48 protein-coding genes, 1 tRNA gene and 1 other RNA gene (1 of these 50 running past the window's edge) are annotated in these 57,671 nt (G+C 52.4%); 26 read left to right on the top strand and 24 right to left on the bottom strand.

What is annotated here, in order from left to right:
• Positions 1 to 135: 135 nt before the first annotated feature.
• Together C8N40_RS06425 and C8N40_RS06430 are read right to left on the bottom strand one after the other, a co-directional pair.
• Entirely contained in the window at positions 136 to 507 is a 372-nt protein-coding gene (locus C8N40_RS06425; protein WP_146173524.1) for a hypothetical protein, read from the bottom strand.
• Entirely contained in the window at positions 480 to 776 is a 297-nt protein-coding gene (locus C8N40_RS06430; RefSeq protein WP_092104000.1) for a hypothetical protein, read from the bottom strand. Before C8N40_RS06430 ends, C8N40_RS06425 begins: the two co-directional genes overlap by 28 nt.
• A gap of 154 nt (positions 777 to 930) precedes the next feature.
• Between C8N40_RS06430 and C8N40_RS06435 the strand changes: the two genes are divergently transcribed.
• The 4 genes from C8N40_RS06435 to C8N40_RS06450 all read left to right on the top strand — a co-directional run bounded on the left by C8N40_RS06435 (position 931) and on the right by C8N40_RS06450 (position 8,530).
• Positions 931 to 1,554 carry a TetR/AcrR family transcriptional regulator gene (locus tag C8N40_RS06435; protein WP_108210986.1) on the top strand — a complete coding sequence of 208 codons (624 nt, stop codon included), beginning with the start codon at positions 931 to 933 and terminating at the stop codon, positions 1,552 to 1,554.
• A gap of 686 nt (positions 1,555 to 2,240) precedes the next feature.
• A complete protein-coding gene (locus tag C8N40_RS06440; RefSeq protein ID WP_170114030.1) occupies positions 2,241 to 3,641 on the top strand; it encodes a vanadium-dependent haloperoxidase in 1,401 nt (466 codons plus the stop codon).
• Positions 3,642 to 4,262: 621 nt separating this feature from the next.
• A complete protein-coding gene (locus tag C8N40_RS06445; protein WP_108210988.1) occupies positions 4,263 to 6,059 on the top strand; it encodes an arylsulfatase in 1,797 nt (598 codons plus the stop codon).
• 140 nt (positions 6,060 to 6,199) lie between these two features.
• A complete protein-coding gene (locus C8N40_RS06450; RefSeq protein ID WP_108210989.1) occupies positions 6,200 to 8,530 on the top strand; it encodes an ABC transporter permease in 2,331 nt (776 codons plus the stop codon).
• A gap of 212 nt (positions 8,531 to 8,742) precedes the next feature.
• Here the strand turns inward: C8N40_RS06450 and C8N40_RS06455 are convergent.
• The 4 genes from C8N40_RS06455 to C8N40_RS06470 all read right to left on the bottom strand — a co-directional run bounded on the left by C8N40_RS06455 (position 8,743) and on the right by C8N40_RS06470 (position 12,232).
• Positions 8,743 to 8,817, bottom strand: a tRNA-Glu gene (locus C8N40_RS06455).
• A gap of 109 nt (positions 8,818 to 8,926) precedes the next feature.
• Positions 8,927 to 9,817 carry a transglutaminase domain-containing protein gene (locus C8N40_RS06460; protein ID WP_092103990.1) on the bottom strand — a complete coding sequence of 297 codons (891 nt, stop codon included), beginning with the start codon at positions 9,815 to 9,817 and terminating at the stop codon, positions 8,927 to 8,929.
• A 413-nt stretch (positions 9,818 to 10,230) separates the two neighbouring features.
• Positions 10,231 to 11,226: a hypothetical protein gene (locus C8N40_RS06465; RefSeq protein ID WP_108210990.1), complete on the bottom strand. Its 996-nt coding sequence runs from the start codon at positions 11,224 to 11,226 to the stop codon at positions 10,231 to 10,233.
• A 214-nt stretch (positions 11,227 to 11,440) separates the two neighbouring features.
• Complete coding sequence (locus C8N40_RS06470) at positions 11,441 to 12,232, bottom strand: FRG domain-containing protein (RefSeq protein WP_108210991.1); 792 nt, start codon at positions 12,230 to 12,232, stop codon at positions 11,441 to 11,443.
• Positions 12,233 to 12,529: 297 nt separating this feature from the next.
• Between C8N40_RS06470 and C8N40_RS06480 the strand changes: the two genes are divergently transcribed.
• On the top strand, positions 12,530 to 13,387 hold the full coding sequence (locus tag C8N40_RS06480; protein WP_108210993.1) for a manganese catalase: 858 nt from the start codon (positions 12,530 to 12,532) through the stop codon (positions 13,385 to 13,387).
• A 93-nt stretch (positions 13,388 to 13,480) separates the two neighbouring features.
• Here the strand turns inward: C8N40_RS06480 and C8N40_RS06485 are convergent, their stop codons facing one another.
• Both C8N40_RS06485 and C8N40_RS06490 read right to left on the bottom strand, forming a co-directional pair.
• Positions 13,481 to 14,353 carry a DUF3298 and DUF4163 domain-containing protein gene (locus C8N40_RS06485; protein ID WP_146173525.1) on the bottom strand — a complete coding sequence of 291 codons (873 nt, stop codon included), beginning with the start codon at positions 14,351 to 14,353 and terminating at the stop codon, positions 13,481 to 13,483.
• A gap of 43 nt (positions 14,354 to 14,396) precedes the next feature.
• Positions 14,397 to 15,461, bottom strand: coding sequence for a PA0069 family radical SAM protein (locus C8N40_RS06490; RefSeq protein ID WP_108210995.1), 1,065 nt, complete (start codon positions 15,459 to 15,461; stop codon positions 14,397 to 14,399).
• A gap of 939 nt (positions 15,462 to 16,400) precedes the next feature.
• On the opposite strand from C8N40_RS06490, the gene C8N40_RS06500 reads away from it, so the two are divergent.
• The 3 genes from C8N40_RS06500 (at position 16,401) to C8N40_RS06510 (ending at position 23,120) form a co-directional block, all read left to right on the top strand.
• The gene (locus tag C8N40_RS06500; RefSeq protein WP_108210997.1) at positions 16,401 to 19,844 is read left to right on the top strand and encodes a pyruvate carboxylase; all 3,444 of its coding nucleotides are present in this window, start codon (positions 16,401 to 16,403) and stop codon (positions 19,842 to 19,844) included.
• Between the two features lie 691 nt (positions 19,845 to 20,535).
• Positions 20,536 to 22,773 carry an ATP-binding protein gene (locus C8N40_RS06505; protein ID WP_108210998.1) on the top strand — a complete coding sequence of 746 codons (2,238 nt, stop codon included), beginning with the start codon at positions 20,536 to 20,538 and terminating at the stop codon, positions 22,771 to 22,773.
• Positions 22,758 to 23,120 (top strand): antibiotic biosynthesis monooxygenase family protein, encoded by a 363-nt coding sequence (locus C8N40_RS06510; protein WP_245905022.1) that lies wholly within the window; start codon positions 22,758 to 22,760, stop codon positions 23,118 to 23,120. Before C8N40_RS06505 ends, C8N40_RS06510 begins: the two co-directional genes overlap by 16 nt.
• A gap of 845 nt (positions 23,121 to 23,965) precedes the next feature.
• Here C8N40_RS06510 and C8N40_RS06515 read toward each other — a convergent pair.
• The gene (locus C8N40_RS06515; RefSeq protein ID WP_108211000.1) at positions 23,966 to 24,298 is read right to left on the bottom strand and encodes a tetratricopeptide repeat protein; all 333 of its coding nucleotides are present in this window, start codon (positions 24,296 to 24,298) and stop codon (positions 23,966 to 23,968) included.
• A 65-nt stretch (positions 24,299 to 24,363) separates the two neighbouring features.
• On the opposite strand from C8N40_RS06515, the gene C8N40_RS06520 reads away from it, so the two are divergent.
• The 4 genes from C8N40_RS06520 (at position 24,364) to C8N40_RS06535 (ending at position 28,124) form a co-directional block, all read left to right on the top strand.
• Positions 24,364 to 25,104, top strand: coding sequence for an electron transfer flavoprotein subunit beta/FixA family protein (locus C8N40_RS06520; RefSeq protein WP_108211001.1), 741 nt, complete (start codon positions 24,364 to 24,366; stop codon positions 25,102 to 25,104).
• 2 nt (positions 25,105 to 25,106) lie between these two features.
• On the top strand, positions 25,107 to 26,087 hold the full coding sequence (locus C8N40_RS06525; protein WP_108211002.1) for an electron transfer flavoprotein subunit alpha/FixB family protein: 981 nt from the start codon (positions 25,107 to 25,109) through the stop codon (positions 26,085 to 26,087).
• An 18-nt stretch (positions 26,088 to 26,105) separates the two neighbouring features.
• Positions 26,106 to 26,711, top strand: a complete 606-nt coding sequence (locus C8N40_RS06530; RefSeq protein WP_108211003.1) for a bifunctional nuclease family protein — start codon at positions 26,106 to 26,108, stop codon at positions 26,709 to 26,711.
• Positions 26,712 to 26,822: 111 nt separating this feature from the next.
• Complete coding sequence (locus tag C8N40_RS06535; protein WP_108211004.1) at positions 26,823 to 28,124, top strand: NupC/NupG family nucleoside CNT transporter; 1,302 nt, start codon at positions 26,823 to 26,825, stop codon at positions 28,122 to 28,124.
• A gap of 77 nt (positions 28,125 to 28,201) precedes the next feature.
• On the opposite strand, the gene C8N40_RS06540 is transcribed toward C8N40_RS06535, so the two are convergent.
• Together C8N40_RS06540 and C8N40_RS06545 are read right to left on the bottom strand one after the other, a co-directional pair.
• On the bottom strand, positions 28,202 to 28,981 hold the full coding sequence (locus C8N40_RS06540) for an ABC transporter ATP-binding protein (protein WP_108211005.1): 780 nt from the start codon (positions 28,979 to 28,981) through the stop codon (positions 28,202 to 28,204).
• A gap of 57 nt (positions 28,982 to 29,038) precedes the next feature.
• Positions 29,039 to 29,770 (bottom strand): MlaE family ABC transporter permease, encoded by a 732-nt coding sequence (locus C8N40_RS06545; RefSeq protein ID WP_211318056.1) that lies wholly within the window; start codon positions 29,768 to 29,770, stop codon positions 29,039 to 29,041.
• A 111-nt stretch (positions 29,771 to 29,881) separates the two neighbouring features.
• On the opposite strand from C8N40_RS06545, the gene C8N40_RS06550 reads away from it, so the two are divergent.
• The 7 genes from C8N40_RS06550 (at position 29,882) to C8N40_RS06580 (ending at position 37,831) form a co-directional block, all read left to right on the top strand.
• Positions 29,882 to 30,589, top strand: coding sequence for an SDR family oxidoreductase (locus C8N40_RS06550; protein ID WP_108211006.1), 708 nt, complete (start codon positions 29,882 to 29,884; stop codon positions 30,587 to 30,589).
• A gap of 328 nt (positions 30,590 to 30,917) precedes the next feature.
• Positions 30,918 to 31,625, top strand: a complete 708-nt coding sequence (locus tag C8N40_RS06555) for an SDR family oxidoreductase (protein WP_108211007.1) — start codon at positions 30,918 to 30,920, stop codon at positions 31,623 to 31,625.
• Positions 31,626 to 31,713: 88 nt separating this feature from the next.
• The gene (gldA, locus tag C8N40_RS06560) at positions 31,714 to 32,631 is read left to right on the top strand and encodes a gliding motility-associated ABC transporter ATP-binding subunit GldA (protein WP_108211008.1); all 918 of its coding nucleotides are present in this window, start codon (positions 31,714 to 31,716) and stop codon (positions 32,629 to 32,631) included.
• Between the two features lie 62 nt (positions 32,632 to 32,693).
• Entirely contained in the window at positions 32,694 to 33,422 is a 729-nt protein-coding gene (gldF, locus tag C8N40_RS06565) for a gliding motility-associated ABC transporter permease subunit GldF (RefSeq protein WP_092103955.1), read from the top strand.
• Positions 33,416 to 35,107: a gliding motility-associated ABC transporter substrate-binding protein GldG gene (gldG, locus tag C8N40_RS06570; RefSeq protein ID WP_108211009.1), complete on the top strand. Its 1,692-nt coding sequence runs from the start codon at positions 33,416 to 33,418 to the stop codon at positions 35,105 to 35,107. The genes gldF and gldG overlap by 7 nt, the downstream gene beginning before the upstream one ends.
• 107 nt (positions 35,108 to 35,214) lie before the next feature.
• Positions 35,215 to 36,339 (top strand): DNA polymerase III subunit beta, encoded by a 1,125-nt coding sequence (gene dnaN, locus C8N40_RS06575; protein WP_092103951.1) that lies wholly within the window; start codon positions 35,215 to 35,217, stop codon positions 36,337 to 36,339.
• A gap of 160 nt (positions 36,340 to 36,499) precedes the next feature.
• Entirely contained in the window at positions 36,500 to 37,831 is a 1,332-nt protein-coding gene (locus tag C8N40_RS06580; protein WP_108211010.1) for a sensor histidine kinase, read from the top strand.
• On the opposite strand, the gene C8N40_RS06585 is transcribed toward C8N40_RS06580, so the two are convergent.
• Complete coding sequence (locus tag C8N40_RS06585; protein WP_108211011.1) at positions 37,832 to 38,899, bottom strand: endonuclease/exonuclease/phosphatase family protein; 1,068 nt, start codon at positions 38,897 to 38,899, stop codon at positions 37,832 to 37,834.
• 53 nt (positions 38,900 to 38,952) lie between these two features.
• Here C8N40_RS06585 and gldC point away from each other — a divergent pair, with 53 nt between their 5' ends.
• Complete coding sequence (gldC, locus tag C8N40_RS06590) at positions 38,953 to 39,306, top strand: gliding motility protein GldC (RefSeq protein WP_092103944.1); 354 nt, start codon at positions 38,953 to 38,955, stop codon at positions 39,304 to 39,306.
• Between the two features lie 104 nt (positions 39,307 to 39,410).
• Here the strand turns inward: gldC and C8N40_RS06595 are convergent, their stop codons facing one another.
• The 5 genes from C8N40_RS06595 to guaA form a co-directional block, all read right to left on the bottom strand.
• The gene (locus C8N40_RS06595; RefSeq protein ID WP_108211012.1) at positions 39,411 to 39,872 is read right to left on the bottom strand and encodes a hypothetical protein; all 462 of its coding nucleotides are present in this window, start codon (positions 39,870 to 39,872) and stop codon (positions 39,411 to 39,413) included.
• A 177-nt stretch (positions 39,873 to 40,049) separates the two neighbouring features.
• Positions 40,050 to 40,586 carry a dCTP deaminase gene (gene dcd / locus C8N40_RS06600; protein WP_108211013.1) on the bottom strand — a complete coding sequence of 179 codons (537 nt, stop codon included), beginning with the start codon at positions 40,584 to 40,586 and terminating at the stop codon, positions 40,050 to 40,052.
• A gap of 145 nt (positions 40,587 to 40,731) precedes the next feature.
• On the bottom strand, positions 40,732 to 42,030 hold the full coding sequence (hemL, locus tag C8N40_RS06605) for a glutamate-1-semialdehyde 2,1-aminomutase (protein WP_108211014.1): 1,299 nt from the start codon (positions 42,028 to 42,030) through the stop codon (positions 40,732 to 40,734).
• A gap of 29 nt (positions 42,031 to 42,059) precedes the next feature.
• Positions 42,060 to 43,760 (bottom strand): ABC transporter substrate-binding protein, encoded by a 1,701-nt coding sequence (locus C8N40_RS06610; protein ID WP_245905023.1) that lies wholly within the window; start codon positions 43,758 to 43,760, stop codon positions 42,060 to 42,062.
• 99 nt (positions 43,761 to 43,859) lie between these two features.
• On the bottom strand, positions 43,860 to 45,389 hold the full coding sequence (gene guaA, locus C8N40_RS06615) for a glutamine-hydrolyzing GMP synthase (protein ID WP_108211015.1): 1,530 nt from the start codon (positions 45,387 to 45,389) through the stop codon (positions 43,860 to 43,862).
• A gap of 1,164 nt (positions 45,390 to 46,553) precedes the next feature.
• Here guaA and ffs point away from each other — a divergent pair.
• The 6 genes from ffs to C8N40_RS06640 all read left to right on the top strand — a co-directional run bounded on the left by ffs (position 46,554) and on the right by C8N40_RS06640 (position 49,792).
• Positions 46,554 to 46,651, top strand: an RNA gene (gene ffs, locus C8N40_RS06620) — signal recognition particle sRNA small type.
• A 108-nt stretch (positions 46,652 to 46,759) separates the two neighbouring features.
• Positions 46,760 to 47,416: a fructose-6-phosphate aldolase gene (gene fsa, locus C8N40_RS06625; RefSeq protein WP_108211016.1), complete on the top strand. Its 657-nt coding sequence runs from the start codon at positions 46,760 to 46,762 to the stop codon at positions 47,414 to 47,416.
• Positions 47,417 to 47,499: 83 nt separating this feature from the next.
• A complete protein-coding gene (locus C8N40_RS06630) occupies positions 47,500 to 47,703 on the top strand; it encodes a fructose-6-phosphate aldolase (protein WP_092103929.1) in 204 nt (67 codons plus the stop codon).
• A 9-nt stretch (positions 47,704 to 47,712) separates the two neighbouring features.
• Entirely contained in the window at positions 47,713 to 48,426 is a 714-nt protein-coding gene (locus tag C8N40_RS06635; RefSeq protein ID WP_108211017.1) for a cell division ATP-binding protein FtsE, read from the top strand.
• A 53-nt stretch (positions 48,427 to 48,479) separates the two neighbouring features.
• Positions 48,480 to 48,617, top strand: a complete 138-nt coding sequence (locus C8N40_RS22595) for a hypothetical protein (protein ID WP_170114031.1) — start codon at positions 48,480 to 48,482, stop codon at positions 48,615 to 48,617.
• A 53-nt stretch (positions 48,618 to 48,670) separates the two neighbouring features.
• Positions 48,671 to 49,792, top strand: a complete 1,122-nt coding sequence (locus tag C8N40_RS06640; protein WP_108211018.1) for a DegT/DnrJ/EryC1/StrS family aminotransferase — start codon at positions 48,671 to 48,673, stop codon at positions 49,790 to 49,792.
• A gap of 333 nt (positions 49,793 to 50,125) precedes the next feature.
• Here C8N40_RS06640 and C8N40_RS06645 read toward each other — a convergent pair whose 3' ends face one another.
• The 7 genes from C8N40_RS06645 to pseC form a co-directional block, all read right to left on the bottom strand.
• On the bottom strand, positions 50,126 to 51,613 hold the full coding sequence (locus C8N40_RS06645) for a lipopolysaccharide biosynthesis protein (RefSeq protein WP_108211019.1): 1,488 nt from the start codon (positions 51,611 to 51,613) through the stop codon (positions 50,126 to 50,128).
• 68 nt (positions 51,614 to 51,681) lie between these two features.
• A complete protein-coding gene (locus C8N40_RS06650; RefSeq protein WP_108211020.1) occupies positions 51,682 to 53,037 on the bottom strand; it encodes a polysaccharide deacetylase family protein in 1,356 nt (451 codons plus the stop codon).
• 6 nt (positions 53,038 to 53,043) lie between these two features.
• The gene (locus C8N40_RS06655) at positions 53,044 to 54,207 is read right to left on the bottom strand and encodes a hypothetical protein (RefSeq protein WP_245905024.1); all 1,164 of its coding nucleotides are present in this window, start codon (positions 54,205 to 54,207) and stop codon (positions 53,044 to 53,046) included.
• Between the two features lie 114 nt (positions 54,208 to 54,321).
• Positions 54,322 to 55,365, bottom strand: coding sequence for a pseudaminic acid synthase (gene pseI / locus C8N40_RS06660; RefSeq protein ID WP_108211022.1), 1,044 nt, complete (start codon positions 55,363 to 55,365; stop codon positions 54,322 to 54,324).
• Between the two features lie 19 nt (positions 55,366 to 55,384).
• A complete protein-coding gene (gene pseG, locus C8N40_RS06665) occupies positions 55,385 to 56,887 on the bottom strand; it encodes a UDP-2,4-diacetamido-2,4,6-trideoxy-beta-L-altropyranose hydrolase (protein ID WP_245905025.1) in 1,503 nt (500 codons plus the stop codon).
• Entirely contained in the window at positions 56,880 to 57,572 is a 693-nt protein-coding gene (gene pseF / locus C8N40_RS06670) for a pseudaminic acid cytidylyltransferase (protein ID WP_108211023.1), read from the bottom strand. Before pseF ends, pseG begins: the two co-directional genes overlap by 8 nt.
• Positions 57,569 to 57,671 carry the 3' portion of a UDP-4-amino-4,6-dideoxy-N-acetyl-beta-L-altrosamine transaminase gene (pseC, locus tag C8N40_RS06675; protein WP_108211024.1) on the bottom strand. 1,103 nt of this gene lie beyond the right edge of the window, so the window shows 103 of its 1,206 coding nt (coding positions 1,104-1,206); its start codon lies off the right edge, out of view; its stop codon occupies positions 57,569 to 57,571. Before pseC ends, pseF begins: the two co-directional genes overlap by 4 nt.

Raw genomic sequence — 57,671 nt, forward strand, 5'->3', positions numbered from 1 at the left:
GTATAAGTATAAGTATAAGTATAAGTATAAGTATAAGTATAAGTATAAGTATAAGTATAAGTATAAGTATAAGTATAAGTATAAGTATAAGTATATGGCCTTACCTACCTGCAAAGGACACTTTAGATACTATGCTTACTTATTTAGAAACCTGTAGAAGAGTATGCCACCTGCTGCGTAGAGCACTGTGTCTACCCAATCGCCGGTATAGCGGGGCATAAACTGGGGGAAGAAAACCTCAAAGGCCAGCGAAAAATACAGCACCGTAAACGCCACCTGGTACCCGGAAAGACGAACATGGGCACCGTAAAAGAAGCGCAGTACAAACAAGGTGGCCGTGAGCACCAGCGGTAGGCAAAGCAGATCGTCCAGGTAATGCTGCACCCACCAGGGCCGGGGCAAGTCCAGCCAGCGCCATCCCCAATGCCCCACGTACACCGCCGCCAGCACCCAGAAAAGCGGACGAAGGGTGCCCCAACTTAGCCGGCCAGCAAGGCGATCAGCCACAGGAAAAATGAGATGATGGACACAAAGGCAATCTGAAAACCAAGTCCTATCCTTTTGAAGAACCTGATAAACCAGTGGTCGTCTGGGTTAATCTCTATAAATTTCAGGGAGTAACGCTCTTCCTCCTCCTGCCTGCGTTCCTCCCGCGCCTGCTGGCGGGCAACAGCAACCGGATCAAGTATACCTTGGCAATGCTCGCATCGGTCGGTCGGGTTTTGGCTCCAGCGGGACCATTGGCCGCAATGAGGACATTTCTTACTGGCGTTCATAGGTATTTCAAGTATAGCTCACCTGTACAGCAGCTTGCTGAAACGGGTAAGGGTAATACGGATTTACGTGAGTTTTAAAAGAAAAAACTACCTCGCTCAGTTGAGCTAATACAAAGGTAACGAATTATTCGTAATTTAGCTCCAAAGAGCTAAGATGAAAGAAAAGATTATCAGCCAGGCTGTGGAGGTCTTTAACAGAAAAGGCATCAGCAAAACCACACTCCGTGATGTTGCCCGTGAATTAGCAATTAGCGATGGGCACCTGCGATATTACTTTAAGACCAAGGAGGCTCTGGTGCACGCTATCTTTTCCGAAATGGAACGGGAGATAACAGCCTATGCGACCGAAACTGCCAGCGACGTTACAGCTGCCCAGGCACTGGCGGCACCCCTGACGAACATTTACAGGGTCATGTACCGGTATGTTTTCTTTTTTGTAGAGTCGGCGGCTATACTTGAGACATTCCCCAAAGTATACGCGTCCTATGAAAAGCTATTCCAGAGCAGAAGAGAATTGTTCTTAGCCATTTTTGAAGAGTACAAACGGAGCGGCGTATTTGAGGACAGCGTGGAAGCCCACCTATTTCCACTGCTGTTTGAGCAGGTGTTTATCGTGTCGGATAGTTGGTTGCGGTACGCGCGCCTCCCGCAGAACCGCCACCTTACCCAGGAGAATCAAATCCGGCATTACGTAGCTGTAACGGTAGCCTTGCTGCTGCCATACTTTAACACCCGCTTAAAAAATGAGGTAACTGCCTGGCTGAAGCAAAATGACTAAAATTACTGAGTAGGGCTATCGGGTAGAAGCCATTAATGGGACACGCAGCTGTGAAAAGTATACTGCTGTTAGCGGTTGACATTCAGTGCGTTTGCTGATAAACATTCAAGTAATAACGGAGTTTTTGGTATTATGATAATATTTTATATTAACCTGTTGTTGCTGTAGCCTTACCCGAACTTTCGTAGCCTTAACTACTATTCCCTTCTATCCGGTGAAACGCTACCTCACTTATATTCCTCTGTAGCGTATGGTAAGTATAGGCAAGATATATCTCACGCTAGCTTGAGTAAGCCTTTCACTCTGCCATTATTGTTCTAATTCCCGTAGCAGACCCTTCAAGAAGCAAACGTTTCTAGTGCTCGCTTGTCTTATCCACTCCAATTGCATCAATTCCAAATTGTATGCCGGTAATAAACATTTCCTGATGAGATGTTTTTGCGTTGCCCAATCTGCTGCATCTCCTGTGCAGTAACTGAGAACACCACAGTTAAACTGCTATTTTGATCTTGGAGCGTCGTCTTCAGGGCAGTTTCCTTTATTTGCTTTTCTGGCTCCTCGATGCGCCGGCAGCGGAACCATGCTGGCCGGTCTGTATCAAATCTTAGGTGCTTGTACAACTCCTTCTACTTACTAAAATCACCCTATTAACAATGTTAAATGTGGTTGAATTAAAAGAGCATATCATGAAAACAATTTTAAAAATTTTTGGAGGATTTATACTTCTCATCAGTATAGGTTCTTGTTCGAAGGATGATTTTGAACCCCTGGATCCGTGTAAGAGTGTTCAGAACTATAACAATGGCATGATCAATTCTTACAGCAATGGAGTCGTGCTTCAATGGAATGAATTGTTGAGTCAGTCTGTCGATCAGCAGCTGCCGCAGCCTACTGAAGTGAAACTTTATGCCATGGTTACGCTGGCAATGCACGATGCCCTGAATAACGTGGTTCCGAAATACGAGACCTATGCCTTGGATAATGCAAGTGCAGACGCCAGCAGGATCACGAAAAAGAACATTCATGCCATTGCCGATGCTGCGGTTTCGCAGGCAGCCCACGACATGATGGTACAGCTTTACCCGCTTGCCACCGCGTCTGCCGATTCCTTATTAAGTCAGGTTTTGACGGGTATTACTGATTCGGATTTAAAAACCAGGGGCATTGATGTTGGTAGGAGAGCAGCAGCTGCCGTGCTGGATAAAAGAAAAAGTGATTTCCAGTTAGCCTTTGAAAGCTACCCCGGAGGCACTGCACCCGGAGAATTCCGGGTTGATTATTTGCCGTGGTCGCAGCCTGGGCCTTGGCCTGCCAATGCAGTGTTCGCCCCCAACTTGGGAAGCCTCACACCGTTCGGCATTAAATCCGGAAACCAATTCAGAGACGATGAAGCCCCGTACCCATTAAATTCAAAAGAGTATGTAGCAGATTACAATGAAGTCAAATCCCTGGGTTGCAAAGACTGCCCCGGCAGAACCAGCGAACAAACAGAAATCGGTGCCTTTTGGGTGGAAACGTCCTCCAGTTATATGAACAGGATGGCCAGGGCCTTAGTCGAACAGAGGAAACTGAATGGCTGGGAAGCTGCAAGGCTGATAGGGCTTATCCAAATGTCGTTGATAGATGCTTACATCGCTTCTTTTGAGGGAAAGTACCACTATAAGACCTGGAGGCCGATTACAGCCATAAGAAACGGGGATTCAGACGGAGTGGACGCTACCGTTGGAGATGCTGGCTGGGAGCCAGTCTTTAACACGCCTCCTACTCCGAACTTTCCTTCCACACACGCCTACGGTGCAGCTGCAGCCGCAGCGGTCTTTAAATCCTATTTCAAGTCTGACCAAATCAACCTGAATGTTACCAGTCCCTACCACTTGCCTGGCGTTGAGCGTAATATCAGAAGCTTTTCGCAAATGGCTTATGAAAGTTCTGTCTCCAGAATATACATAGGCTATCATTTCAGACAAGATGTTGAAGTGGGGCAACGGCAGGGTAAGAAGCTAGGAAAGTATGTGTACGAGAATAATTTACGGGAGCTGAATCAATGCAATATGGAGGAGAATATGAGCACTTCGCCTGAAATGTAGGGCATCGTTTAATTGGGAGATCAGGGGAGTAATGTTAAGAAAAGAGACTTTATTAGCCTTGGTTCCTGAACCAGAACTGTGCGTGCAGTACTGGTGCTCATGATGGCAGGCACCTGTACCTGCCAGTAAAAATCATGCTATGATAAAAGCCGCTCCATGTAAAATGGAGCGGCTTTTTTGCTGTAGTAGTCGAAAGGGTGGTCTTATCAAACTTTACTCACATGAGTTTAAAAATACTTCCATACTTTCTGTGTAAGGAACGAGAAAGGGATCTTGGTCGGATTATTCGGTCTATTTCAATACAAATAATTGTAAGTTCCTATTAATTAGTTGCCTTATACTTGGTGGTGTTGATAGACGAAGAGACTTTATCGACGTAAAAGTACCTGTTACGCACGTTGAGTTGCGCTTAGGTCCTGAACTAATTTTTCCCAAAGCTGCCTCAAGCAGTTATAACACCCTGTTTTCATCTGTCTCCTCCTGGCGATGATGCAGCTGAAATAGAAAGCTCACCCTCTTTGCCCCTGCTAGCAAGGTGCTCATCAACTGCACGTGATGGTCATTTTGTTTCTTGCCTTGATGCCAGACCATGTAGTTGAAAGTATAAAATAAACAAGGGGTATGAAAAAAGTATCCTTTTTCCTTTACCTGATTATTATCGGGTTATTATTCACAGTGGTTGCCTGCCGCGACCGTAAAACCGAAGACAAGAGCGAGGCCAAAACAGATAACAATACCAATGCAGCTGCTAACCGCAGCAGGCCAAACATTCTCTTGATAGTGGTGGACGACCTGGGCTACTCGGACCTGTCACCGTTTGGTGGGGAGATCCGCACCCCCAACATACAACGCCTGGCGGATAATGGGCTGATTGTACAGAACTGTTATACTTCGCCGCTGTGCGCGCCCTCCCGGGCCATGTTCCTGTCCGGCATGGACAATCACATCAGCGGCGTGGGTGCCATGCCTCCTTTTCAGGCGGCCAGCCAATACATGCAGCCTGGTTACGAAGGATACCTGAACGACCGCGTTATGACTCTGCCTGAAGTGTTGCGGGAAAACGGCTACCATACCTACATGAGTGGCAAATGGCACCTGGGGCACGAGAAAGGCAGGAGACCGTTTGAGGAAGGCTTTGAGCGCAGCTTCTCCTTTCTGGGTGGGGGAGCCAGCCATTTCAGCAATATTTTCCCGTTAGGGCCTGAGGAGGTGATCCACACCGTGTACTACGATGACAGCGTGCAGGTGAAAAAGCTTCCGGATGATTTTTACTCTTCCAATTACTACGCCGACAAAATGATCCAGTACATCACCGAGCAAAAAGACGATGCCCCTTTCTTCGGCTACCTGGCTTTCACGGCACCCCACGACCCGCTGCACGTGCCCGACGAATGGATGGATAAGTATAAAGGCGCATACGACAAGGGGTACGATGCCATTCGCCAGGTACGGATGGACAACATGAAAAAACTAGGGCTGATACCTAAGGACCTTCCCATTAACCCGGGTTCCGGTGAATTTAAAAAGTGGAACGAGCTATCGGCGCAGGAGAAAAAGCTGCAGGCCCGCCGGATGGAGCTTTACGCTGCCATGCTGGAGATCATGGATCTGGACATTGGCCGTGTGCTGGAGGCCTTGCAAAAGGCAGGCAAGTTGGAGAATACAATTGTCATGTTGATCGGCGATAACGGCGCTAACCCCAAAGATCCATCGTTTTACAAAACGAACATGAAGCCGTTTGACAACAGCCTGGAGAACATGGGCAAACCCAACTCTTTTGTGTCGCTGGAAGGGGCCTGGGCAGAGGTGACCGCAACGCCTTATGCATACTTCAAAACTACCACGGGAGAGGGCGGTATCCGGGTACCATTCATTATTTCCGGGCCGGGCGTTACTTTAAAAGGAGTGGATGCAACCAACAAAATCCTAGGCACCGACATTATGCCTACGCTGCTCGATATCACCGGCATAGAACGGCCGGATACATACAAAAACAACAAGCTGGCAGCCATGACAGGAACAACTTTCAATGAAATGCTAGGCAAAAAAGGAAGCACCGTGCGGGATGAGGAGAACGGCTTTGGGGTTGAAAGCCTGGAAAATAAAGCCTACATCAAAGGCGATTGGAAAATCCGGTTCGTTATGCCTCCGTTTGGCGACGGAAAAACCTGGCACCTGTTCAACCTGAAGGATGACCCAAGGGAGCAACGTGATTTGGCGAAGCAAAACCCGGACAAACTCAATGAACTGCTTGGAGATTGGGGCGCTTACACGCAGGCGGTAGGCTATATTCAGTTCAACGGGGGCAGAGCGTACGAAGTGCTGGGGCCAAAGAACTTCTTTAAATCGGAGCTGGATTCTACGAACCGTGCTCTTCTCGAAAAAGCAAAGTTGGAAATGGTCCGAGGTGGAGAATAAGCGGCACGCATGAAGTCCTCGCCTGATATCGGGCAGGAAATTACAGGTTTCCGATGTGATTCTTCTCAGTAGGTAGAAAGCGTCATTCATTGAGATATGCCTTTCACCATCCTCTAAAACCAAACATTGCAATTTAAGTCATGATAAAGAACTATCTGAAAATCGCCATACGGATACTCTGGAAGAACAAGCTTTTCTCGTTAGTCAATATACTGAGCTTGTCATTGAGTATGGCGGTTGGAGTTATTCTTTTCACATTCGTAAAGGCCAATCACGATACAGACCATTTCCATCCAAAACTAAATCAGATAGTACGGATACTCACGCAGGAAACAAATGCGGCGGAGCAAACCAAATGGGCAACAGCTCCATTGCCATTGGCGCCTCAAATGGACAGTATCTCCTTTGTTGAAAAAACGGTAAAAGTACGTCTGGCAGGAAAACATAACCTGCAAACCGACGGAGGCGATGTACCTATTGACATAAAATTTTCGGAACCTTCTTTTTTTGATGTTTTTGGCTTTAAACTGCTGTCAGGCAGTGCACAAAGGCTTGCCCATAATCCCAACACCCTTTTTTTAACTGAAAAAACAGCAGAAAAGATATTTGGTAACGCCAATGCCTTAGGACAAACGGTTCGGTTTGAAAAGCTGGGCTCTTATACCGTGGAGGGAATTATCGAGGCCCCGCCCTTAGAGACCCATCTCCCCATTGAGGCTATGCTTTCTATGAATGCTGCTGAAATGCTTGAAAAGAGAGGGGCAATCCCTGATGTTTCACAAAACTGGGGAGACTTCAAGAGTGCAGCCATTTACGCCCGTTTAGCATCAGAAGACAACATAGAGCAGCTCCATACAACGCTCCAAAACTATGCCCGGAAATCGGATAAGAGCAAGCTTCAATTCCTGGCCCAACCCATAGAAGACATCACCCCCCGAAACAACGACATTAAAAATGACCACCATGCGGGTGTTGATTGGACGGGCATAAAAACGCAGCTATTTTTAATTCTCTCCTTAACCCTGTTGTCTGCTTTCAACTACATCAGTCTGGCATTGGCGCGTGCCTTCTCCCGGGCGCGAGAAGTAGGCATTCGCAAAACCTTAGGCGCAACAAGAGAACAAATCATTGGTCAGTTTTTAATGGAATCGACTCTTGTTTCCCTGTTGGCCATGATGTTTACAGTACCGTGTGTTAATATTTTAGGGCACTACGTACCCGATATGGACATGGCGTTTGCCTGGGATACAACCTTAGCTTTAGGCTTGCTAACCTACGCCGTTATCACAGGCCTGGTCGCAGGGGCATTTCCATCTTGGCTGTTGTCAGCGTTTGAGCCTATACAGATTTTGCGGAAAATGAAGAATGTGAAGCTGTTCCGGGGTGTTGCTGTGTACAAAGCTTTGGTTGTCTTGCAGTTTTCAGTGACCATCATGCTGATGATATTTTTCGTCATATTGGCTGATTATGAAAGAAGAAACAATGCAACCATTAGCTCCATCATGACACCTGATATCCTGACACTTGATTTGAAAGGTGAAAAGTATGGAAACCTGCAAAACGAGATAAGCCAGTTAAGTCAGGTAGAAACGACTTTGGCAACGAACTGGTATTACGATGCTTTCAAAACGGGGAGTAGTGCTGTACAGCTGAAAGATAAAACGCTGAAAATAAAGTATGTAAGCATTGATCCGAAAACAATTGAAACAGAAGGTATCAGCTTAAAATCCGGGCAGAGTTTTCCTGAAAATATGCCCCAGCATATGGAGCAGTATGTGCTGGTGAATGAAGCTGCCGCAAAATTACTGGCGCCTGAGGCGGAGACGTTAGTGGGGCAAAACCTGTTACTGGACTCCGCCTCTGTACAAGTCATAGGCATCATGCCCGACCAGATTTTTGACGAACCAATCCCGTTAATCTATCGCTATTTGCCAAATGAAATAACCTCCCTGGTCATTAAAATAAAGCCAGGTTCAGAAATGGCAGTGACCCAGGCCATTCAATCCCTATGGGAAAACCATTTTCCTGAAAAAACGGCAAGTATTCAAAATCTGAAAGCCCTGTATTCGGGAGAAGGCAGTAGGGAGAGAATAGGCTTTTTTGGATTCTTTGCCCTTGTCGTCATGCTAATTGCTGCTTTGGGCGTTTTAGGCATCGCCAGTTACTCCGTAGAGGTACGCACGAAAGAACTGGGTATAAGAAAAGTAATGGGCGCGAGCAACGTGAGGTTGGTATGGACAGTTACCAAGGATTTTGTCATGCTTATCCTGGTTGCCGGGCTTATCGGCGTTCCGGCGGGTGTGTTCTGCGGCGATTTATTACGCAAAGAAATGGGCCCTCATGTTGATTTGAGCTTTCTGAATACAAGCATCGGCTTTGCTTTGGTTGCCCTGGTTGGGTTGTTGACTGTCCTATCCCAAACCATTCGAGCGGCGCAAATTGAACCTGTAAGAGTTTTAAAAGTAGAGTAAGAAGGTATAACACCCAGAGGCAGGTTATAACGATGGCAAGACAATTAACTCTATTCCGTGACAACATGACGATACGCTACATCATGGCCCAATCCGTTGGTGAGGCAGGAGATTTAAAAGCGGGTCTCCTGGTATAAAAGTAACTGCAGTGGTGTCCGAATAGCGACCGAAGTGCATAAAAAAAGCCGCTCCAGTTTTAGCTGAAGCGGCTTTGGTAGCCCGTAGGGGAATCGAACCCCTGTTACCAGAATGAAAATCTGGCGTCCTAACCCCTAGACGAACGGGCCGTTCTGTCTGATTGTGGTGCAAATATAGCGCTCGTTTCCTTTACTGCAATAGCCCCCAGTGATTTTTTTATAAGTTCAGCAGAAACCTGCTGAAGATCAGGGGAAAAAATTACCGGTCAAAGGTGATCACGCTGTAAAGCTCAGGCTCCAGGAACGGGCCTCCCGGGTGCTCAGCGGTGTAGTCGAAGTTAATCCACAGGTCTTCTCCAGTCTCATGGAAGTATATCTTGCCGTCGGCTACCTCATCCGGAAAGAGGGTGCGCACGGCAAAGCTCACCTTATCCAGATCGTCCACATGGCCTACCTTCACCTCCGTATACATATGGCTCTGCGTGATGACAATGCGCGCCTCTCCACCAATCGCCATCACCGAAGAAGCCATCAGAATGGAATAGTCATCGCAGTCTCCGGCCAGCAACTGCATGCTTTCAGTAGGAGGGGAGTAGTAATCCATCCCCAGGGGATCGTTTACATACCTCCAGTTCTGGCGCACGTGCTTAAACAGCGAGAAATAACGGGTTAGCTTGCCAAACTTGCGGTAATACTCATCATGGAAGTAGCGGGTGGAACTTTCCACGGCAAAAGCCCGAACTCGGGGGTGTGTGGGCTGCATGGCAGTTTTTACGCGCTGGTTCTGGAAGTACGTGCCGCGTACCGGCTTAAAGTAAGATACCTTGTGGGGGTTGCTCGTCATGTTAACCAGCATGGCGTTGTAATCGTCGTAGATACCCTCAAACGTCTGGTCCTTGAAAGTGCTGTTGAAGGCGAACATCCCGAGGATGCCGGCAAACATCAGTACGGTCAGCTTGCGGCTATACTTTGTCACGAGCACGGAAACGGCCGCTGCCACCATCAGGCACAGCATAAAGTGCAGCTCGTAGTTCATGGAACCGAAGGGCTCGATGTAGAAGCTCAGCAAAACGGCCATCGGGAAGACAATGATGATCTGGATGAACCGCACTGCAAAGTTCACAAGGTTCCGGTGTAAGTAGTGCGTCATATTTATCCTGTTTAAAGGTTCGAGGGCTTCAGGAAAGAGATTTGCTATAGGCAGACTTTGTACTCTCTACTGGGCTAACGCAAAATCCAGGCCTTTTTACTCCCTCCGCCGCGTAAATTTTTGTCTTTTTTTTCGGTAGCTCCTCAGGGTACAGTTAAAGTCAACTTTTGCGTCATATACTCCTCAAAAACAGCGCTGACTTTACCTCCGCCACCCTTTCCGGTCTATCTTCTCCTGTGAAGCCAAATCAATTCCTCCCATTGGAGAAGCTGTACCGGGTTAATGATTTGTAGTAGCTGTTAATCAGTTGCTTATGCTAGTGCAATGGCGCTTCGGTTTCTACTTTAGGCAAATATAGCCAGCCGTCTTTTCTAAAAACATGATCCATGTCATGGATTTGGATTCTTCGTGGGTTACTGGTATTGGATGTACAAAGGGCTTGGCGAAAGCGCAATGATTTCCTCCGGTGTCATCAGGCGCGGGCTGTTGCGCAGGTCGTTTTTGTAGAATACCTTGAAGCCTGTGAACTGTACCGGCTCCTTCACGATAAAGCGACGGTAGGTATCCTTCTTCAGCGCCGGCGAGCCCCACCCGTCCATATGCATCACCACCTGTGTCTCCGGTCTAAGTTTGATGTCCTGGTAATTGGTGATCATGCGCTGTGTGAAGCGGTGCACAATGAGGAGCTTTGGCGGGAGCTGGTGCGCCTGCACCAGGCCAGCCAGGTAGCCGGTGGCGTAGTTGATGTCCTCGGCGTCGAAGGTGCCGATGCTGCGGCCGGGAATTTTACCTTCCTTCATGGCAAACTCGGCATCAATGCCCAGGTGCACGTGCGGCATTTTGAGGTATTTCTCCAGGTGGGGCAGTTCCTCCTGCAGGGTGCTGTGTCCCACCTGCACATCCAGAAACACGATGGCGTTGCGGCGGCTGGCCAGCTCAAGTACCTGGTCTATCATGTCGTGCTTCATGCGCAGCCTATACTTGCCTCCGGCGCTGGGGTGCCCCTGGGCCGTAACGGCAATCAGGTGCAGGGCTGGCTGAACAGGGGTGAGTGAGTCGGCTTTGCTCCAGTTCTCAACTTCGGCATCTAATTTCTCCAGCATTTCGTCCGGGTCCAGCTCGCCCAGTATGCCCATGCGGCGCGAGAGCAGGTTGCCGTAAAAGGCCACAATGCGCTTCTGTGGAAGTATGGCTCCCGGAAGAGGTCGGGGACCTGGGTAGTTCCACTCAGCGGTTGCTCCTGGGGCAGGCGCACTGGCGGCAGCTGTGGAGGCGGTCATGGCTGAGGCAGAAGAATCGGCGGCGCTTATACTTTCAGTTTCGGTAACCACGGTGGCTGGCGAAACCGGCTCCTGCAGGGCGGAGGCGCTGGCATCCTGCTCCTGAATACAGGAGGTGCTTAGCAGCATCGCGGCAAGTAGGGCTGCTCCGGAAGTATAACGAATAAAAGAGGAAGAAGAAATTTTAAAAAGACTGCAGCATGTAAAAGCTGGGCGTGAGAAGGGTAGCACACGCATCGTTCGGCACAGAATCATCAACTCAGGTATTAAAAAGTAATTGTGCCTTAAATTAGATAATTTTCAGGAGTAATACCTGCTTCTGAGGTTATTTTTAGTTAATTGTTCAGGAGTGTGTGTAGTGGCGTTTCAGCCACTGGCTAAGACCCGACAGGCCCGGCATCAGCACACGCTCGGTAATATTGGCCTGGTCCAGTTTGTCGCGCACCTCCCACTTCAGTTCCTTGGGGATGATCACGCGAAAGTATAAATCCTCGTGCTGCTGCAACCACTCACCCAGCTCCGCCTTCACATCCGACATCATCGAGAACAATGCATACTGGTGCACAATGCGGGTATCAAGCGAGGGCGGCTCCAGGAACACCACGTAATCCTCATGCTGAAAGCTCTTGAGCGATTTGAAGGAGGGGGCCACCGGCTCCAGCATCTCCGGCGTGAACACATTGGAGCCTTCTTCTTTCAGGGTGTTGCGCAGCGTGGGAGGCAGGTGCTCGCTCGACTTAACATAATTTACGCACCACACGCAACCGTCCTGCTCATACTGTTCCAGGTTAACGGTGGCAAAGTGCAGTGCTACATAAGGCGAGTAGGTCCAGTCGAGGAGGCGGGTAGGCAGGCCGTGGTGCTGGGCCAGGGCGAGCCAGTTCCAGATAGAGTCGCCTGGGCTATAGTTGCTGTAGGCATACTTGCGGAAGTTGCGGAGCAGGTGCGGCTCCAGTTCCTCATACTTTGGCCCGATGCGCATGATGCTGGTCCCCAGGTCGAAGAGCTTGCTGGAGGTGCCCCGGTACACATAAGATGATCTAAAGCGGTTGATTTTATCGTCCCAGCTATGGCTGAAGAGTGTTTCCTGAAGCTCTGCCCAGCTGTTTACTACAATGTCTCCTTTATGATGCATAGTATAAGGGTGGTTGTGTCTGGGTTTTCATACTGCAGCCACTGCCGTTGGTTACAAACGCCAGCACGATTGCCATAGGGAACAGGAAGTGGGGTGATGTTAAAGTTAATTCCTCGAACGCTTACTCAATCAATTTTAAAAGCTTCAGTGCTAAGATAATATACTTAAGAGAATTTTTTCAAAACAGTGGCATGCCTGAAAGTATAAATACTGATAATGGCGCAATGTTTAAGTATAACTACAGAAAGGGGAGGGCGTAAAAATGTGGAATGTTAATCCAAACTATGAAACAAGCTTATGTTTTATCACGACAGTAAACTACAGTACAACGTACGGGTCGAGAAGCCCAACCCCGAATTTGCCAGGATGTTGCAGCAGGCTATAGGCGGTATAGAAGGAGAAATGCGAGTGTGCATGCAGTACCTGTTCCAGGCGTGGAACGCCAGAGGTCCCCAAAAATACCGTGACATGCTACTGGAAACTGGTACGGAAGAGATTGCCCACATTGAAATGCTGGCGACTGCCGTTGCCCTGAACTTAGAAGGGGCGCCTCTTTCCCTTCAGGAGGAGATGGCGCAGGACAGGGTGGTTGGAGCCGTCATGGGCGGGATGAACCCACAACACATACTCTCCGCAGGGCTTGGCGCCATGGCCGTGGACAGCAACGGGAACCCGTTTAATGGCTCATGGATTGTGAGCAGTGGCAACCTGGCGGCGGATATGTATGCCAATGTGATGGCAGAGTCTACGGGACGCTTGCTTGCGACGCGCTTGTGGGAGACCACCGATGACCCGGGCATGAAGGATATGCTGTCCTTCCTGATTGGCCGCGATACCATGCACCAAAACCAGTGGCTGGCCGTGCTGGAAGAATTAGGAGGGCTGAATGATGTGCACCCGATACCGAACTCCTTCCCACAGGCAGAGGAGAATCAGGAATTTAATTATGCGTTTGTATCCACAAAGATAAATGATGAGGACGGGGCTGCTGAAAGGATGAAGAGCGCCCGCTGGGGCAACGGCCCATCCATGGATGGAAAAGGGGAGTTCAAAGTAACTCCGGCGACGCCGGTAGGCGGGTTGCCAAAGCTGGCGCCCCCAGACCCCAGAGGCCATGCCCAGCAGGAACAGATGAAAGGAAGCGGCATGAAGTAACCTGATTTTTTACCGCAGAATAGTTGCCCAAGTAAAAACGCCAGATGGCTGCAGCAAAAATATGCTATAGCCATCTGGCGTTTATACTTTAGATCAAGGTTTATACTTTGGGTGGAGCAAGGGGGCCAGCTGCTCGTAGCGCAGCAGCACCTCGGTGTCACCTAACGCCCAGGGGCCGATTTCATACGGGTTATAGTATAGCAGCAGGCCATCCGGGGTTAAAGCGACATTCTGAGGCAGCGGGAGCAAATCACCTTCTATAAACAGCCCGGCCTCCGCCAGCGGCTTATCGCCCACCACTTCTTTTACCTTCCTGAATTCCTGCTCAGCCAGTTGCATCAGGGCCAGCGTGTCTGTTACCATATCGGAAATGGCCAGTTTTTCGCCATTTGGGCCGAAGCTCTGCAGAACCCGGTAATAGTTGGGGTGCGCGCCGCCAGTGTAATAGTATACTTGCAGCTGCAGCGAGGTCGCTTTGCCGGAGTTCAGCAGCGGCTCGCCTTTTACCTCCAATTCCCAACGCGCCACGGACGCCGGCATTTCGGCGCTGTCCGCAAAATCCTTTGTCAGTTGCTCGTGCTGGCCCAGAAAGAAAGTGGCCAAAAACTCAGACGCGTTTTTTCCGCCCGCTATACTTGCATCGGGGTTAAAGTCCAGCGCCAGTTTGCGGAGCCTTTGCTGCACAAAAAGATTTATGCTATCGCGCAGCGCAGTTTCGCCACCAACCGCTTCGGGGTAGGTTATACTTACTTTGGCACATGTGCTGCTATCGGTGGCACAGCCAGTAGAGGAGCGCTCCATACTTTGGGTTTCAAACTGCAGTGGAGCTTCCTGTGCCGCGGCCAGGGCTGTATCCGGGTTTTTGTCGGTGAGTTGGCTGCAGGATGCCAGGCAAAGTATGGCCAGTGTAAAGCCTATATTCTTAAAGTATAACATGGCGAGTAAGGGGATCTGGTGCTGTTGCAAGTATAGCTATTCGTAGGTTGTCCTGCTCAACTAATTTCTAATTTTAAAATAGATCCAGTTGCTTGCCTTTGCGCTGGCAGAAGTGGCTGTAGTTGTAAGGCTTCATGCTGCGGCCGGCCATGTACTTCTGCATGCTCACCCGGAAGAGGCGGCTCACCAGTTCGGCAAACTTGCCTTCCCCGCGCATGCGAACCCCGAAGCGGCTGTCGTTGAGCTGACCGCCGTGGCAGTCGGCAATCTGGCTCAGCACCTTCTGCGCGCGGTCCGGGAAAGCCTGCTGTATCCAATCCTCGAAAATGGGGCCAATGCTGCCGTTGAGCCTGACCATCGTATAGGCCACGTTGCTGGCACCGGCATCGGCAGCTGCTTTTACCAGAGCCGGTATTTCAGAGTCGTTCAGGCCGGGGATGATGGGAGCTGTCATCACGTTTACCGGAATGCCAGCCGCACTTAGTCGCCGCACCACCTCCAGCCGCCGGGCAGCCGAGGCCGTGCGCGGCTCCAGTTTCTGTCGCAGCTGCTCGTCCAGGGTCGTAATGCTGACGCTCACATGCACCAGGTCATACCTGTTCAGTTCCTCCAGCAGATCCAAATCCCGAAGTATAAGCGCGTTTTTCGTGATGATACTCACCGGATGGCGGTACTGCAGCAGCACTTCCAGAATGCGGCGGGTAAGTCTCTTTTTGGCCTCGATGGGTTGGTAGCAGTCGGTGTTGCCGGCCAGCATGATGGGCATGACCTGCCAGTTCGGGCTTTCGAGCTGTTTGGCCAGCGCTTCCGGGGCGTTTTCCTTGATGATAATTTTGCGCTCGAAGTCGAGGCCGGCACCATAGCCCCAGTACTGGTGGGAGTTGCGGGCGTAGCAGTATACACAGCCGTGCTCGCAGCCCTGGTAGGGGTTCAGCGAGTAGCCCAGGCCTACGTCCGGACTGTCCACCTTATTCACCACCTTTTTAGGGAACTCGGGGATGAACTCCGTTTTGGAGTTGGAGAGCAGCGGCTCGTCGAGCCCCTCCACATGTTCGGCCACATACTCCTGCTTCAGGTAGGGGTTCTGCGGGTTATACTGCGCACCGCGCCCTTTCAAAAACTCATCCGGCTTTATCATACTACAAATATTTACTAAATATATTAGAAATACTAATAAAATTAGTTTTTGGTTTGGTGGGAATGCACGATTGGAGTCTTAAATGCCGCAGAGGCCTGTTTTTTAGGTTTCCCTGGAGCTTTGATTTGATAGGATTATACTTTACAAATGTCTGTGAGAGAGGCAGGTTCATTTTATTTTGGCAAACGGCTTGTTATGGCGCGAGCGTCCACGCTCGTGACGGGCTATCGTTGGGCCTCCCCGGGACTGCGCCCGGGACAGGCCGGCCCAGCCGATTACAAATCCGACCTCACAGACAAGGCACGGGTTGACTTGTCCCGAAGCATTTCGGGGAAACCCGCGGCAGCAAATGTTTTCCTTGGAGCGCAAATTCGACAGGATTATACTCTACAAATAGTCGGTGAGAAGTAATGGAAGTATAAGCTAACGCTGCTTTTGCGATGCGATAGCTTATATGAAGTATAAAACCATTACTAAGTCAGTGTTGCGTCCATCAATGCCTTCGCTCGCCTCTGCCGAGTGTGAGTGAGCTATCGGGTCTGCTTTAACGTGTGCCTCTGGGCACAGGTGGCGGGACGCCACCAAATGACGCACTCTCGCCAGAGGCGAGCGAGGGTAGCACATGAAGAAGTATAAATTGTTTAAGGTACGTCCTGCTATAACTCGGGTGCTGATAAGGGCCTAGGACATTTTTAAAGCAATCCAAAGTATAAGTTGACTTCCAGCAGCTGCTCAACAGGCCTGAAAAAGTATAAAATTCTTGGTTTCAGCCAAATAACCTTCTGCAGAAAAAGTCTGTATTAGAAGCATCTGAAATTAGTATCACGCTAACCCTTATTTGTACAATCAGAAGCTAAACACTGAATGTAGTCTTGGTTGTGCAGATTTCCCTGAACACTGGAATTTAAAAAACTAAACTTTTACGACACTTCACCTTTCATGAAAATTAAAAAAGTACTTGTTGCCAACCGCGGCGAGATCGCTATCCGGGTGCTGCGTGCCTGCACGGAAATGAACATCCAGACAGTGGCCATTTATACGTATGAGGACCGCTACTCCCTGCACCGCTACAAAGCAGACGAGGCCTACCAGATTGGTAAGGATAACCAGCCCCTGCAGCCTTACCTCGACATCGACGGCATTATCCGGATTGCCAAAGAGAACAACGTAGACGCCATTCACCCGGGCTACGGCTTCCTGTCCGAGAACCAGCACTTCTCGCAGAAGTGTGCCGATAACGGGATTGTCTTCATTGGGCCGAGGCCGCAGGTAATGGCCTCGCTGGGGGACAAAATTGCGGCTAAGAAGGTGGCAGTAAGTTGTGATGTGCCCATCATCCAGAGCAACAACCTGGATCTGAATACCTATGAAACAGCGTTGGAGGAGGCGCACCGCATTGGTTACCCGCTGATGCTGAAAGCCGCTGCAGGTGGCGGAGGCCGTGGCATGCGTGTGATCCGGGATGACGAGCAGCTGGAGAAGGGCTTTTTTGAGGCCCGGAACGAGGCACTGAAGGCCTTCGGCGACGACACGGTTTTTCTGGAGAAGTACGTGGAGAACCCCAAGCACATCGAGGTGCAGATTGTGGCCGATGCGCATGGCAACATCACGCACTTGTTCGAGCGCGACTGCTCGGTGCAGCGCCGTTTTCAGAAGGTAGTGGAGGTGGCCCCGGCCATCAGCCTGAAAGAGGAAACGCGCCAGAAGCTCTACGACTACGCCATCCGCATCTGCAAGGCCGTCAACTATAATAACGTGGGCACGGTGGAGTTTCTGGTGGAGCCGCACACAGATAGTATTTACTTTATCGAGGTAAACCCGCGCATCCAGGTAGAGCACACGGTGACGGAGATGATCACAGGCATTGACCTGATAAAGACGCAGATTTACATTGCCGACGGCTACCGCCTGGATGACGAGGAGGTACTGCTGGGGCCGCAGCATGTGGTGCGCGCCAACGGGGTCGCCATTCAGTGCCGCATCACCACCGAGGACCCGGAAAACGATTTCAAACCGGACTACGGCACCATTATCGCCTACCGCAGCGCCGGCGGTTTTGGCATCCGGCTCGACCAGGGCAGCGTGTACCCGGGCGCCAAGATCAGCCCCTTCTTCGACTCGCTGCTGGTAAAGGTGTCCACGCATGCGCCTACGCTGGCGCTGGCTGCGAATAAAATGGCGCGCACCTTGGATGAATTCCGCATACGGGGCGTGAAGCACAACATGCAGTTTCTGCAGAACATCATCAACCACCCGGTTTTTATCTCAGGCGACGCCACGGTTGATTTCGTGAAGAGCCACCCGGAGCTGTTCGTGTTTAAGCAGCGCAAGGACAGGGCCACGAAAATGCTCTCCTACCTGGCCGATGTGATTGTCAACGGCAACCCGGACGTGAAAAAGGTGGACCATGACAAGGTATTGCGCAAGCCCAATTTCCACCATTTCAACACGAATAAACCCTACGAAAAAGGCACCAAAGACCTGCTGACCGAGCTGGGACCGGATGCCTTTTCTGAGTGGCTGCGCAACGACCCGCTCATCCATTACACCGACACCACCTTCCGGGATGCGCACCAGTCGCTGCTGGCTACCCGCATGCGTACCTTTGATATGCTCAAGATTGCCGAGGCCTACGCCAAGGACCATCCGCAGACTTTCAGCATGGAAGTATGGGGAGGCGCCACTTTTGATGTGTGCCTGCGCTTTTTGCACGAAGACCCCTGGGACCGCCTGGCGCAAATCCGCCAGGCGGTACCGAACATATTGTTGCAGATGCTCATCCGGGGCTCCAACGGGGTAGGCTACAAGGCTTATCCGGACAACCTGATCGAGGCCTTTGTGGAGAAGTCGTGGGAGACGGGCGTGGACATTTTCCGCATCTTCGACTCGCTGAACTGGATGAAAAGTATGGAGCCCTGCATCAACTTCGTGCGCAAGCGAACGCAGGGCCTGGCGGAGGTGGCCATCTGCTATACCGGCGATATCCTGAATCCGAAGAAGACAAAGTATACGCTGGACTACTACCTGCAACTGGCCCGGAAAATGGAAGAAGCCGGGGCGCACATTCTGGCGATTAAAGACATGGCCGGCCTGCTGAAACCCTACGCTGCCGCCGAACTTGTCACGGCTTTGCGCGAAACGGTGAAGCTTCCCATCCACCTGCACACGCACGACACAGCCTCCGTGCAGTCATCCACTTACCTGAAGGCAATTGAAGCCGGGGTGGATGTGGTGGATGTGGCGATGGGGGCGATGTCGGGACTTACCTCGCAGCCAAACTTTAACGCCATGGTGGAGACGATGCGTTTTCAGGAGCGCCACCGCGAGTTCGACCAGAAGAGCCTGAACCAGCATGCCAACTACTGGGAAACGGTGCGCGAGTACTACTATCCGTTTGAGTCGGGTTTGAAGGCAGGCACGGCCGAAGTATACCGCCACGAGATTCCGGGAGGGCAGTACTCCAACCTGCGCCCGCAGGCAAACGCGTTGGGTTTAGGCGATAAGTGGGAGGAGATAAAGGAGACCTATGCTGAGGTAAACCAGCTGTTTGGGGATGTGGTGAAGGTAACGCCCAGCTCCAAGGTGGTAGGCGACATGGCTTTATACCTGGTGTCGAACAACCTGACCACGGTGGATGTGCTGGAGCGGGGCGAGGAGATTTCGTTTCCGGAGTCGGTGCAGTCGTTTTTTAAAGGCGAGTTGGGGCAGCCGGTGGGGGGCTTCCCGAAAAAGCTGCAGGAGCTTATCCTGAAAGACGAGCAGCCGTTTACCGACCGGCCAAACGAGCACCTGCAGCCCGTGGATTTTGAGCAGGAGTTCGCCACCTTCCAGGAGAAATTTGGCAAGGAAACCAAGTTTACCGATTTTCTGAGTTACCAGCTTTATCCCAAAGTATACGAGGCCTACCACAAGCACGTGGAGCAGTATGGAGATGTGTCTAAAATCCCGACGCGCCTGTTTTTCTATGGGCTGCAACCCGGCGAGGAGGCCATCATCGACATTGCCCGCGGAAAGTCCATCGTCATCAAGTACCAGTCCACGGGCCACGTGAACGAGGATGGCATGCGCACCGTGTTCTTCAAACTTAACGGCCAGAGCCGCAACATCGACGTGCGCGACCGCTCGGTAAAGGTGGAGCGCGTGGAGCATCAGAAAGTAGACAAGAGCAACCTCAAACAAATTGGCGCGCCGCTACAGGGGCTGCTGTCGAAGATACTGGTGGAGAAGGACCAGCAGGTGAAAAAGAACACGCCGCTCTTCGTGATTGAGGCCATGAAAATGGAGACAACCATCACCGCCTCGGCTGATGCAACGGTGGCAAGTATAACCCTTAAAGAGGGCGAACTGGTGAACACCGACGACCTGGTGCTGACGCTGGCGTAGGGCAATGATAGCGCGAGCGTCCTCGCTCGTGCTCAGTATAGCGTGGCCTTTGGCCGCTTCATATAAAATAAAAGGGGCCAGAGGCCCCACGATAGCAAGTCACGAGCGAGGACGCTCGCGCCATAAGTATAAACACTCATGCGCTCTCACTTATACGCTCTTCTGGATTTGTAATGCGGAAGTATAATACCACTATTATACCACTATTAAGTCAATATTGAGCCAGCATTAGTGCCCTCGCTCGCCTCTGGCGAGTGTGAGCTATCGGGTGGACTCCGGCCGCTTTAACTTGTGCCTTCGGGCACAGGAGGCGGGACGCCACCAAATGACGCACACTCGCCAGAGGCGAGCGAAAGCACAATCTAATGCGCATAACCAATTCGGTATCGGTATAATAACCGCGGATTTGTAATCCGCAGTGGCAGCGGCACGAGCTATGGGCAGGCATGCGGATTGCAAATCCGGAGCAGCCGTAGGGGGGAGGTTTATACTTTAGTAAAAGCAGTTAGAAGCCTTTCATCCATACTTCAGAAGCCAGCCTCTGTACAGGGGTTTTCTTCAGAAGTATAACTGCCAGGTACAAAGTATGGTAAGTGTGGATTCTTAGAAAGTGTGCGCCCGATGCTGCATTTTGTTACAAAATCGGTACCTTACACGCTTAACTGTTCTGAAATCAGCCCCCAGACCTTAAATGCAGAATTACCATAACTATAAAGTTGACCTGTCGAATTGCGATACCGAGCCTATCCACCTCATCGGCAGGGTTCAACCACACGGCTTCATGCTCATCCTGAACAAGCAGACCCTGGAGGTGGAGCAGTTAAGCACCAATATCGGCGAATTTCTACAGGCTGATCCTGTCGTGCTTCCCGGCAAGAAACTGAACGCCATTGCCTTTAAAGAGGAGTATGCCACCCTGGAAGAGAGAATACGGCTGCAGCTGGACACCGGAACGAAGGTGGAGTTGATAGAGCTGCAGGGGAAGCCGTTTTTCGCTTTCCTGCATGAGTCGCAGGGAAACCTGGTGCTCGAGTGCGAGCCGTATATGCCGGTGCAGCACGGGCAGCAGATACTGGACCTGACAGGAGGCTACACACGCTTCCTGGAAAAGCTGGATCAGCAGGACTCGCTGGTGGCACAAGCGCAGCAGACCACGCAGTTTGTGCAGCAGGTACTCGATTACGATCAGGTTATGCTTTATCGTTTTGATGAGGACTGGCACGGCGAGGTGATTGCTGAAACGGCAAAACCGGGAGTGCCTACCTACCTGCACCACCATTTCCCGGCCTCCGACATTCCGGCCCAGGCGCGCGCGCTGCTGCTGCAGAAGCCGGTGCGGCAAATCGCCGATGTGTCGGCCGCGGCCGTGGACATCACGCCATACCTTAACCCAACTACCGGGCAGCCCTCCAACATCATCCGATCCGAGCTGCGCAACCCTTCCGAGATTCACCTGCAGTACTTGCAGAACATGGGCGTGCAGGCCACGCTCTCTGTTTCCATTATTGTCAACGAAAAGCTCTGGGGTATTATCGCCTGCCAGCATAAAAGCGCCCTGCTTACCAATTACTGGAGGCGACAGCTTTGCCTGAACGTGGCGCAGGCCTTTGCCAATGGGGTGCTGGCCCACGAGGAGCAGCGCGACCTGAAGCAGCTGGAGGAGTTGCGGGTGCAGGAGGTGCAGCTGATGAACCAGCTGATGGAGAGCCGTGATTTGCATGCGGAGTTGCAGAAACAGCAGTCGGCTATACTTTCGCTGTCGGAGGCAACCGGCGTGGCCCTGCTGCTGGACGGCAAATGCTATACCTATGGCTTCACGCCGTCGGAGCAAAGCCTCAGGAGCCTGGCGCAGTGGCTGGCAGAGCATGTGGGCAGCAGTTCGTTCCATACCCGGCAGCTTTCCAACATATACCCGGCTGCCACCGACATGCAGGAGCAGGCCAGCGGACTGCTGGCGCTCGAGATTTCCAAACTCAACCAGGAGTACCTGTTGTACTTTAAGCCGGAGATTTCGGAGACCCGCATCTGGGCCGGCAAACCGGACAAGGAGGTAGAGGAGAAGCCGGGCCGTATTCACCCGCGCAAGTCGTTTGCCCGCTGGGTGCAGGTGATTAAGGGGAAGTCGCTGCCCTGGAGCCTGAACGAGCTAGAGGTGGCGCAAACGTTTGTGAAGGACCTGACTGCCGTGGTGCTGCGAAACCAAAAAGAGCACTTAACAGAACTGAACAGGAAACTGAGCCAGACGTCGGAGATGCTGCGGGCCAAAAACAGACGCCTGGAGGATTTCACGCACATCATTACCCATAACCTGCGCTCCCCGCTGGGCAATATGCAAGGGCTCATTGACTTGTATAACGATGATCCCTCAGCAGAGACTGGTGTGCAGGTGATGCACCTGATGGACAACATGGTGCAGAACATGGCCACCACCCTCGATGACCTGGGCCTGATACTGGAAAGCGAATTAAGCACCGAGCTGGAGGACCAGGAAGTATACTTACCCGATCTGGTGGAGCGGGAGTTGCAGAACCTGCAGCCCATCATCCTGCAAACCGATGCCAAAGTGGAGGTGGACCTGCAGGTAAAGCACATCACAGCCCCTAAAGTATACCTGGAGAGTATTGCGCACAACCTCATCTCCAACGCCCTCAAGTACCGGTCGCCGGAAAGGCAGCCGCTTATACTTGTAAAATCCTGGCAGGAGCAGGAAGGTGTATGCATCTCGGTGCAGGACAACGGGCTGGGTATCAACCTGAAACGCTTTGGTCATAAAATCTTTAAAGTATACAACACCTTCCACCAAAACAAAGACGCCAAAGGCTTGGGGCTATACTTAACCAAAGTACAGGCAGAGGCCCTGGGCGGAGGCATTAGCGTGGACAGCATCCCGGGAGAGGGAACCACCTTTAAAGTATGCCTGAAAGTATAAATCAAGAGAAGAACAACACGCGCAAGTATAGATTGCCACAACCATACCCTATGTTTATAGCATCCAGCACCTTTACCATCGCCAACGACATGGTGCCCGAAGTACGGGAAGCCTTTATCAACCGCCCGCACCTAGTGGATAGCGCCCCGGGTTTTATTAAAATGAATGTGATGGTGCCCCAGGATAACCCCAACGAAATCTGGCTGCTCACCTACTGGGAGGACGAGGAAAGCTACAGAGTATGGTATAAAAACCACATGAAGGAATCGCATGGGGGGATACCCAAGGGCCTGCAACTGGTGCCGGGTAAAACCAAAGTGCGCTTTTTTGAGCTGGTGGGGGAGTAGGAGAAAGTAGTAGAAGCATCTTCTATACTTTTTATGGAATAGGGGCAGCTATTAACCGGGCTTTTCAGCGCTTCCTGCCCTAACTACTCTTGCCTTGCCCTGGGAGGGGTTGCATGACCTAGTCCAACCACCCCTAACCCCTTCTTGGCTAAGGCGGGGAATTTGTAGCTACTTTGGCTGTAGTATAAGTTTCATAGCTGATGTCCTCACAGCGGACAGGTCGCGACCTGTCCCTACAAAGAGTAACCCACCCCAGCCCCTCCCAAGAGGGGAACTACCCTCAGGCGATTAACATCCCTCTACCCCCTTCGAAGGGGGACCTTGGTTGAAGTTGCATAAGCAAAAGCTATCGATTTTATCCCAGCCTTTGGGTTGAGCGCCTTGTGAGATCCGGTGCCCGCTAAGGGCAGCCGTAGCGCAGCGGAGGCAGGAGGGAACACAGCGCGATGCCCGAAGGCGAGGCCTCCCGGCCTAGGAGGGCACCAAAGCTAGAGATGCAACAGTAGCTTATGTATGGCTGGAGGTTGAACGGGGGCTAGTAAGAATAGCTTGTGTCAAGTTCTAGTAAGCAGTGGCTAGGTAAGTATAAGCAGGTAAATACAAAAGTATAACTCGTTCCAATCTGCAAAAAACAGCAGCTAAAGTGTAAAGCCGCAGCATCCGCTAATCCCGTTTATACAAACCTCTAAGTTGATCCTCACCGACATTGCCCACCTCTAAACCATTCCTACCAATAGCTGTTAGAAAATAAACCGAAACCGCAGCACCAGGTATAAAGTATACTTGCAAATATGCTGCATGCATACTATTTTTGATGCAAGCGGTTCGGGGAGATGAACAGCCGGTTAATCGTCCTCGTAGTCCAGGCCCATCATTTTGTTGTAGGCCTGCTGCAGTTCCGAGAAAGCGTGCATGTTGCCCTCGCGGCGGCTGATGAGCATCCCTTTCTTATAAGTTTGCTCGGCTACATCGTTTTGGCCCAGCTCCTCGTATAGCTTGGCAGCGTGATAATAGGTGCCCACGTAGCTCTCGTGTTCGCGCAGCAGCTTCTCGTAATATCCCAGCGCTTTCTGCGGGTTTTCCTTACGGTATTCGGTGGCGATGGCGTATAGCGTAAATGCGTCGTTCGGGTCGTCTTCCAGGAATTTAAAGAGCTGCGCTAATCTGCTTTCGTTCATTTCGTATTGCCTATATTTTATTAACTTCGCACAAATCTAAATTTTAAAAGCTAACATTTCTAACCATGAAAATATTAGTTTGTATCAGTAACGTACCGGATACTACATCCAAGATAAACTTTACGGCTGATAATAAAGAATTTGACAAAAACGGGGTGCAGTATGTCATCAACCCTTGGGATGAGTACGCACTGACCCGCGCCATTGAGCTGAAAGAGGCCAAGGGCGGCACTGTAACTGTATTAAACGTAGGGGAGGCCGACGCTGAACCGAACATCCGCAAGGCGCTTGCCATTGGTGCAGACGATGCCATCCGCGTGAACGCGAAACCGGTAGATGCTTTCTTCGTGGCGCAGCAAATCGCTGCCGTTGCCAAAGAGGGTAACTACGACATGATCCTGATGGGCAAGGAGTCGATTGACTACAACGGCTCGCAGGTGCATGGCATGGTGGGCGAGCTGCTCGGCATTCCTTCGGTAGTTCCTGCATTCAAACTCGATATGCTGGATGATTCCACAGCCCGCCTGGAGCGCGAGATTGAGGGTGGCAAAGAAGTGGTGGAAGTGAAGCTGCCATTCGTAGCCAGCGCGCAGCAGCCTATGTCGGAGCCAAGAATACCGAACATGCGCGGCATCATGACGGCCCGCACCAAGCCGTTGGCAGTGAAGGAGCCGGTAGGCGCCGAGGCCAAGGCCGAGTACGTAGGCTACAGCAAGCCGGAGAAAAAAGGCGGCGTGAAGATGATTGACCCTGAGAACGCCGGAGAACTAATTACACTATTGAGAAACGAAGCTAAAGTACTATAACCATGTCAGTATTAGTATTTGTAGAAGGTCTTAACGGAGAGATCAAAAAGTCCTCTTTGGAGGCTGCATCATACGGAAGCCAGGTGGCACAGCAGCTGGGCACCACAGCCACAGCCGTTGCCATCGGCGAGGTGCATGAAGAAGCGCTGGCCCGATTGGGCGAGCAGGGCATCAGCAAAGTGCTCTACGACGCTGACAGCCGCCTGAACCAGTTTGTGGCCGATGCCTATGTAAAAGTAATCGCCAAAGCCGCGCAGCAGGAAAACGCCAAGGTGCTGGTGTTCTCTAACTCCAACATCGGCGCTGCAGTTGGCGCTAAACTGGCAGTTCGCCTGAACGGTGCGCTGGCAACCAACGTTACCTCGCTTCCTAAAACCGATGGTGGCCAGTTTGTGGTAACGCGCGGGGTGTTCTCCGGCAAAGCCTTTGCCGATGTGAACCTGGCGGGAGATGTGAAAATCATCGCCGTGAAGAAAAACGCTTTCGAAATCACCCAGGCTGCCGGTAACACAGCTATGGTAGAGAAGCTTTCTGCTGAGCTTTCGGATGCTGACTTTGCCGCTGCACCTAAGGAAACCGTTATGCAGGATACCGAAGGCGGCGTACTGCTGCAGGAGGCGGAGATTGTGGTATCCGGGGGCCGCGGACTGAAGGGCCCGGAGAACTGGCACCTGGTGGAGGATCTGGCAAAAGCGCTGGGCGCTGCCACGGCCTGCTCCAAGCCGGTTTCTGACCTGGACTGGAGACCGCACCACGAGCATGTGGGACAGACCGGTATTACCGTTAGCCCGAATTTGTACATTGCCATCGGTATTTCCGGGGCTATCCAGCACCTGGCCGGGGTTAACTCTTCTAAAGTGATTGTCGTTATTAATAAGGATCCTGAAGCGCCGTTCTTCAAAGCCGCTGATTATGGCATCGTGGGCGATGCGTTTGAGGTCGTTCCTAAATTAATAGAAGCCGCCAGGGCTTTAGACAAATAGACTTTAGAAGGAGAAACTGTGGATAAAATTCAGTTAGAGATACTCGGCCTTTCTTCCAGCCAGTCGCAGACGGGGTCGTTTGCGCTGGTGCTCGGCGAGAAAGAGGGAAACAGGAGGCTGCCCATCATCATCGGCATGTTCGAGGCGCAGTCCATTGCTATTCAGATAGAGAAGATAAACCCAAACCGCCCGCTCACACACGACTTGTTTAAAACGTTTGCTGAGGAGATGGACGTCAGGGTAACGGAGATCCTTATTTCGGATTTGAAAGAAGGGGTATTCTACTCCAAGATAGTATGCACCAACGGCACCCGGGAATTTGAGCTGGATGCCCGTCCGTCCGACGCCATCGCCATCGGCCTGCGTTTCGGCGTGCCGATTTACACGGTGGAGAGCGTGCTATCGGAGGCTGGAATCATTCTGAGCGATTTGGAAGAGGAGGAAGAGGAAAGCGATGAGATGGCGGTAAAGAGCACTAGTACCTCTGCTTCCAGCTCTGGTGCCAAAGAATCGCTGAGCCAAACCTCGGTGGATGAACTGAACAAAATGCTGAACGATGCCCTCGAAAAGGAGGACTACGAGAGAGCTGCCAAGATTCGGGATGAGCTGAATAAGCGAAACTAATTTCCTGTATAAATAAAATCAGAAGGTTCGGCGCCCGGTGGTGCCGAACCTTTTTGTTTTAAAAGATATTCGACTTAATTTTGGCCGTTTTTCTCTTTCAACCAAATATCAATGTACGATATTCTTAGAGGCGCCGGTGGTCTGCTGGTGCTGGTGGGCATTGCTTTCCTTTTTTCCAGGAACCGAAGAGCCATTGACTGGAAACTAGTGGGCTTTGGCCTTTTCCTGCAAATCCTGTTCGGGGTGCTGGTAACGCAGGTGCCAATTGTGGCAGACGCCTTCGCTTTTGTGAGCAAGCTCTTTGTAAAGCTGCTCAGCTTCTCGCAGGCCGGCGCCGAGTTCTTGTTCGGCAACCTGGCCAACCCTGCCAATAACGGCGGACTGGGTTTCATCTTTGCTTTCTCCGTACTTCCCACCATCATTTTCTTCTCCACGGTTTCGGCAGGCTTATACTACCTGGGTATACTTCAGAAAATCGTTTTTGGCATTGCCTGGGTCATGTCGAAGGGCATGCGCCTGTCCGGTGCAGAAAGCCTCTCGGCCGCCGGCAACATCTTTCTGGGGCAGACCGAGGCGCCGCTGCTGGTGCGCCCGTTCATCAGCCGCATGACACGCTCAGAGCTGATGTGCCTGATGACAGGCGGTATGGCCACACTGGCTGGGGGTGTTTTGGCAGCCTATGTGGCTTTTCTGGGCGGAAATGACCCGGCACAACAGGCTATTTTTGCGGCACACCTGCTTACGGCCTCTATCATGAACGCCCCGGCAGGTATCGTGCTGGCTAAGATTTTAGTACCGGAAACCGAGCATGACAAGATCAACACTAGCCTTGAAGTAAACGAGGAGCAGCTTGGCGTGAACCTGGTGGATGCCCTGAGCCGCGGAGCTGCCGATGGCCTGAGACTGGCGGCCAACGTAGGGGGGATGTTGCTCGCTTTTATCGCCGTAATCGCGCTGCTGAACTATGTGCTGATTAAAGTGGGATCGGTTACGGGCCTGAACGAGTTTGTGGTAGCCAGCACCAATGGTCAGTTTAACGGGTTCTCCTTCCAGTATATTCTGGGCCAGATTTTCCGGATTTTTGCCTTTATCATGGGGGTGCCATGGCAGGATACGTTGCAGGTAGGTAGTTTGCTGGGGCAGAAAACGGCCGTAAACGAGTTTGTGGCTTACCTGGACCTGGCTAATATGAAGAGTGCGGGAACCTTGAGCGAAAAGGCGCTTATCATGTCTACCTACGCCCTTTGCGGGTTCTCTAACTTCAGCTCCATTGCCATCCAGATCGGGGGCATCGGAAGTATGGCCCCCAACCAGCAGGGGAATCTCTCCAAGTTAGGTTTCCTGGCGCTGCTCGGTGCCTCGCTGGCCTGTATGATGACGGCCACCGTAGCCGGCATGCTGTACGTGCTCTAAAAGTATAAGCTAAGTATAAAGTATAAGAAAGCCTCCTGCAGTATCTGCAGGAGGCTTTCTTATACTTTGCCGGGGGCTTAGTCGGCCCGGTTCCGCTCTTCTTCCTCCTCCACCTTCTTGGCGTCGCGCATGAGGCGGTTGGCGAAGATAAACTCATTCAGCTCCGGCACATCAGAGTCCAGGATGTTGTCGCTGGTGCCTTCCCAGAGCTTTTTGCCCTCGTACAGAAACATGATGTTGTCGCCAATCTCTATCACAGAGTTCATGTCGTGCGTCACGACGATGGTGGTGATGTTATACTCCTCCGTAATCTCCTTTATCAGCCTGTCTATCTTCAGGGCCGTGAGCGGGTCGAGGCCGGAGTTGGGCTCGTCGCAGAAAAGGTACGTACATTTGGGGGCGATGGCACGGGCAATGCCCACGCGCTTTTTCATGCCACCGCTTAGCTCCGCGGGCATCTTCTTATTCGTGCCTTCCAATCCCACCCGCTGCAGGCAGAAGTTCACGCGGTCCAGGCGCTCGTCTTTGTCCATGTCGTAAAGCATTTTCAGTGGGAATGCGACATTTTCCTCCACCGTCATGGAGTCGAACAGGGCTGAGCCCTGGAACAGCATCCCTATCTTCCGGCGAATCTCCTGCTTGATGTCCAGCTTGTTGTTCGTGAAGTAGGTGCCATCGAAGGTAACGCTGCCGATGTCGGGTTTGATAAGGCCTACGATGCACTTGAGAAGCACGCTTTTGCCGGTGCCGCTTGCCCCGAGCAGCAGGTTCGTCTTACCCGTCTGGAACACGCCGCTCACGCCATCGAGCACCTTTTTGCCGTTGAAGCTTTTATGTATGTTATGGATTTCGATCATGCATTGCGAATTGGGAGGAAGTATAAGGTATGGCCCTTCCTGTAAAGTATAAACGTATCAGAGCAGCAATTGGGCGCAGACAAAGTCCGCTATCAGCACGGCAATCACGCTGTTGGTTACGGCAGCCGTACTGGCAGAACCCACTTCCAAGGCACCTCCGGAGGTAAAATAGCCTCTGAAAGAGGAGATGGAAGAAATCAGGAAGGCGAAAATAACCGACTTAATCAGCGCGAAAGTGATGTTATAAGGTATAAAGTCGATGCGAATACCAGTGATATACTCTTGTGCCGTAAGCTCCCCGGTGGCGGTGCCGGCCAGGTAGCCGCCTATCAGCCCCAGAAACATAGCAAGTATCACCAGCATCGGGAATACCAGCAGTGCGGCCAGGATTTTGGGCAGCACCAGGTAAGAGATGGAATTAATGCCCATTACTTCCAGGGCATCCACCTGCTCGGTAATCTGCATGGTGCCCAGCCCGCCGGCGATACTGGAACCCACCTTGCCGGCCAGCACGATGGAGGTGATGGTTGGAGCCAGTTCCAGGATGATCATCTCGCGCACGATAAAACCGATAGTGGAGCGCGGAATAAAGGCACTTTCCATATTGTAGGACACCTGCACGGTAGATACCGCGCCTATAAAGGTAGAAACAAGGGCTACGATAAAAATGGAGTTGATACCTATCAATATGGCCTCGTCCATCGTTCTGTTAAATAGTATCTTGGGAGACTCTCCACGCACGACGAGGTTCTTCAAGAAAAGAAGGTACTTTCCGAAAGCTTGCAACATTTTAGGATGCTCAGGGTTTGAAAACGGGGTATGTTACGTCTATTACACAAAAATACTGTTAAATACCTATATTACGGATAAAATCAGAAAACATACAAATCACAGCATCTCATGCACAGATATATTTTAGTGACGGGGGGCACCAAAGGCATTGGCCGGGCGATTATTGAGCAGTTTGCCAAGGAGGGCTTCCACATCATCACCTGCTCCCGAACGGAGAAGGACCTGCACAAGTTAAAGCTGGAGATCGAGGAGCGGTATACTTTCTCCAAGGTGTTTTATCAGGAGGCGGATCTGAGCAACCGCGACTCCGTCAAGCGCTTTATCGCTTACGTGCGCAACCTGAATGTGCCTGTTGATGTGCTGGTAAACAACAGCGGACTTTTTATCCCGGGCAAGGTTACGGAGGAAGATGAGGAGGCGTTGGCTTTTATGATCAATACCAACCTGTACAGTGCTTACCACATTACCCGCGCCTTCGTGCATGACATGATTTCCCGCCGCAGCGGCCATATCTTTAACATGTGCTCTACGGCAAGTATCATGGCCTATACCAACGGCGGTTCCTACAGTATTTCCAAGTTTGCCCTATACGGCATGAGCAAGGTGCTGCGCGAGGAACTGAAGGAGCACAGCGTACGGGTTACCTCTATACTTCCGGGGGCCACCTTAACAGCGAGCTGGGAGGGAGTGGACTTGCCTGCGGAACGTTTCATGAAACCGGAAGACGTGGCCATGTCGGTGTGGGGTGCTTATACTTTATCAGCGCACAGCGTGGTGGAGGAAATCCTGATCAGGCCGCAGCTGGGAGACCTTTGAGTTTAGGAGTTTGGGAGTTGGGGAGTTAGAGAGTTGTAGAGACGCAATACTTTGCGTCTCTGGAGTTAAAAAGTTAAAAGGTTAAAAGGTTAGAAAGTATAAATGTTAAGCTTCTGGCTTTTCATTCTTTTAAACGGAACCCTCAAGTATAGCGGACTTTATACTCATCTTGCCGAAAAGGGCAATCTCCCCGTTGTTACTCCTTATAATCTATGTTGAAATTGTAATAGTATCGAGTCGAAAGGGCTGAAGCCGTAAGTAGTGTAAAGTATAGTTTATACATTCACTCATTCACTCAATCGCTCATTCAAAATTAAAATATAAAACTATGAATCTGGAAGGAAAAGTGGCAGTGGTGACCGGGGTAAGCAAAGGCATTGGGCTGGCTACCGTGAAGGCGCTGCTGGAGAAAGGCGCTATTGTGGCGGGATGGGGGCGTACAGCCCCTGATCTGCAGCACGAGCATTTTCATTTCTTTGAGTGCGATGTGCGCTACCCCGAGTCGGTGCAGAATGCATTTGACCAGACCATCGCGCGTGTAGGCACGCATGTGCAGGTGCTGATCAACAACGCCGGACTCGGTTTATCTGCCTATTTTGAGGACACGACCCTGGACGACTGGCACCTGATGTTCGAGACAAACGTGAACGGCATTTTCTACTGCACGCGCCTGGTGCTGCCTGGCATGAAGGAGCTGGAGGAAGGCCACATCATCAACATTTCTTCCATAGCCGGTACGACAGGCATTGAGCAGATGGCCGGTTACTGCGGCACCAAGCATGCGGTACGGGGCATTTCCCACTCGCTCTACAAGGAGGTGCGCAACTATGGCATCAAGGTTACCTGCATCTACCCGGGCTCTGTGCAGACGAACTTCTTTGATAAGATTGAGAGCGTGACGGTAAACGAAAACATGATGCGCCCCGAGGACATTGCCTCTACCATCATGCACGCCCTGGAGTCGCACCCGAATTACCACCACGTGGATATCGAGGTGCGCCCGCTGATGCCGAAGGGGAAAATTCAGAAGAACTAAGCTTTTATTGGTTGTTCGTTAATAGTTAATCGTTATTCGTTCTTAACTTTCTAACTCCTAAACTTTCTAACTTTCTAACTCGCAAGTTTTGTCTGTAGAAGTAAAGAACCTTACAAAAATTTATGGTACCCAGCGGGCCGTGGACGATATCTCATTCACGGTGGAGCAGGGGCAAATTCTGGGTTTTCTGGGGCCAAACGGTGCCGGTAAATCCACGACCATGAAGATAGCGACCTGCTACCTGCCGCCTTCTGCTGGCACGGTGGTAGTGGCCGGCCACGATGTGGTGCAGGACCCGATTGCCGTGCGCCGGAACGTGGGCTACCTGCCGGAGCACAACCCCCTCTACCTGGATATGTATGTGCACGAGTACCTGGAGTTCGTCGCCTCTGTTTATGGGCTCAAGGGGAAGTATAAAAAAGCTCGCGTGCAGGAGATGGTGGAGCTTTGCGGGCTGACGCTGGAGCAAGGCAAGAAAATCGGTGCTTTGTCCAAGGGCTACCGCCAACGGGTGGGGCTGGCGCAGGCGCTGGTGCACGACCCGCAGGTGCTTATTCTGGATGAACCTACCACCGGCCTCGATCCAAACCAGATTGTGGAGATACGCGCGCTTATCAAACAGATCGGGCAGAACAAAACCGTTATTTTTTCCACGCACATCATGCAGGAGGTTGCCGCTATCTGCGACCGTGTGGTGATCATCAACAGGGGCAAACTGGTGGCAAACAGCGATGTGGCCAGCCTGCAGTCAGGAGCCAGAAACGAGAAGGTGACCCTGGTGGAGTTTGAGGCTCCCGTAGAGCTGGATGCCCTGCAAAGTATACCTGGCGTACAGCGTGTGGAGCTGGCGCAAAACTATACGTACCGCATCAGCTCCAGCCTGGAGGCCGATGTGCGTTCCAATGTGTTCCGCATCGCGGCCGAGCGCAACTGGCCCCTGGTAGGCCTAAAACAGGAGGAGCGATCGCTGGAGCAGATTTTTCAGCAACTCACAAAGAATGAATAGTTTGTAATGAATAATCTCTACTCATTAGTCATTACTCATTACTCATCACGCATTAACAAAAGATGTTCGCAATCTTAAAAAAAGAATTTAACGGCTTCCTCAACTCCCTGATTGCCTACATGGTGATTGCGGTGTTTCTGGTGGCCATTGGTATGTTTATGTGGGTGTTTCCGGAGAGCAGCGTGCTGGAGTACGGGTTTGCCGACATGCAGACGCTCTTTGCCATGGCACCCTGGGTGTTTCTGTTCCTGATACCGGCCATTACCATGCGTACCTTTGCCGAGGAAAAACGCGAGGGAACTATCGAGCTGTTGCTCACCAGGCCCATCACCGACCTGCAGCTTATACTTGGCAAATACTTCGCTGCCCTCTTGCTGGCCTTGTTTGCCCTGCTGCCCACGCTGCTATACTATTATTCAGTTTATACTTTAGGCAACCCGCAAGGCAACGTAGACTCTGCCGCCGTGGTGGGTTCTTACCTGGGCCTGATTTTTCTGGCTGGCGTTTTCTGTGCCATTGGCGTGTTTGCCTCCGCTGTATCAGACAACCAGATCATCTCTTTCGTGATTGCCGTGTTTCTGTGCTACATCATCTACACAGGGTTTGATCTAATCGCTTCCATTCCTGTGTGGGGGAGTTACGAGTACTTTATCAGCCAGCTAGGCATTTCGTACCACTATGCCGCCATCAGCAAGGGCCTGGTCGACTCCAGGGATGTATTATACTTTCTGAGCGTGATTGCGATCATGGTGTTGGCCACTAAACTTGTGTTGAGGAGCAGAAAATGGTAACGGAGCAGAACAAGAGCAAGCGCGGCCGCGACATTCTGGTTTTTCTGGCCTCGGTGGCGGGGATTATACTGCTGAACATACTTGCTTCCAGCTATTTCTTCCGCCTCGACCTGACGGAGGACAAACGCTACACCATCGCCCCTGTGACTAAGCAAATGCTGGGCGACCTGCAGCAGGAAGTGGTGGTGGATGTATACCTGGAAGGCGACTTTCCGGCGGGTTTTAAGCGGCTGCAGCAGTCGGTGCGCGAGACGCTGGACGAGTTCCGAATCTACGCCGGCGGCAACCTGCGCTATAACTTCATCGATCCCACCCAAATTAGCGGCGAGGAGGAGCGAAACGAGTTTTATACTTCGCTGGCCATGAAGGGCATTATGCCTACCAACCTGCGCGCCACCGAAGATGGCAAGCAGGTGGAGCGCCTGGTGTTTCCGGGGGCTGTGGTGAAGTATAACGGCAAGGAGGCGGCCGTTAACCTGCTGAAGGGCAACCTGGCGGCCTCCTCAGACGAGCGCCTGAACCAGTCGGTAGAAGGGGTGGAGTATGAACTGGCCTCTGCCATCCGGAAGCTGGCTTTCCAGGGAGGCAAAATCATCGGATACATCGAGGGGCACGGCGAGTTGGAGCAGCCGCAGGTGGCGGATCTAATAGGCTCACTGGGGCAGTATTACCGCGTGGCCCGCGGCGACCTGGCGCAGATTCCTTCGCTGGACGCGCTCGACCTGATCATTGTAGCCAAGCCCACCTCCGCCTTCTCCGAGGCCGACAAGTATAAAATCGATCAGTTCATCATGAAAGGCGGCAAGGCAGTCTTCTTTGTGGACCCTATGAACGCCAACATGGACAGCATTGGGGCAGGAGGGACCTTTGCCATGCCCTATAACCTGAACCTGGATGACCTGCTGTTCCGCTACGGGGTGCGCCTCAACCCTAACCTTATCATGGATCTGAACTCGGGCTTCATACCCATGGTCACCGGCTATATGGGCGATAAGCCGCAGACGGAGATGGTGAACTGGCGCTTTTATCCGCTGCTGAATAATTTTGCCAAGCACCCCATCACCCGCAACCTCGATGCTGTTTACGCCCGGTTCGTCAGCACCATCGATACCGTTAAAGCCGATGGCATCCGGAAAACGCCGCTGGTTTATACTTCCACCTACTCCAGAATTATGGAAGCCCCGGTGCCCCTGACGCTGGAAGAGGCGCGGATGGAGGTGAACCCGCAGCAGTACCAGGCCGGGCAGCAGCCGATAGGCTACCTGCTGGAGGGCAAGTTTACCTCGCTCTTCCGCAACCGACGTGCGCCGGAAGGGGTGGCCAATACCCAGGTGCAGGAGCAGGGCGTGGAGACGAAGATTGCCGTTTTCTCCGATGGCGACCTGGTACGCAACGACGTGAACCCACGCACCGGGCAGGCTTATGAGCTGGGTTTCGACAGGTTCAACAACGTTACTTTCGCCAACAAGGAGCTGGCTCTGAACACCGTGCACTACCTGCTCGATGCCGAGGGGCTGATTAACGTCAGGAGTAAGGAAATTGCGCTGCGCCCACTGGATAAAGTGCGCGTGCGCGAGGAGAAAACGTACTGGCAGCTACTCAACCTGGTGGCGCCAATCGTACTATTGGGCGTGTTTGGACTTAGCCGCTATTACCTGCGCAAGCGTAAGTATGAGCGGTTCTGAAATTATCTGGCTATAACACAGCCAGCCACGAAAAAGCACTCGCAAAAGGCTTAGGATAAAAACGAAATATTTTTAACTTTGCCTAAATAACATTATAGGTATACGTAATGAAATTCATCGTCTCTTCATCTGCTCTTCTGAAGCAGCTTGCCAGCATAAACGGAGTGGTCACCAACAACCCGGTGGTACCCATCCTGGAGAACTTCCTGTTCGAAATCAATAACAGCACCCTCACCATCACAGCCAGCGACCTGGAAACATCCATGATCACGCAGCTGCCGGTTGAGGCGAAGGAAAACGGCCGTATCGCCGCCCCTGCCAGAATCCTGCTGGAAACGCTGAAGAACCTGCCGGACCAGCCGGTGACCTTCACCATCGACGAGGAAACGTATACCATTGAGATTAGCTCCTCTAACGGCCGCTATAAACTTTCCGGCGAGAACGCCACAGATTTCCCGCGTGTGCCGGTGGTTCAGGGCGGGAACGCCATCGAGATTCCCTCCAATGCCCTGGCCAGAGCCATCAACAAAACCATCTTTGCGGTTAGCAACGATGAGCTGCGCCCTGCCATGACCGGTATCTTTGTGCAGCTGCGCAAAGAGAACGTGACGTTTGTGGCGACCGACGGACACCGCCTGCTGCGCTATCGCCGTACCGATGTAGGCACCAACCAGGAGGCCTCTATCATCGTGCCTCGCAAGGCCTTCACGCTGCTCAAGTCCACGCTGCCTTCTGAGGCTACCGCCGTGCGCATGGAGTTCAACCAGTCTAACGCTTTCTTCAGCTTCGACAACATCCGCATGATTTGCCGCCTGATTGACGAGCGCTATCCGGACTATGAGAACGTGATTCCGGTAAAGAACCCGAACAAGCTGGTGATCGACCGCACAGACCTGCTGAGCTCTGTGAAGCGTATCTCCATTTACTCTAACAAGACAACACACCAAATCCGCCTGAAGCTTTCCGGCTCCGAGTTGCAGGTGTCTGCCGAAGACTTGGACTTCTCAAACGAAGCGAATGAGCGCCTGACCTGCCAGTACGATGGCGAGGATATGGAGATCGGCTTCAATGCCAAGTTCCTGATGGAGATGCTCAACAACATCGACTCCGACGAGATTACCTTTGAGCTTTCGACACCAAACCGCGCTGGTTTGCTGATGCCGATCGTGAACGAAGAGGCAGAGGATGTACTGATGCTGGTGATGCCGGTAATGCTCAACAACTACGTATAAAAAGTATAAGTATACTTATTGATACAGCACAGGCGGGTCGTGATGGCCCGCCTGTTTTGTTTCAGATATTTTGGTGCAATTGGCCTCTAAATTAAATAACTGCAGTATAGTTATACTTTTGTTGTAACAGCTTATATTTGAGGCGCTTTTATTTGTGCCTATGAGGCTATACTTCTACCAAGCTGCTCCTGAAGCGTACCGGGCTGGGTTCCGGCAGTACTATTCTCCCTTCAATGTGAAGTCTCTGCACTTGCTCTCCAGAATATGGCTTCTGATAGCCGTGCTGGTGCTGGTCAGTGACGTCCTCTTCAACTACGCCGCTTATTTTAAGGGCGCTGCCTTGTACAGGGTGGCTTACTATAGCTATGCGGGGGCAGGGCTGGCGGTGTTCCTGGCGTCCTGGTGGCTCCGGAAGAAGCGGGTAGGAGAGGAGCAACAGCACGCATACCGTTTCCTCTGCCTGGGCTACGCTTTTGTGTTCGCCATCACCTGCCTGCTCATGTCGGTGGCCGTGCAAGGCAACCCCATGAATAACATGACCATGTACCTGCTGGGCCTGGCATTGGTAGCTACCCTTTTTGTTTTTGAACTGAAGGAGTTGCTACTGTTAGCCATATTGGTAGAGGCTACCTTTGCGCTAGGGGTAACATTTCTTGACCTGCCCACTGACCGTCTTATCATGAACCAGACAGGCTCCGTCTTCCTGGTGCTCTTCTTCTTTCTGATCAGCAGGCTGAACTATAGTTTCAGGCTCAATCACTTCATCCAGCTGCAGCAGATTGAGCAAAAGAACGCGGAACTGCAGAAGCTGAGTAAAGCGAAGACCAACATACTCGGCATCGTAGCGCACGACTTAAGGGGGCCTTACGCGAACATAGAAATGATGGCCAAGATGCTGCAGAGCAAGAGCATGCCCGCCGAACAGCAGCAGCGCTTCTATGAGATGATCCTGAAGAGTTGCCAGAGCGCCAAAAGCATCATCACCGAGTTGCTGGATATGGCCAGGCTGGAGCAGGAGGAAGCATGCGTGCTGGAGCCAACTGACCTGAGCAGCCTTTTGCTGGACATTGAAAAGGAATGGAGCTTAAAACTGAAGGAAACCCGGCACTTCCTTGTCCAGCAAACCGACGAGAGTATCATAGCCGAAATAGATCCTGAGAAGTTCAGGCGGATTCTGGATAACCTGATCTCCAATGCGGTGAAGTTCACCCAGGAGAAGGGAAGTATAAAACTTCACTTGTCGAAGCAGGACAAGAAGGTGCTGTTGAATGTTTCGGACGATGGCATCGGCATCCCGGAGGACATCAAACCCTACTTGTTCGAGCCTTTCTCCAAGGCGGGCCGCAAGGGGGTACGGGGAGAGCAGTCTGTCGGGCTTGGCCTAAGCATCACACGCAAGCTTGTGGAACTGCAGCAAGGTATTATCGAGGTGGAAAGCCAGGCGGAGCGAGGCACCACCTTCCGGATAACGTTGCCAACTGCCCTGGGATAGCTACCTGCTGCGCCTCACCTGAATAAACACCGGGAAGTGGTCTGAGTAGCCGCCCCTGTACACTGTGCCGCTGTAGGTGCCTTTGGGAGATTCTCTATACCTGCCCAAGGTATACTTTATGGCAACCGGGTTATAGATCTTGGCGGAGCCTCTGACGTACTCCAAGCCCTCTTTGGGGCCTATCATGGATTTGGAGACCATGATCTGGTCCAGCATCTGGAAATCGCCCTGGTAGGCATAGCTGCCCCTGCCGTTCACAAACAAGAGGTAGTGGGTGTTGAACAACTCTGTGGGGTAGGCCGGGTCAGGGCGGCCGGTGGCGTTCAGCGTTTTTTCCAGTACGCTGGCGTTAGGCTCCACATCAAAATCGCCCATAACAATGATTTTCGCGTTGGGGTCGGCTTTCTGCTGTTTATCGATCTCCTGCCTGAGCGTGGCGGCAGCAGCCTGAAGGCGCTGATCATCCCGCTTGCTGGATCGTGCGCGGCCACGGGCTGGCCAGTGATTCACATAGATCGTTACCAGCTCTCCCTGCAACTCGCCCTTCACCTGCAGGATGTCCCTGGAAGTATAGCCGGATTCCCGGAAATTGATTTTGATGAACTCAACCGAAACAGGCTTGAAAGCTCTGGGTTTGTAGAGGAGCGCCAGGTCCAGGCCCTGCTCATCGTTCATTTCCTGGTGGATGACACTGTACCCGCTACGTCGCAGGGGAGAGGTGTTAAGCAAGTCATCCACTACCTGTCGGTTCTCCACCTCGCTCAGCCCGATAATGTCTGGCCCGTTTTTGCCGCCGATACCGGCTATCACGGTGGCTATGTTCTGCAGTTTTAACTTATAGCGTTCCTCGGTCCACTCCATTTCGCCATCCGGCGTAAACGGGTCGTCGTCTGTTTCGGGGTCGTCTTTTGTATCGAAAAGTTTCTCGGTGTTATAAAAGGCAATCGTCTGAAGTTTCCCGCGCTTGGAGGCGATAGGAATGCTGGAGCAACCGGCCAGGGTGAGGACGGTAAAAAGGAGCAATATGGTTTTAAATCCGTGGTGCATCGTGTAACTTTGTGCTATCATTAATTATTAGCATATTACGAGAACACTATACTAGAAAGTTTAAATTTGAGCTTATGAAGAAGTCTGAAATATACTTTAGCATTGCCCTTGACGATAATCACATCCCGGAGGCCATTAGCTGGCGCGCTACGGATGCAGGGGAGAAGATACATTTTGCCAAAGCCATCAACATCTCCCTTTGGGACAGAGACGAGGCGGGCACCATGAAAATTGACCTCTGGACCAAAGACATGCCAGTGGATGAGATGAAGTATTTCTACATCGATACTATGGGAGCCATGGCACAAAGTATAGCCACTGCCACCAGCGACCAGGTAATGGCCGAGAAGATACGCACGCTTTGCCAGGAGCTGATGGAGCACGTGGAGCAAGACCGCCTGAAAAACGACCCGAACGCTGGCAAGTAAGCCACTTATTAAAAGTATAAAATCAGCGAAGCCGCCCAAATGATGGGCGGCTTCGCTGATTTTATGTTATATGTTCCTATTTATACTTTGTCGCTGGCAGTTGCTTAGTTTACGCCGGCTTGGGCGTTAGTGCCAGCAGGCTCAACTACGGCTATACTTCCATCTTCCTGGTAGTTCAGGCTAGCCATAAACTTCTGGTCTTCTTCGCGATATACCTTTCTATCGCCGAAGTAATGGTTATACTGCTCTGTGCTCAGTACATTCTCAAGTGCCAAATCACGGTCAGCATAAACGCTCTGGCACAGGGCCTCTATTTCCTGCTTGTTACCGGCATGCTGCTGCTCAATGGCAGAAACTTGCTCGGCTACCTGCATGTTTAATTCTCTTACTTTCTTTGACTGGTAATTATTTAAACGCAGGTCTTTAATCATCTGATCAGACAAGTGCTGGGCTCTGGCGGCAACAACAGCTTTGGAAACCTTCTCTTTCGAAGTTTTTTCTCCCGTCGCTTTTGAAGCAAACACACAGCCAAACATCATGCACATCATTACCAATACCTTTTTCATAATCTTATTCTTTTACTTGTACCTTCTCTCTTCTTATACTTTTAAAACGGCTCCAAGGGTATAAAAATTCCGCTTATTGCCTGTTTATTTTATGGTTTATAAGGTGCATATATCATGCCAAAAGCCCGCTTAAGCTAACTTAAACGGGCTTTTGTTGCTGTATATCAAAAAGTTATACTACCACTCGTTCATCCACATCATCGACTCCACAGGGGTGATGGTGCGGTGATTATACTTGGCGTTTTGCTTCTTGTTGTAGTAGTTCTCTATACCTCCTTTTACCTCGAAGTAGATAAGCTGGCCAATGGGCATGCCGTAGTAGATGCGCACTTTCTGAGAAACGGAGATCTCCAGCGTCCAGGTGTTGCAAAAGCCAACGTCGCCCTTACCGGCCGTGGCGTGAATGTCGATGCCCAGGCGGCCCACACTTGATTTGCCCTCCAGGAACGGCACGTGCGCATGCGTTTCGGTGTACTCCAGCGTTACGCCCAGGTATAATCTGCCGGGCTCCAGCACGTAGCCTTCCTCCGGAATCTCAAAAACCTCTATCTGGTTGTGTTTGCGCGCGTCCAGTACTTCGTCTACGTAGCAGGCCAGGTAACGGCCCAGGTGCACGTCGTAAGAGTTGGTGCCGAGGCAGGAGCGGTCAAAAGGCTCTACCAGGATGGTGCCCTTCTCCATTTCCTCCAGTATCTGCTTGTCTGATAAAATCATGTTGGTGGGTATTTTAGGAATGTAAAAGTAAGGAGAACCGCTGATTAAATCACAGGTAAATTAAAGATAACAAAAAATGCGCTGATTTTATACTTCTACCGCACCCGGCAAAAGTATAAAATCAGCGCATCTTACGTAGGATTTGTTACCCGTTCAGGGCTTCCTGTAGCGCCTGGAAGTTAGCTTTCACATACTGCTCGGCCAGCTCGTCGGTGATGGCTGTGGACACGAACAGCGCCTCGTATTGTGACGGTGCCAGGTACACGCCTCGCTGCAGCATGCCGTTAAAGTAGCGGCCAAACAAAGCCGTATCCGAGGTTTTGGCAGACTCAAAATCATACACCGGCTTATCGGTAAAGAAGATGCTGAACATGGAGCCCACACGGTTGATGGTGTAGTTGACGCCTAGCTTCTGCATGTTCTGCTGCATGCCCGCCACCATTTTACCGGTCACTTGCTCCAGTTGCGTGTATACTTCCGGGTGCTCTTTCAGGTAGGTAAGCATAGCCATACCCGCTGCCATCGCAATCGGGTTACCGGACAGGGTGCCTGCCTGGTAAACCGGCCCGGCCGGTGCCACATAATCCATGATTTCCTGCCTTCCGCCGTATGCGCCCACTGGCATACCACCCCCGATGATCTTGCCCATCGTGCTCAGGTCTGGCGTCACACCAAACAGCTGCTGGGCGCCACCGGCTGCCAGGCGGAAACCGGTCATTACTTCGTCAAATATCAGCACAATGCCCTCTTTGTCGCAAAGGGTACGCAGGCCCTGCAGGAAGCCTTCAGCAGGGGGCACCAGGCCCATGTTACCGGCCACCGGCTCCAGGATGATAGCGGCTACCTGGCCTTTGTTGGCGTCCACGAGAGTTTGTACAGCCTCCAGGTTGTTGAAAGGGGCCGTCAGGGTATCGTTGGCAGTGCCTTTGGTTACGCCGGGACTATCGGGCACGCCCAGCGTAATGGCACCGCTGCCCGCAGCAATCAGGAAAGAGTCGCCGTGGCCGTGGTAGCAGCCCTCAAACTTGATGATCTTGTCGCGCCCCGTAAAGCCGCGCGCCACGCGGATGGCCGACATGGTAGCCTCCGTGCCCGAGTTCACCATGCGCACCTTTTCTATGCTTGGCATCATGCTCACGATGAGCTCGGCAATCTCCACCTCCTTGCGGGTAGGGGCGCCAAAGGAAAGCGAATTTGGGATTGCCTGCATCACCGCCTCGTTCACCACTTCTGCCGCATGGCCCAGAATCATTGGGCCCCAGGAGTTTATCAGGTCGATGTAGCGGTTGCCGTCCTCGTCGTACATGTAAGGGCCCTTGGCCGAGACCATAAAGCGTGGGTTGCCACCCACGGCCCTGAAAGCACGGACAGGGGAGTTAACGCCGCCCGGTATACTCTTTTGCGCACGAAGGAAAAGCTCGTTGCTTATAGGTGCTTGTACCATTAGTCTAATATTTTAAATGTTGATCTTGCTTAAAGAACCGGGTTTACCACCGTTAGTTCGAGGTTTTCGAGCTTCAGGATAGGCACATACTGGTTATCCGGCTGTACCTGCCCGCGCTGGCTCTGGTCGGTGTAGCCCACGCCGCTGTAGAACACGCCGGGCTTCAGGCCGCTTGTAGCTAGCTGCCCGTTAAACTGCGGTCCGTACTGGTGCAGGAGCTGCCCGAAGTAAAAGAGCATCTCGTAGCCCGCGTACGCGTATGGCGATGGGGGCAAGTTATACTTGCGGCTATACTTTTCAAGGAAGCTCTTGTTCAGGGAGTTTTGTTTGTTTACATATTTCGGGCTGATGAAGTATACCTGCAGGTAATCGAGCTGCTGCAGGGTGATTTGGTTAATATCCAACCAACTGTCGTAGGTGATCAGCGGCAGCTCAGGGGCCTTGCTTTGCAGGAGGCTGGTGGCGTTCATGGCCGCCGTCATTTTGCCGGAGAAAACTGCCATGTGGCCCACGCCCTGCAGGCTCAGCGAGCGGAACGCGGTAGCCGTAGCCGCTGCCTCCGCCGGGTTGATGCGCTTGAATACTGTTACTTTACCACCCAGTTTCTGGAACTGCCGGCGATAGTTGTTGGCGTAGGTGGTGTCGTCTTTCGTGTTCTCGTAAAGTATAACCGCTGTTTTCGGAGAGAAATTTTGGTAGGCATACGTAGCTGCCTGACGGGCCTGCGTAGCCACCGACGACTCAAACAAGAATACATTGCTGTTCCCGGCAGCCATCTCCAGGTCCTGTGTAAGCGGGTTGATGACGTTGATGTTATGTTGCGCCCCGAAACGCGCCGCCACCCTGGCTGTTGTCTTATAAACCGGACCGATGATCAGGTCCATACTTTTCATCTCGGGTGTGTCCAGTACGCGTTTTACCGTAGCGGTGTCGGCGCCGGCATCATACGTATAAAGGTTGATGTGTATACCCATCTGCTGCAGCGAATCCTGCGCCATCTGCATGCCGGCGTACATATCGGTGATAAACTGGCTTTTGCGGGCCGTGGTGGCGTAATCTTGCTTCAGCTGGAAGGGAAGGAGCACCGCCACATCCAGACCCTGACTCTTCATCGCATCTTTGCTCAGGTAGCGTTTGGGGTCGAGTTTAAACTCCTGCACCAGGCTTTCCAGCATCCGGCGGTCCTCGGGCTTGTACCAGCCGCCCACCAGTTTATCGGCGAAAGTCTGGGCCACCACTCTGTCAGAGCCGAAGCGGCGCATGAGTTGCTCATACTTTGGGCGGTCGTTCAGGCGGTTGAGGTAGTAGCGCTTTAATCCTTCCGCATCCTTAGCTAAGGGCGTCCCCTGTAGCTCCTGGAGTTTGCTTAGCGCGCGCTCGTAATCGTTCTGCTCGAACAGCACGTTAGCCAGCAGGTAGTCAGCATCGGCCATGCCGCCCCAGTTAGGGTGCTGGTTCTGCAATTGTAGCAGCATCTGGTACGCCTCATCAGCCTTTCCCGACTTGAGTGCAGCCAGCGCATATAAATAAGAAGCCTCCGCAGCATAACTGCCGTTTTGAGATGCAAGGGGCTTTAGCTCAGCCATGGCCTGGTCGTAGCGCTGTTGCTGCAGCAGTACTTTGCCGTTGCCATAGGTAGTGGCCGGGTCCTGGGTCTGGGCCAGCGTCGGAAGGCTCAGGGCACTCAGCAGCGCGAGGCCTGCCATCTTCTTACAGAAGCTTTTATTCATACTTTGGGTTGATTTGAACATGCGAATGAGTGATTGAGTGAACAAAGTTGGATACTTCTTATTCACTCAATCACTCATTCAAAATTCATTCCTTTATACTTATTCCCACTCGATAGTGGCCGGTGGTTTAGAGCTGATATCGTAAACAACGCGGTTTACGCCTTTTACTTTGTTAATAATTTCGTTCGATACATCGGCCAGAAACTCATACGGCAAACGGCTCCAATCGGCGGTCATGCCGTCTACGCTGGTCACGGCGCGCAGGGCCACAACGTTTTCGTACGTACGCTCATCGCCCATCACACCTACCGACTGCACCGGCGTCAGGATTGCGCCTGCCTGCCATACTTCGTCATAGAGCCCGGACTTTTTCAGGTTGCTGATGAAGATATGGTCTACCTGCTGCAGCACGTGCACTTTCTCTGGCGTGATATCGCCCAGGATACGAATGGCCAGGCCAGGACCCGGGAACGGATGGCGGCCGATGATGATGTCGTCGATGTGCAGCGCTTTGCCTACCAAACGCACCTCGTCTTTAAATAGTGTTTTCAGCGGCTCTACCACTTTCAGTTTCATGAAGTCCGGCAAGCCACCCACGTTGTGGTGCGATTTGATGGTGGCAGAAGGGCCTTTCACGCTTACCGACTCGATTACGTCCGGGTAAATGGTGCCCTGGGCCAACCACTTCACGTCCTCAATCTGATGCGCCTCCTCGTCGAACACCTCGATAAACACGCGGCCGATGGCCTTGCGCTTCTGCTCCGGGTCGGTGAGACCGGCAAGGGCGCTGTAGAACTTATCTTTCGCGTCCACGCCTTTCACGTTCAGGCCCATGTGCTTGTAAGAGTCCAGTACGGTCTCAAACTCGTCTTTGCGTAGCAGGCCGTTGTCTACAAAGATACAGTATAAATTCTTTCCAATGGCCTGGTGAATCAGCATGGCCGCCACGCTGGAGTCCACGCCGCCGGAAAGGCCGAGTACCACTTTGTCGTTGCCCAACTGTGCTTTCAGCTCGGCCACGGTGGAGTCTATGAATTGCTCAGATGTCCAGTCCTGGGCGCAGCCGCAAATGTGCACCACGAAGTTGCGGAGCAGGGCCTTGCCTTCCTCGGAGTGTGTTACCTCCGGGTGAAACTGGATACCGTATGTCTCCTGGTCTTTGAGTTTGTAAGCCGCCACACGTACGCTTTCGGTGCTGGCAATTACCTCAAAATTAGCCGGAATCTCCTTGATTGTATCGCCGTGCGACATCCACACCACGGAACCCAAGGTGAGTTCTTTCAGCAGGCGGTCGTGGTTGTGCAGCTCGCTCAGGCGGGCGCGGCCATACTCCCGGATGGTGGAAGGCGTCACCTCGCCGCCGCGCTCGTGCGCGATCAGCTGGGCACCGTAGCAAACGCCCAGTACCGGGAACTTGCCCAGGAATTGATCCAAATTGATAGTGGGATGTTCGGCATCGCGTACCGAGCAGGGGCTGCCCGACAGAATTACGCCTTTTACTTCGTCTGTGATCTCCGGAATATGGTTATACGGATGAATCTCACAGTACACATTAAGCTCGCGAACCCTTCTGGCAATTAGCTGGGTGTATTGCGAACCAAAATCGAGGATGAGAATTTTTTCTGGCATGTGCAAAGGTAAGGTAGTTTGGGGGTATTAGGCAATTTATTTTGATGTTTACTCTGTTGGGGTGGTTTAAAAGGGATGTATACTCATATTATTCGGTATACAAGTTCTAGCGTAGGCTCTATGTGCGGAACTGTACTAGCTGTACTTTATACTATGTCTATACTTTATACTTGCTGGCTAACACTTTATACTACCGCTGGCGCGGGTTTGCAACCCGTGCCTAACTATAGAGTCAAGTTTGTAACTCGACTGGCATAAAAACCATATTTAATACTTCCTATACTTTTATACTTTGCGGCTATACTTTCATAGTTGCTGCTTCCTTCCATTTGAACCAAGCTATCCTTACTAGCTACGGTTCCTCCTCCAGGCTTACTTAAGCTATTGTTTCATTTCTGGCTTTGGTGCCCTCCCAGGCCGGGAGGCCTCGCCTTCGGGCATCGCGCTGTCTACATTTCCTTTGCTGCCCTTTGGTCGCAATGCCCTTAGTGGGCACCGGAAATCTACAAGGCGCTCAACCCAAAGGCTGGGATAAGGTTGATAGCTCCTGCTGACGTAGCTTCAGCCAAAGTCCCCCTTTGAAGGGGGTAGGGGGATGTTAATCGCCTGAGAATTCCCCTCCTCGGAGGGGCTGGGGTGGGTTTATACTTTGTAGGAGGGATAGCAGCTACAATGCTTATACTTCAGCCAAAGTAAGTACAGATTCCCCGCCTTGGATAAGGAGGGGTTAGGGGTGGTTGGACCCGGTACTACAAAACGCTCTCCCCGGTTCTTAAGGGCTACGCTTAGGACACCAGTATAGCAGCGACATTTCTATACTTTAGGCTTCAGGTCCGGAGCACCGATGAGGCCTGTTCTCAACCCGCGAGCGAACGTACAACTGGCATTTTATAGTTTCGCCAGTTGAAAACTGGCCCCATAATAGCTCCAAGTTGAAAACTTGAAGCAGCAAAGGATTTGTGTCCTAATAGTAGCCTTATCCAAGTAGGGGTAAGGGTGGTTGAACCTGGAACTTCCAATCCCGCTCATCCTCTAATCCTGAAAATCCTGATCCAGACAACTTTTAACCCTTTCACCATCAGTGGCATCCCCATTAAACCAGCCTTTGCTACTTATTTTTTATACTTCCTGCTTGCACTTGAGGATATTCTTCGTACTTTTGTAACGGCAAATCGGCACGGCCAGCTCCCGCTGAACTCCCCCAGGACCGGAAGGTAGCAAGGGTAGGTGGTTGAAGCGGCGCGATGTTGGTTTGCCACTTTTTTTTGCCCCTACCTCAAGCATTGCATCCCCGCAAATTTCACACATTTCTTTCCGGATTCTGGATTAATACTTTAGCTTTGTAAGTATAACATATAGTATCTGGAACTATGAAATTCTTTATCGATACAGCCAACCTGGATGAAATTAAGGAGGCACATGACCTGGGCGTGCTGGATGGTGTAACTACCAACCCCTCGCTGATGGCCAAAGAAGGCATTACGGGCCACGACAACATCATTGCGCACTACAAGAAAATCTGCGAAATCGTAGACGGCGACATCAGTGCCGAGGTAATTGCGACGGATTATGAAGGGATTATTCGCGAAGGAGAGTTCCTGGCCGAGCTGCACCCCAACATCGTGGTGAAGGTTCCCATGATCCGCGACGGCGTGAAAGCGATCCGCTACTTCAGCGAAAAGGGCATTAAAACCAACTGTACGCTTGTTTTCTCTGCGGGCCAGGCGATACTTGCCGCCAAAGCCGGTGCCACCTACGTGTCGCCGTTTATTGGTCGCCTGGATGATGTTTCCACGGAAGGCATGCAGCTGATTGACCAGATTGTGCACATTTACGGCAACTACGGTTACCAGACGCAGGTGCTGGCGGCTTCGGTGCGCCATGTAATACACCTGGTGCAGTGCGCCGAGGTAGGAGCCGATGTGGTAACCTGCCCGCTGAACGTGATCACAGGACTGCTGAAGCACCCGCTGACTGATATTGGCCTGGAGAAATTCCTGTCAGATCACGCAAAAGGGAATAAATAATTATTGATGAGTAATGATTATTGAGTAATGCATCAAAATGCGCCTCTTACTCATTAATCATTATTAATTACTCATTCCAAAAGATGTATATCATCAAAGTAAAGGGCAAGGCCAAAATTCCGGACTACATACAGCTCCGCGATGAGAATTTTGTGTTGATAGCCTACTTCAGAGCCGACCGTCCGCTCAAGAACCTGGACAGGTATGGTTTGGAGGGCAAGGAAGAAGCCCTGGCTGCCCTGATCGACTCGCTTGAGTTCGGTAAACTACAGAAATTAGATATTTAAAGCGTACGTATGAGTTTTTCCTCTTCGCCGGTGGTGTCGTTGCGCGACGTCACGATTTACCAGGATGTGCAGACTGTGCTGAGCAACGTGAATTTTGACGTGGAGAAAGGTGAGTTTGTGTACCTGGTAGGCCGCACAGGAAGCGGTAAAAGCTCGCTGCTGAAAACCCTTTACGCCGACCTGCCCCTGCAGACCGGAAACGCCGCCGTGGCTGAGTTCCAGTTGGGCAAGCTGCGCCGCAAGCAAGTCCCTTTTCTGCGCCGCAAACTTGGCATCATTTTCCAGGATTTCCAGTTGCTTTTCGACCGCACGGTGGCCGAGAACCTGGCCTTTGTGCTGAAGGCAACCGGCTGGAGCGACAAGTCGAAGCGCAAGCAGCGTATTTCAGAAGTATTGATGCGCGTGGGCCTGGATGCAGCGGCCAACAAAATGCCGCACCAGCTTTCGGGCGGTGAGCAGCAGCGCGTGGTGGTGGCGCGCGCCCTGCTAAACGAGCCGGTTATACTTTTTGCTGATGAGCCCACCGGTAACCTGGATCCGGCTGTAGCCGACGGTATTATGAAGCTTTTCCAGGAAATTAACAACCACGGCACGGCGGTGCTGATGGCCACGCACAACTACGAGATCATCCAGCGCTATCCGCAGCGGGTGCTCAAGTGCGAGAACGGCCGCGTGCTGGATTCCAAGGTAGAGGAGTTTAACCTCGTAAACGGGTATCAGTAAGGTTATACTTTCAGGATTTATACTTAGAGCAAAAGCCTCAGTCATGTTAAAGTATGGCTGAGGCTTTTTTGTTTGTAGAGCAGTCTATCATAAACTTAGCTAAGCGCTTTCAGAATAACAGCGTGATTGTGGAAGCGGGAGCAAGTATAGCTGCCGGTAGCGCCAGTGGTTATACTTTCCCTCTTCGATAACCTTTGCTTCAGCCTTCCTTATATTTGTGTATCATCAGCCCTGAATAATTACGATGGAAGATATTAAAATGACCTCCACCAAAGCACTGTATGCCAAACTGAAGCCCGAGCTGGATGCTGCTTTCAGCGCGGTGATGGCAAGTATGGGTATGGAGGAGAGACCGCAGGTGCAGGCTTTCGCAGAAAGTATAGCCACCCATTTACAGGTGCCGCATGCCACGCCTTGTGCCAATGGCACCGATGCCCTGCAGCTGGCATTGCTTTCCCTGCAGCTGCCCGCCGGCACGGAAGTTATACTTCCGGCATTTGGTCACGAGGCCATCGCAGCAACAGTGGCCGGAGTAGGCTTACAGCCGGTTTTTGCAGATGTGGATATGCAAACCTTCACGCTCGACCCTGCCTCAGTAGAGCGCTACATTACACCTGCTACAGGAGCGATTCTGGCTGTACACCAGTTCGGGCAGTGCGCACCGATGCAGGAGTTGTTGGCGCTGGCCCAAAAGTATAAACTCTGGCTGGTGGAAGACGTGACGCAGGCGCTTGGAGCGATTTATGTAGGGGAGGATGAAAAAGAGCGAAAAGCTGGTGCTATCGGACATGTGGGATATACTTCCTTCTTCCCGACAAAGCCTTTGTTAGATTCTGGTGAAGGAGGAGCAGCCTTTACAAGGCAAAGTGAACTGGCGGAGCGAATGCTGCAAATCACCCGAAATGGCATGGACGGAAAGTATACTTTCAACTCACGGCTGGACACGCTGCAGGCAGCCATGCTGGACGTGAAAATCAAGTATGTAGAGGAGTACAATGAGGCGCGGCAGGAGATTGCCCGCTTTTACGACAACGCCTTTGCCGAAAGCGAACTGGTGCAGGCCCCGCACCGGGCGACGTATAGCTCGCAGATTTATCACCAATATACCATCAAAGTAGCTCCTGAAGTGCGCAACGGGTTGCAGCAGCACCTGAGCGATAACTTTATCCCGAGCGCTATCTATTACCCCCACCCGCTGCACCTGCTGGAAAAGTATACTTCCGGCAAGTATAAACCAGGTGACTTTCCGGTGGCGGAGCTGCTGAGCCAAAGCGTCCTGTCGCTGCCCATGCACTCGGAACTGAAGGAGGACCAACTGGGCTACATTTGTCGGCATGTGCTAACTTATGTTAAGCAGAGAGGTTGAGTTTAGGAGTTGGGGAGTTAGAGAGTTTAGGTGTTAGAGAGTTGTAGAAACGCAATGCCTTGCGTCTGTAAAGTTAGAAAGTTAAAAAGTTAGAAGGTTAGAGAGTTATAAAGTTGTGCTCTCGCTCGCCTCTGGCGAGTGTGAATCATAGTTTGGCCTCTGACCACTTTATACTTTATCCGGGGTATTCAGTGGTTAGATAGCTCACACTCGCCAGAGGCGAGCGAGGGTGTATGGCACACACAAAACATGTAATTTTAGTATAGATAGGTGGGGTGTTAGAGAATGCACAAACTGATATCGAATAACTAACAACCAATAACGAACAACGAATTACAACTTCCAGCCGGTGATACCGAAAATCACTTTGCGGAGCCAGGCGTTCATTTCGGGGTAGATGTTCAGGTTGAGGGCCAAGCTCAGGTAAATGGCTGTGATGAGCAGTGAGCGCACGAGAATGTCGAGGAACACGTTGCCGAGGTAGGGCAGCAGGTAAGAGGCGCCCAGCGTGGCCGCCGCGATGGCCGTGATAGCCAGGGCATGCCAGGTAAAGGGCTGGATGTGGTAGATAACCTTCACAAAGAGCAGGCGCGCCAGGTTCATTGCTACCAAAGAAAGCATAGAGGCGAAGGCTGCTCCCTCAATGCCGTAGCGCGGAATAAAGTACCAGTTCGTCCAGATAGTGAGGCCGGCCAGCACCACATTAAAGCCCAGATCCCATTTATACTTATCCGACGTGGCTAAGATGGCCCCGTTCAGGCTGGTAGCCAGGTCCACCAGGCGGGCCAGCGCCAGGAACAGCACCACATACTTGCCGCTGCGGTAGCTCTCGGGCATAAAGTCGTAAAGGTTATCAATATTGGCCCAGATACCAATAAAAAGCAGCAGCCCCACAATCAGGTTGATCATTGTCACGTGCTGATAGAGGGTACCCATGCCTTGCATATCGCGCTCTTTCCAGAACTCGGCCACCTGCGGGTGCGCAATTTTAAGTATGGAACGGCCAGGAACAAGTATGGCGCTCGTGATGAAGAAGGCCGTCGTGTAAATGCCGTTGTCGGAGAGGCTGTAGGAGGAAATCATCACCTGGTCTACGGTCGTGATGATAGTGGTGGAGATGCTGCCCAGCAAGGTAAAGAAGCCGTAGTAAAACAGCTCGCGGAGCGGCACGATGTGCATCACCGCCAGCGAGGGTTTCAGGTGCAGTTGCTTCAGCCAGATAGTATAGCCCACCAGCACCAGCGCCCCCACCGAGTTCACCACGATGTAGAGCAGCACAAACGTTTGAAACTCCATCACCCCCAAAGCATACACGCTGATAAGCACTGTGGTGAGGATGCGCAGCAGGAAATCCTGCACAAAGGAGGAGACAATGGTTTTATACAGCGAGCGTAGGTACGCCGTGAACATGTTGAACAGCAGCGTGAACAGCGAGAGCGGAATAAGGTAATAATAGTAATCGATGATGAGCGGCGAGTTCTCGATGTAATACTCGACCACCACCGGTTTGAAGAGCAGGAAAACAGCCGTGGAAAGTATAAACCCAAGCAGTGGCACCGACAGCAGCAGGAACAGGAACCCGTTATGCTGCTTTTCCGGATCACGGAAGTAGGGGAAGTAGCGCACGCTCATGTTCACGAAGCCCAGGGCTGAGAACTGCGCATACATCACCGAGATAGACAACAGCAGGCGCGTGAGGCCCACTTCGGCCTCGTCCATGAAATTGGGGAAGAGCAGCACCGTGTTCACATAGCCGATCAGGATGCCGGCATACGAAATGGTGGTGTTCCAGATTCCTTCGCGCTGTAAGGTTCTGCTCATGGGCTACACAGGGTGAACCGCAAAAATAGCAAATCCGGCGTATTTAGTTGGTGGTTGTTGGTTATAAGTTATTGGGGATGCCCAGTCTTCGCCAAGGCTGCTGCCTCGGCACAAGTATAAAACATGGTGCCAGCCGACTTGAGCTGCTGTAAGATTTTCTCCAGCACCTCGCGCCAGCCGGGTTCTCCTTTCGGTACGGCATACTCAGTGTAGCGGGAGTAGTTCTCGTTATGCCACAGCAGTGTGAATAAGCCCCTAAACTTCTCGACCTCCTGCAGCATGGGCTGTACCTTTTCCAGCGCCTCCCGTGGGGTAAGGTGCATGAAGTTCACATCGTAAAGTGTGGCATCCATCAGCATCAAAGGGAGCTCCAGATAGGTATGCGCCCTCTGATTCTGGAAATCAAACGGGTAGAAGGGGTGGCAGTAGGAGTTGCGGAACCCGAAGTGTTCGGAGAAGCCCAGCGTGCTGTCGTAGGCCAGGTTGCTTTGCTGCAGCACCTGCGGGGTGGTTTCGGGTTGGTAGCAGAGGTAGTGGAACCGGTTGCCCTGCGGCTGCACCGGCAGTTTGCTCCGGTCCTGCTTCAACTGCACCAGGTCGTTAGCTGTTCCAAAACTGCCGTGCAGCGCCACTTCATGCCCGCGCTCCGAGATCTTCTGCATCAGGTGCTGGTACTTCAGCTTGGTGAGGTCGTGGTCGGCATTGGGGTGACCGTTGTAGCGCTGATTGCTCGGCAGGAAGAAGAACGTGGCCTTGGCGCCATACTTTTCAGCCGTGGCCATCACCTCAGGCAGGTTGTTCCAGGCGTCTTTTCCCACCGCCTTTTGCAGCAGCACCTTGGTCAGGTCCAGCCCCTTGGCATGGAACAGCAGTTGCTTACCCGCCACGCGCCAGGCGGAGTGCAGACGGTCCACATCGCAGGTGAGGCAGGCGGCCAAACTGTTGTTGCCCCAATGGTCGTGCTGCAGCGCTACGCTATAGACCCGTTCCATCACCTCGCGCAGCATCGCAAAGTAGTAGTTCACGATAGGCTTAGTGACGAAATGATGCTTTGCCTGCACGCTGGCCTTGTAAGTATAGCGCTTGAAGCGGTCGCGCTCCGGGCCATAGTACTCCTGCCAGCCGCTGAGCAGGTAAAAGGCCGCGGCCACGATGTCGTAGTTTATACTTGCCGAACCGTCCGGGTGGTAGGTGATGAGCTCTGCCTGGTCGTCCTCCTCAAAAAAGAAAGGCAGTCGCTCCCCATGCCATTCCTTCCAGACGAACTGCTGCGGACGCGGGCGTTTCTTCTCAAAGAAGCTGCCGCTATACTTTTGGATGGTGATTTTGGCATCACCGCCTGCGCCATAGTTAAACGTTAGGTTTTTTGCCTTGGGGTAGAGGATGTGAAAGTGCTGTAATGTATAATCGTAGATGTATTGCATATGGTATTAAAGCAGGAACTCCCGGAGGTGCTTCAGCGCTAATTCTGCGCTACGGCCATCAAATGGGGTTCCTACAGTTGCGTTAAAGTAGCTTGCTCTACTGTAAACGCTGGGTTTGTGCTCCATATTCTCTCGGAGCATAAATATTAATTCTTCCGGACCTGCCATGGCATCAATCAGGCCATGTTGTACAAAACCGTAATAGTCCACCAGCTTGTGCTTCGGGTTAAAGTCGTAAAAGATGGACCAGACGTTGAGCAGGACTGCCTCCAGGTGGATACCGGAGTTGCCGCTGAGCTGCACATCCACCTGGCGCAGGTAGTCGAATGTGGGTACTGAGCGGCTGTCGGAGAGGCTGATTTGAGGGCTTATACGTTGCAGTCTGTCAAAGTTCCGGGTGTCTCGCGGGTGGGGACGGAGGAGGATGCGGATCGTGGGCAACTCTCTGGTAAGTTGAATGAGTACTTTTTCAACCTCTCCCAGGTCATCCATCAGGTTACAGCCAATACCGATAGTTTGGATGGTTTCGCTTTTATTCCGGAAGGGCATGTAGGCATCGGCTTTGGGCATGCCAATCAGTTCTACCTTTCCTTCTACCGGACCGCATAGTTTATACTTGTCCAGCGCATCCTGCCCCTCCAAGAGGTTCAGGTCGTAAGCCAGGGGCGGAAACATGGGGCTGACGCTGGCGTGCTGGATGTATATGGTTTTGATGCCCATACTTTTTGCCGCCAGGAGCAAAGCGCGGGCATCGGCGTTGTGGTCGTTGGCAAAGACAATGGCCTTGGGTTTATAGGTTTGCAGCTTGCGCAGGTATACTTCGTAAAAGCCCACGGCATCAAAAAGTACATCGAAAAAACGGGTGGTACTGGCCTTTTTATACTTTAAAAAATGAAGGAGTAGCGGAATAAATTTGTAGTAGTACAGCAGTTTGCTCCGCAGCGAAAGGCGCTCTACCACTGCGTTATACTTGCCAATCTGCTTGCGCTGACCTGCTACAAACACAGCTTCGGGCAGGGCTTCTTCTATAAACTTGAGGCTGTCGTAATTATTCTGGCTCACCACATACAGCCATACCTTGCCGCGCAGTTTCTCCGGCCGCTCTACCGACTCAAACAGGTTGCCCAAGAGGCGCACCACCGTATAGCCGGCCACTTTTAGCAGGCGCATCAGCGGGTTTTGGGGGGATACGACGCTTTTGGCACTTTCCGGGAGGCGTAGAAAAGCCTCTGAAAAGTGCAGGTACAAGATTTCGCTATAGCGGGTAAACCACTTATGCATGAGCTAAACTAAATCCCAGTTGAGCGGCGTGCCGGCCTTGATGTCCTGCCTGGCTGCTTTGCCCAGCAACGTGTCGTAGTGCTTGGGGGCCAGGCCCAGCCCCGGGCGGATAACGCGGATGTTCTCCTTGGTGAGCGGCTCCCCGGCCTTGATATCTTGGGCCGCGTATACCGAGCGCTTGAACAGGCGGCTCTTCTCCTCGGCCCGCTGCACGCCGTACTGCACCTGCCCCAGCGCCAGCCAGGCCCTTTCCGACTCCACCACCAGCGTGCGCAGTTCTTCGGGCTCGAGCGAGAAGGCCGAGTCCACCCCGCCATCGGCCCTGCGGAGGGTGAAGTGCTTCTCAATCACCGTCGCCCCCAGAGCCACGGCGGCTACGGCGGCGCCCACACCCATGGTGTGGTCGGAGAGGCCCACCTGCACCCCGTAGAGCGCGCGCAGGTGCGGGATGGTCACCAGGTTGGTGTTCTCCGGCGTGGCCGGGTAGGTGGAGGTGCACTTGAGTAGGATAAGCTCCCGGCAGCCCGCCGCCCGCAGCACCTCGACGCCCTCTGCCACCTCTTGCACCGTGGCCGCGCCCGTACTCATGATCACAGGTTTACCCGTGGCAGCCACGCGGCGCAAGAGCGGGTGGTCGGTGTTCTCGAAGGAGGCAATCTTGTACACCGGCGCCCCGAGCTCCTCTAAAAAGTCCACAGCCGTCTCGTCGAAGGGGGAAGAGAAGGCAAGCATGCCCCGCTCCCGGGCCCTGTCAAAAATAGGCTGGTGCCACTCCCAGGGGGTGTAGGCTTCTTTGTAAAGGTCGTAGAGCTCGCGGCCCTTCCACAGCGAGCCCTCGTCTTCAATCGTGAGCGCGCCGGGCAGGGTCATCGTGTCGGCCGTGTAGGTCTGCAGCTTGATGGCGTCAGCGCCCGCGTCGGCGGCGGCATCTACTATGGCTAAGGCACGTTCGAGCGATTGGTTGTGGTTGCCCGACATCTCGGCGATGATAAAGGGCTTGTGATGGGGACCGACCAGGCGGCCGGCGATGTTGATATCTTGAATCATGTTGCTTTCTGTCTTGTGTTTATACTTCACTTAGCTCCAGCACGAAGTGGTGCGCCCCCGGGTGCTCCGGGTCAGGCGCCGCGTAGGCGAAGCCTGCTTTCTCAAAGGCCCTGACGGAGGCGATATTGTCCCGCTGTACCAGCCCTTCCACCAGCCTGACTTCCGGATGCTCGCGCCTTAGCCTCTCCACGCCTTTCAGCAGCACCGTGTACCCGAGCCCCTTGCCACGGTAGTTTCCGTCAATCAGGTAACTGAGGGTGGCTGTGGTGCCCGAGATGGTGAAGCGTATCTGGGCCGCAGGCACGCCTTGGACCTCCGCAATATAAATAGGAGTGTTATCGTCGATAAGCCTGGCCCGGAACCAGGCCTGGTGGTTAGCCAAAGGTATGGGCTCGGGGTTAAAGGACTGGCGCCGTACCTCGGGGGCGTTGTTCCAGTGGTAAATCAGCAGCAGGTCCTCCTCGGTCGCTTGCCGGAGGGTGAGGCTGGCTGAGAGGCTGAGCCTTCGAAACTCCTCCCGTAGCCGCTCAGGGCTTTGGCCGTCGAAGTAGCGGCGCTGCTCCCGCACCTGCCCTGCAAAAGCCTTCTCTAAACTTGATGGGTCTACATCTGGCAGCTCCTCATACTTTCGGGCGATGCCCGAAGAGGTCAGGAAGCTGTAGAGCCCTGCCTGATTAGTGGCCGTCTGCAGCACGAAAAGCAGCCCGCTCACGGCGGCGTACTCGTAGGCCACCCCGCTGGCCGAGGTCACGACCAGGGCACACCGCTGCATCAGGCGGCACATTTCTTCTGCGTCCAGGTTCTGGTGCAGGGTGATGCTTTCCTTACCTTTGAGCCAAGCCTGCAGTTCTAGCAAATGCCGGTAAGCGCCGCCCACCACTATTTCGATGGTTTTTATACTTTGTAATCCGGATAGCTCCTTTGCCAGCCGCAGGGTATGGTTTTCCGGGTCGGCCCCGCCCAGGTTCAATAGCAATCGTAGCGGCCCTTCCGGAAATCTTCTTTCTTGCTCGGCGGCCTTCAGGAAAGGCGGGCGCAGCAGCGCGTAGGCTGGGCCCAGCAGGAGCCTGGTGTAGGGAGCGGTTTTATACTTTTCTTTTTCTACGCCGCCTGCCACGTTGAGCACCGCGTCAGCCACAAAAGGGTAGGCGTGGATGTCGTCGAGGCACAGCAGGGCGCAGCCGTGATTTTTGATGACTTGCTGGTAAGCCGTGTCAAAGCGGTAGCCGTCAAGCACCACCACGTCCGTCGGCTGCAGCACCTGTCCGCATAAGTATACGGCTTCCTCACTGGTTACCTCTTGCTCCGGTAACACAATCACTTCTTCACATACCTCCCGCAGCTGTCGCGCCAGCCCTTCGGCAGGGGCTTGCACAGCGAACACGCAGCGGAACTCGCCGGAGAGCATCTGCGCCAGGGCCAGCGAGCGCACCACGTGCCCCAAGCCGATGCGGCTGCTGCCGTCGGCGCGGAAGACCACGCGTGGCCTCTCTGGTGCTATGGCGGTGCTTTGCTCAGTCAAGGCGGTGCAGCAGTTTATACTTTAGTTCGGCCAGTTTCCAGTCCGTTTCCGAGTCAATGTCCTGGGCCTCGAGCTCGGAGAGCTCAATCACCCCGGAGTTGCCGGTGAAGAGCCTTTTATCCTTCAGAAATCTATCTACCCTGAACCAATAGAACTGCCCGGCGTCGTGGAAGGCGGCGGGCAGGTCCTGCGAGCGGCTGGAAAGGTGCTCGGGCCAGTTCATCACGGCCTTGCCCTGCTCCACCTTCAGGCTGCGCCAGATGGGGTAGCTGTACTTCAGAACCGGGAACACCGTGTCAAAATCTCCCTCTGAGAGCCTAGTGTAGCTCTCCTGCAGCAGCGCGGCCGTCACGAAGGGGGCCGTGGGATAGAGGCAGCAGGCCACCTCAAAGCTTTTACCCTGCGCTTTATACTGTATTAGCACCTCCTCGAGCACCTGCGCCGTAGTGGCAAAATCATCGGAGGCCTCCCGGCTCCTGAGAAACGGTACGCTTGCTCCATATTCCTGGGCCACCCGGGCTATCTCCTCATCATCGGTGGAGACCATCACCTCGGCAAACAGGCCCGACTTAAGAGCGGCCTCAATGGAGTAGGCAATAATGGGTTTGTCCAGGAAAGGGCGGATGTTCTTCCTGGGGATACGCTTGCTGCCCCCGCGGGCGGGTATGATGGCCAGGCTTTTCACTGCTGCACGAACTCCTTCACCTTCTCTATCACGAATGCCTGCTCTGCCTCACTCAGCGTGGGGTACATGGGCAGGCTCAGGCACTCTTGGTAGTAGTGC

Origin of the sequence: Pontibacter mucosus, from assembly GCF_003054055.1 — a bacterium.
GTDB lineage: Bacteria > Bacteroidota > Bacteroidia > Cytophagales > Hymenobacteraceae > Pontibacter > Pontibacter mucosus.

Bases quoted from the DNA above. Each gene is read 5' to 3' on its own strand.
- C8N40_RS06430 (WP_092104000.1), bottom strand. From the start codon at position 776: ATGAACGCCAGTAAGAAATGTCCTCATTGCGGCCAATGGTCCCGCTGG.
- C8N40_RS06435 (WP_108210986.1), top strand. From the start codon at position 931: ATGAAAGAAAAGATTATCAGCCAGGCTGTGGAGGTCTTTAACAGAAAA.
- C8N40_RS06440 (WP_170114030.1), top strand. From the start codon at position 2,241: ATGAAAACAATTTTAAAAATTTTTGGAGGATTTATACTTCTCATCAGT.
- C8N40_RS06445 (WP_108210988.1), top strand. From the start codon at position 4,263: ATGAAAAAAGTATCCTTTTTCCTTTACCTGATTATTATCGGGTTATTA.
- C8N40_RS06450 (WP_108210989.1), top strand. From the start codon at position 6,200: ATGATAAAGAACTATCTGAAAATCGCCATACGGATACTCTGGAAGAAC.
- C8N40_RS06460 (WP_092103990.1), bottom strand. From the start codon at position 9,817: ATGACGCACTACTTACACCGGAACCTTGTGAACTTTGCAGTGCGGTTC.
- C8N40_RS06465 (WP_108210990.1), bottom strand. From the start codon at position 11,226: ATGCTGCTAAGCACCTCCTGTATTCAGGAGCAGGATGCCAGCGCCTCC.
- C8N40_RS06470 (WP_108210991.1), bottom strand. From the start codon at position 12,232: ATGCATCATAAAGGAGACATTGTAGTAAACAGCTGGGCAGAGCTTCAG.
- C8N40_RS06480 (WP_108210993.1), top strand. From the start codon at position 12,530: ATGTTTTATCACGACAGTAAACTACAGTACAACGTACGGGTCGAGAAG.
- C8N40_RS06490 (WP_108210995.1), bottom strand. From the start codon at position 15,461: ATGATAAAGCCGGATGAGTTTTTGAAAGGGCGCGGTGCGCAGTATAAC.
- C8N40_RS06500 (WP_108210997.1), top strand. From the start codon at position 16,401: ATGAAAATTAAAAAAGTACTTGTTGCCAACCGCGGCGAGATCGCTATC.
- C8N40_RS06505 (WP_108210998.1), top strand. From the start codon at position 20,536: ATGCAGAATTACCATAACTATAAAGTTGACCTGTCGAATTGCGATACC.
- C8N40_RS06510 (WP_245905022.1), top strand. From the start codon at position 22,758: ATGCCTGAAAGTATAAATCAAGAGAAGAACAACACGCGCAAGTATAGA.
- C8N40_RS06515 (WP_108211000.1), bottom strand. From the start codon at position 24,298: ATGAACGAAAGCAGATTAGCGCAGCTCTTTAAATTCCTGGAAGACGAC.
- C8N40_RS06520 (WP_108211001.1), top strand. From the start codon at position 24,364: ATGAAAATATTAGTTTGTATCAGTAACGTACCGGATACTACATCCAAG.
- C8N40_RS06525 (WP_108211002.1), top strand. From the start codon at position 25,107: ATGTCAGTATTAGTATTTGTAGAAGGTCTTAACGGAGAGATCAAAAAG.
- C8N40_RS06535 (WP_108211004.1), top strand. From the start codon at position 26,823: ATGTACGATATTCTTAGAGGCGCCGGTGGTCTGCTGGTGCTGGTGGGC.
- C8N40_RS06540 (WP_108211005.1), bottom strand. From the start codon at position 28,981: ATGATCGAAATCCATAACATACATAAAAGCTTCAACGGCAAAAAGGTG.
- C8N40_RS06545 (WP_211318056.1), bottom strand. From the start codon at position 29,770: ATGTTGCAAGCTTTCGGAAAGTACCTTCTTTTCTTGAAGAACCTCGTC.
- C8N40_RS06550 (WP_108211006.1), top strand. From the start codon at position 29,882: ATGCACAGATATATTTTAGTGACGGGGGGCACCAAAGGCATTGGCCGG.
- C8N40_RS06555 (WP_108211007.1), top strand. From the start codon at position 30,918: ATGAATCTGGAAGGAAAAGTGGCAGTGGTGACCGGGGTAAGCAAAGGC.
- gldF (WP_092103955.1), top strand. From the start codon at position 32,694: ATGTTCGCAATCTTAAAAAAAGAATTTAACGGCTTCCTCAACTCCCTG.
- gldG (WP_108211009.1), top strand. From the start codon at position 33,416: ATGGTAACGGAGCAGAACAAGAGCAAGCGCGGCCGCGACATTCTGGTT.
- dnaN (WP_092103951.1), top strand. From the start codon at position 35,215: ATGAAATTCATCGTCTCTTCATCTGCTCTTCTGAAGCAGCTTGCCAGC.
- C8N40_RS06580 (WP_108211010.1), top strand. From the start codon at position 36,500: ATGAGGCTATACTTCTACCAAGCTGCTCCTGAAGCGTACCGGGCTGGG.
- C8N40_RS06585 (WP_108211011.1), bottom strand. From the start codon at position 38,899: ATGATAGCACAAAGTTACACGATGCACCACGGATTTAAAACCATATTG.
- gldC (WP_092103944.1), top strand. From the start codon at position 38,953: ATGAAGAAGTCTGAAATATACTTTAGCATTGCCCTTGACGATAATCAC.
- C8N40_RS06595 (WP_108211012.1), bottom strand. From the start codon at position 39,872: ATGAAAAAGGTATTGGTAATGATGTGCATGATGTTTGGCTGTGTGTTT.
- dcd (WP_108211013.1), bottom strand. From the start codon at position 40,586: ATGATTTTATCAGACAAGCAGATACTGGAGGAAATGGAGAAGGGCACC.
- hemL (WP_108211014.1), bottom strand. From the start codon at position 42,030: ATGGTACAAGCACCTATAAGCAACGAGCTTTTCCTTCGTGCGCAAAAG.
- C8N40_RS06610 (WP_245905023.1), bottom strand. From the start codon at position 43,760: ATGAATAAAAGCTTCTGTAAGAAGATGGCAGGCCTCGCGCTGCTGAGT.
- guaA (WP_108211015.1), bottom strand. From the start codon at position 45,389: ATGCCAGAAAAAATTCTCATCCTCGATTTTGGTTCGCAATACACCCAG.
- fsa (WP_108211016.1), top strand. From the start codon at position 46,760: ATGAAATTCTTTATCGATACAGCCAACCTGGATGAAATTAAGGAGGCA.
- C8N40_RS06630 (WP_092103929.1), top strand. From the start codon at position 47,500: ATGTATATCATCAAAGTAAAGGGCAAGGCCAAAATTCCGGACTACATA.
- C8N40_RS06635 (WP_108211017.1), top strand. From the start codon at position 47,713: ATGAGTTTTTCCTCTTCGCCGGTGGTGTCGTTGCGCGACGTCACGATT.
- C8N40_RS22595 (WP_170114031.1), top strand. From the start codon at position 48,480: ATGGCTGAGGCTTTTTTGTTTGTAGAGCAGTCTATCATAAACTTAGCT.
- C8N40_RS06640 (WP_108211018.1), top strand. From the start codon at position 48,671: ATGGAAGATATTAAAATGACCTCCACCAAAGCACTGTATGCCAAACTG.
- C8N40_RS06645 (WP_108211019.1), bottom strand. From the start codon at position 51,613: ATGAGCAGAACCTTACAGCGCGAAGGAATCTGGAACACCACCATTTCG.
- C8N40_RS06650 (WP_108211020.1), bottom strand. From the start codon at position 53,037: ATGCAATACATCTACGATTATACATTACAGCACTTTCACATCCTCTAC.
- C8N40_RS06655 (WP_245905024.1), bottom strand. From the start codon at position 54,207: ATGCGCCTGCTAAAAGTGGCCGGCTATACGGTGGTGCGCCTCTTGGGC.
- pseI (WP_108211022.1), bottom strand. From the start codon at position 55,365: ATGATTCAAGATATCAACATCGCCGGCCGCCTGGTCGGTCCCCATCAC.